This is a genomic window from Pseudarthrobacter sp. W1I19 (genome assembly GCF_030817835.1).
Taxonomy (GTDB): Bacteria; Actinomycetota; Actinomycetes; order Actinomycetales; family Micrococcaceae; genus Arthrobacter.
On sequence record NZ_JAUSZR010000001.1, the window covers coordinates 229749 to 285937 of the forward strand.

At 65.8% G+C, this 56189-nt stretch carries 53 protein-coding genes and 2 pseudogenes (2 of these 55 cut by a window edge); 17 read left to right on the forward strand and 38 right to left on the reverse strand.

Annotation, left to right across the window (positions count from 1 at the left end):
• A protein-coding gene (locus QF038_RS01020; RefSeq protein WP_307607875.1) for a 2-phosphosulfolactate phosphatase crosses the window boundary here: on the reverse strand, positions 1-317 show its 5' end (the start). It extends 493 nt beyond the left edge of the window; only the first 317 of its 810 coding nucleotides appear in the window; its start codon is at positions 315-317; its stop codon lies off the left edge, out of view.
• The gene (locus QF038_RS01025; RefSeq protein WP_307607877.1) at positions 314-1183 is read right to left on the reverse strand and encodes a DUF4031 domain-containing protein; all 870 of its coding nucleotides are present in this window, start codon (positions 1181-1183) and stop codon (positions 314-316) included. Before QF038_RS01025 ends, QF038_RS01020 begins: the two co-directional genes overlap by 4 nt.
• A gap of 110 nt (positions 1184-1293) precedes the next feature.
• Here QF038_RS01025 and QF038_RS01030 point away from each other — a divergent pair, with 110 nt between their 5' ends.
• The 4 genes from QF038_RS01030 to QF038_RS01045 all read left to right on the forward strand — a co-directional run bounded on the left by QF038_RS01030 (position 1294) and on the right by QF038_RS01045 (position 4478).
• Positions 1294-1701, forward strand: coding sequence for a molybdopterin-binding protein (locus QF038_RS01030; RefSeq protein WP_307607880.1), 408 nt, complete (start codon positions 1294-1296; stop codon positions 1699-1701).
• A 74-nt stretch (positions 1702-1775) separates the two neighbouring features.
• Entirely contained in the window at positions 1776-2507 is a 732-nt protein-coding gene (gene modA / locus QF038_RS01035) for a molybdate ABC transporter substrate-binding protein (protein ID WP_307613372.1), read from the forward strand.
• A gap of 10 nt (positions 2508-2517) precedes the next feature.
• Entirely contained in the window at positions 2518-3363 is an 846-nt protein-coding gene (locus tag QF038_RS01040) for an ABC transporter permease (protein ID WP_307607882.1), read from the forward strand.
• A complete protein-coding gene (locus tag QF038_RS01045; RefSeq protein WP_307607884.1) occupies positions 3360-4478 on the forward strand; it encodes a sulfate/molybdate ABC transporter ATP-binding protein in 1119 nt (372 codons plus the stop codon). The genes QF038_RS01040 and QF038_RS01045 overlap by 4 nt, the downstream gene beginning before the upstream one ends.
• 164 nt (positions 4479-4642) lie before the next feature.
• Here QF038_RS01045 and QF038_RS01050 read toward each other — a convergent pair whose 3' ends face one another.
• A complete protein-coding gene (locus QF038_RS01050) occupies positions 4643-5026 on the reverse strand; it encodes a hypothetical protein (RefSeq protein ID WP_307607886.1) in 384 nt (127 codons plus the stop codon).
• Positions 5027-5186: 160 nt separating this feature from the next.
• Here QF038_RS01050 and clpB point away from each other — a divergent pair, with 160 nt between their 5' ends.
• The gene (clpB, locus tag QF038_RS01055) at positions 5187-7844 is read left to right on the forward strand and encodes an ATP-dependent chaperone ClpB (protein WP_307607888.1); all 2658 of its coding nucleotides are present in this window, start codon (positions 5187-5189) and stop codon (positions 7842-7844) included.
• 35 nt (positions 7845-7879) lie between these two features.
• On the opposite strand, the gene QF038_RS01060 is transcribed toward clpB, so the two are convergent.
• The gene (locus QF038_RS01060; protein WP_307607890.1) at positions 7880-8563 is read right to left on the reverse strand and encodes a septum formation family protein; all 684 of its coding nucleotides are present in this window, start codon (positions 8561-8563) and stop codon (positions 7880-7882) included.
• Positions 8564-8836: 273 nt separating this feature from the next.
• On the opposite strand from QF038_RS01060, the gene QF038_RS01065 reads away from it, so the two are divergent.
• On the forward strand, positions 8837-9070 hold the full coding sequence (locus QF038_RS01065) for a DUF3073 domain-containing protein (RefSeq protein WP_050053419.1): 234 nt from the start codon (positions 8837-8839) through the stop codon (positions 9068-9070).
• Positions 9071-9313: 243 nt separating this feature from the next.
• Here QF038_RS01065 and QF038_RS01070 read toward each other — a convergent pair whose 3' ends face one another.
• The 10 genes from QF038_RS01070 to uraD all read right to left on the reverse strand — a co-directional run bounded on the left by QF038_RS01070 (position 9314) and on the right by uraD (position 20095).
• Positions 9314-11125 (reverse strand): ABC transporter permease subunit, encoded by a 1812-nt coding sequence (locus QF038_RS01070; protein ID WP_307607895.1) that lies wholly within the window; start codon positions 11123-11125, stop codon positions 9314-9316.
• Positions 11125-12681: an ABC transporter substrate-binding protein gene (locus QF038_RS01075; RefSeq protein ID WP_307607897.1), complete on the reverse strand. Its 1557-nt coding sequence runs from the start codon at positions 12679-12681 to the stop codon at positions 11125-11127. Before QF038_RS01075 ends, QF038_RS01070 begins: the two co-directional genes overlap by 1 nt.
• 79 nt (positions 12682-12760) lie before the next feature.
• Positions 12761-14032, reverse strand: coding sequence for an MFS transporter (locus QF038_RS01080; protein ID WP_307607899.1), 1272 nt, complete (start codon positions 14030-14032; stop codon positions 12761-12763).
• Positions 14029-14847 (reverse strand): ABC transporter ATP-binding protein, encoded by an 819-nt coding sequence (locus tag QF038_RS01085; protein WP_307607901.1) that lies wholly within the window; start codon positions 14845-14847, stop codon positions 14029-14031. Before QF038_RS01085 ends, QF038_RS01080 begins: the two co-directional genes overlap by 4 nt.
• Positions 14844-15638: an ABC transporter ATP-binding protein gene (locus QF038_RS01090; RefSeq protein ID WP_307607903.1), complete on the reverse strand. Its 795-nt coding sequence runs from the start codon at positions 15636-15638 to the stop codon at positions 14844-14846. Before QF038_RS01090 ends, QF038_RS01085 begins: the two co-directional genes overlap by 4 nt.
• A 344-nt stretch (positions 15639-15982) precedes the next feature.
• Positions 15983-17131 carry a phosphoribosylformylglycinamidine cyclo-ligase gene (purM, locus tag QF038_RS01095; RefSeq protein WP_307607905.1) on the reverse strand — a complete coding sequence of 383 codons (1149 nt, stop codon included), beginning with the start codon at positions 17129-17131 and terminating at the stop codon, positions 15983-15985.
• Positions 17128-18801 (reverse strand): amidophosphoribosyltransferase, encoded by a 1674-nt coding sequence (purF, locus tag QF038_RS01100; RefSeq protein WP_307607907.1) that lies wholly within the window; start codon positions 18799-18801, stop codon positions 17128-17130. Before purF ends, purM begins: the two co-directional genes overlap by 4 nt.
• 58 nt (positions 18802-18859) lie before the next feature.
• Positions 18860-19174: a hypothetical protein gene (locus tag QF038_RS01105; protein ID WP_307607909.1), complete on the reverse strand. Its 315-nt coding sequence runs from the start codon at positions 19172-19174 to the stop codon at positions 18860-18862.
• A gap of 88 nt (positions 19175-19262) precedes the next feature.
• Positions 19263-19601 (reverse strand): hydroxyisourate hydrolase, encoded by a 339-nt coding sequence (gene uraH, locus QF038_RS01110; protein WP_307607911.1) that lies wholly within the window; start codon positions 19599-19601, stop codon positions 19263-19265.
• Positions 19598-20095, reverse strand: a complete 498-nt coding sequence (uraD, locus tag QF038_RS01115; protein WP_307607913.1) for a 2-oxo-4-hydroxy-4-carboxy-5-ureidoimidazoline decarboxylase — start codon at positions 20093-20095, stop codon at positions 19598-19600. The genes uraH and uraD overlap by 4 nt, the downstream gene beginning before the upstream one ends.
• Positions 20096-20353: 258 nt before the next feature.
• Here uraD and QF038_RS01120 point away from each other — a divergent pair, with 258 nt between their 5' ends.
• Positions 20354-21601: a GAF domain-containing sensor histidine kinase gene (locus QF038_RS01120; RefSeq protein ID WP_307607915.1), complete on the forward strand. Its 1248-nt coding sequence runs from the start codon at positions 20354-20356 to the stop codon at positions 21599-21601.
• A 78-nt stretch (positions 21602-21679) separates the two neighbouring features.
• Here QF038_RS01120 and QF038_RS01125 read toward each other — a convergent pair whose 3' ends face one another.
• From QF038_RS01125 to QF038_RS01140, 4 genes and pseudogenes are all read right to left on the reverse strand, one after another.
• Positions 21680-22102, reverse strand: a complete 423-nt coding sequence (locus QF038_RS01125; RefSeq protein WP_307607917.1) for an ATP-binding protein — start codon at positions 22100-22102, stop codon at positions 21680-21682.
• Positions 22095-22427, reverse strand: a complete 333-nt coding sequence (locus QF038_RS01130; protein WP_091424451.1) for an STAS domain-containing protein — start codon at positions 22425-22427, stop codon at positions 22095-22097. The genes QF038_RS01125 and QF038_RS01130 overlap by 8 nt, the downstream gene beginning before the upstream one ends.
• Positions 22417-24388: pseudogene (locus tag QF038_RS01135) on the reverse strand (glycosyltransferase family 2 protein). Before QF038_RS01135 ends, QF038_RS01130 begins: the two are co-directional and overlap by 11 nt.
• The gene (locus QF038_RS01140) at positions 24385-25497 is read right to left on the reverse strand and encodes a PP2C family protein-serine/threonine phosphatase (RefSeq protein ID WP_307607919.1); all 1113 of its coding nucleotides are present in this window, start codon (positions 25495-25497) and stop codon (positions 24385-24387) included. Before QF038_RS01140 ends, QF038_RS01135 begins: the two are co-directional and overlap by 4 nt.
• A gap of 264 nt (positions 25498-25761) precedes the next feature.
• On the opposite strand from QF038_RS01140, the gene QF038_RS01145 reads away from it, so the two are divergent.
• On the forward strand, positions 25762-26079 hold the full coding sequence (locus QF038_RS01145) for a hypothetical protein (RefSeq protein WP_307607921.1): 318 nt from the start codon (positions 25762-25764) through the stop codon (positions 26077-26079).
• A 194-nt stretch (positions 26080-26273) separates the two neighbouring features.
• On the opposite strand, the gene QF038_RS01150 is transcribed toward QF038_RS01145, so the two are convergent.
• Together QF038_RS01150 and QF038_RS01155 are read right to left on the reverse strand one after the other, a co-directional pair.
• Complete coding sequence (locus QF038_RS01150; protein ID WP_307607924.1) at positions 26274-26849, reverse strand: GNAT family N-acetyltransferase; 576 nt, start codon at positions 26847-26849, stop codon at positions 26274-26276.
• Between the two features lie 92 nt (positions 26850-26941).
• Positions 26942-27433: a hypothetical protein gene (locus QF038_RS01155; RefSeq protein WP_307607926.1), complete on the reverse strand. Its 492-nt coding sequence runs from the start codon at positions 27431-27433 to the stop codon at positions 26942-26944.
• Positions 27434-27584: 151 nt separating this feature from the next.
• Here QF038_RS01155 and QF038_RS01160 point away from each other — a divergent pair, with 151 nt between their 5' ends.
• Positions 27585-29072, forward strand: coding sequence for an MFS transporter (locus QF038_RS01160; RefSeq protein WP_307607928.1), 1488 nt, complete (start codon positions 27585-27587; stop codon positions 29070-29072).
• 178 nt (positions 29073-29250) lie between these two features.
• Here QF038_RS01160 and bcp read toward each other — a convergent pair whose 3' ends face one another.
• From bcp to QF038_RS01195, 7 genes are all read right to left on the reverse strand, one after another.
• Positions 29251-29730, reverse strand: a complete 480-nt coding sequence (gene bcp, locus QF038_RS01165) for a thioredoxin-dependent thiol peroxidase (protein ID WP_307607930.1) — start codon at positions 29728-29730, stop codon at positions 29251-29253.
• An 81-nt stretch (positions 29731-29811) separates the two neighbouring features.
• Positions 29812-30468, reverse strand: a complete 657-nt coding sequence (locus QF038_RS01170; protein ID WP_307607932.1) for a winged helix-turn-helix domain-containing protein — start codon at positions 30466-30468, stop codon at positions 29812-29814.
• Between the two features lie 9 nt (positions 30469-30477).
• The gene (allB, locus tag QF038_RS01175) at positions 30478-31821 is read right to left on the reverse strand and encodes an allantoinase AllB (protein ID WP_307607934.1); all 1344 of its coding nucleotides are present in this window, start codon (positions 31819-31821) and stop codon (positions 30478-30480) included.
• Positions 31814-33013: a glycerate kinase gene (locus QF038_RS01180; RefSeq protein WP_307607936.1), complete on the reverse strand. Its 1200-nt coding sequence runs from the start codon at positions 33011-33013 to the stop codon at positions 31814-31816. Before QF038_RS01180 ends, allB begins: the two co-directional genes overlap by 8 nt.
• Positions 33014-33086: 73 nt before the next feature.
• The gene (gene gcl, locus QF038_RS01185) at positions 33087-34865 is read right to left on the reverse strand and encodes a glyoxylate carboligase (RefSeq protein WP_307607938.1); all 1779 of its coding nucleotides are present in this window, start codon (positions 34863-34865) and stop codon (positions 33087-33089) included.
• A 170-nt stretch (positions 34866-35035) separates the two neighbouring features.
• Positions 35036-35914: a 2-hydroxy-3-oxopropionate reductase gene (locus tag QF038_RS01190; protein ID WP_307607940.1), complete on the reverse strand. Its 879-nt coding sequence runs from the start codon at positions 35912-35914 to the stop codon at positions 35036-35038.
• A gap of 100 nt (positions 35915-36014) precedes the next feature.
• Positions 36015-36815, reverse strand: coding sequence for a hydroxypyruvate isomerase family protein (locus tag QF038_RS01195; protein ID WP_307607942.1), 801 nt, complete (start codon positions 36813-36815; stop codon positions 36015-36017).
• A gap of 348 nt (positions 36816-37163) precedes the next feature.
• On the opposite strand from QF038_RS01195, the gene QF038_RS01200 reads away from it, so the two are divergent.
• Complete coding sequence (locus QF038_RS01200) at positions 37164-37562, forward strand: cupin domain-containing protein (RefSeq protein WP_307607944.1); 399 nt, start codon at positions 37164-37166, stop codon at positions 37560-37562.
• Between the two features lie 16 nt (positions 37563-37578).
• Here QF038_RS01200 and glgX read toward each other — a convergent pair whose 3' ends face one another.
• The gene (gene glgX / locus QF038_RS01205; RefSeq protein WP_307607946.1) at positions 37579-39783 is read right to left on the reverse strand and encodes a glycogen debranching protein GlgX; all 2205 of its coding nucleotides are present in this window, start codon (positions 39781-39783) and stop codon (positions 37579-37581) included.
• Between the two features lie 144 nt (positions 39784-39927).
• Positions 39928-40341 (reverse strand): Hsp20/alpha crystallin family protein, encoded by a 414-nt coding sequence (locus tag QF038_RS01210; RefSeq protein WP_307607948.1) that lies wholly within the window; start codon positions 40339-40341, stop codon positions 39928-39930.
• 275 nt (positions 40342-40616) lie between these two features.
• On the opposite strand from QF038_RS01210, the gene QF038_RS01215 reads away from it, so the two are divergent.
• The 3 genes from QF038_RS01215 to QF038_RS01225 all read left to right on the forward strand — a co-directional run bounded on the left by QF038_RS01215 (position 40617) and on the right by QF038_RS01225 (position 43491).
• Positions 40617-42071 (forward strand): cation:dicarboxylate symporter family transporter, encoded by a 1455-nt coding sequence (locus QF038_RS01215; RefSeq protein WP_307607950.1) that lies wholly within the window; start codon positions 40617-40619, stop codon positions 42069-42071.
• A 39-nt stretch (positions 42072-42110) separates the two neighbouring features.
• Complete coding sequence (locus QF038_RS01220) at positions 42111-42410, forward strand: putative quinol monooxygenase (protein ID WP_307607952.1); 300 nt, start codon at positions 42111-42113, stop codon at positions 42408-42410.
• Between the two features lie 178 nt (positions 42411-42588).
• Positions 42589-43491, forward strand: a complete 903-nt coding sequence (locus QF038_RS01225) for a Rieske 2Fe-2S domain-containing protein (RefSeq protein ID WP_307607953.1) — start codon at positions 42589-42591, stop codon at positions 43489-43491.
• Positions 43492-43559: 68 nt separating this feature from the next.
• On the opposite strand, the pseudogene QF038_RS22260 reads toward QF038_RS01225, so the two are convergent.
• From QF038_RS22260 to QF038_RS01260, 7 genes and pseudogenes are all read right to left on the reverse strand, one after another.
• A pseudogene (locus QF038_RS22260) lies at positions 43560-45281 on the reverse strand (DUF222 domain-containing protein); the annotation flags it as partial.
• Between the two features lie 19 nt (positions 45282-45300).
• Positions 45301-46629, reverse strand: a complete 1329-nt coding sequence (locus tag QF038_RS01235) for an IS256 family transposase (RefSeq protein ID WP_307607954.1) — start codon at positions 46627-46629, stop codon at positions 45301-45303.
• Positions 46626-46952 carry a hypothetical protein gene (locus QF038_RS01240; RefSeq protein WP_307607955.1) on the reverse strand — a complete coding sequence of 109 codons (327 nt, stop codon included), beginning with the start codon at positions 46950-46952 and terminating at the stop codon, positions 46626-46628. The genes QF038_RS01235 and QF038_RS01240 overlap by 4 nt, the downstream gene beginning before the upstream one ends.
• A 330-nt stretch (positions 46953-47282) precedes the next feature.
• Positions 47283-48491: an N-acetylglucosamine-6-phosphate deacetylase gene (locus QF038_RS01245; RefSeq protein ID WP_307613373.1), complete on the reverse strand. Its 1209-nt coding sequence runs from the start codon at positions 48489-48491 to the stop codon at positions 47283-47285.
• Positions 48491-49252, reverse strand: a complete 762-nt coding sequence (locus tag QF038_RS01250) for a copper homeostasis protein CutC (protein WP_307607956.1) — start codon at positions 49250-49252, stop codon at positions 48491-48493. The genes QF038_RS01245 and QF038_RS01250 overlap by 1 nt, the downstream gene beginning before the upstream one ends.
• Positions 49237-50016 (reverse strand): glucosamine-6-phosphate deaminase, encoded by a 780-nt coding sequence (nagB, locus tag QF038_RS01255; RefSeq protein ID WP_307607957.1) that lies wholly within the window; start codon positions 50014-50016, stop codon positions 49237-49239. The genes QF038_RS01250 and nagB overlap by 16 nt, the downstream gene beginning before the upstream one ends.
• 45 nt (positions 50017-50061) lie before the next feature.
• Positions 50062-51312 (reverse strand): PTS transporter subunit EIIC, encoded by a 1251-nt coding sequence (locus QF038_RS01260; RefSeq protein WP_307607958.1) that lies wholly within the window; start codon positions 51310-51312, stop codon positions 50062-50064.
• A gap of 231 nt (positions 51313-51543) precedes the next feature.
• Between QF038_RS01260 and QF038_RS01265 the strand changes: the two genes are divergently transcribed.
• Both QF038_RS01265 and QF038_RS01270 read left to right on the forward strand, forming a co-directional pair.
• Positions 51544-51774, forward strand: coding sequence for a glucose PTS transporter subunit EIIB (locus tag QF038_RS01265; protein ID WP_050053469.1), 231 nt, complete (start codon positions 51544-51546; stop codon positions 51772-51774).
• The gene (locus tag QF038_RS01270; RefSeq protein ID WP_307607959.1) at positions 51774-52232 is read left to right on the forward strand and encodes a glucose PTS transporter subunit IIA; all 459 of its coding nucleotides are present in this window, start codon (positions 51774-51776) and stop codon (positions 52230-52232) included. Before QF038_RS01265 ends, QF038_RS01270 begins: the two co-directional genes overlap by 1 nt.
• Positions 52233-52242: 10 nt before the next feature.
• On the opposite strand, the gene QF038_RS01275 is transcribed toward QF038_RS01270, so the two are convergent.
• Both QF038_RS01275 and QF038_RS01280 read right to left on the reverse strand, forming a co-directional pair.
• Complete coding sequence (locus QF038_RS01275) at positions 52243-53001, reverse strand: GntR family transcriptional regulator (protein ID WP_307607961.1); 759 nt, start codon at positions 52999-53001, stop codon at positions 52243-52245.
• Between the two features lie 86 nt (positions 53002-53087).
• Positions 53088-54461, reverse strand: a complete 1374-nt coding sequence (locus QF038_RS01280) for an MFS transporter (protein WP_307607963.1) — start codon at positions 54459-54461, stop codon at positions 53088-53090.
• A 93-nt stretch (positions 54462-54554) separates the two neighbouring features.
• Between QF038_RS01280 and QF038_RS01285 the strand changes: the two genes are divergently transcribed.
• Positions 54555-55388 carry an IclR family transcriptional regulator gene (locus QF038_RS01285; RefSeq protein ID WP_307607965.1) on the forward strand — a complete coding sequence of 278 codons (834 nt, stop codon included), beginning with the start codon at positions 54555-54557 and terminating at the stop codon, positions 55386-55388.
• A 155-nt stretch (positions 55389-55543) separates the two neighbouring features.
• Positions 55544-56189, forward strand: partial view of a hypothetical protein gene (locus tag QF038_RS01290; protein WP_307607967.1) — the 5' portion only. Its footprint extends 179 nt past the window's final position; only the first 646 of its 825 coding nucleotides appear in the window; it begins with the start codon at positions 55544-55546; its stop codon lies off the right edge, out of view.

Sequence of the window (56189 nt, forward strand, 5' to 3'; positions counted from 1 at the left end):
GCGGACCGGATGCTGGCGGGGGAGAGGCTGAGCCCGCCGCCGTTGCGGGGACCTGCCAACTGTGCGTGGTGGTGGGCGGCGAAGTCCTCCGCCCGGGTGTCCTTCCAGGCAAAGGGGAAAATGTCGGCGCCCCGGTCCAGGGCCACGCTGACGCACGTGCTGAAGGACAGGACGTCCACCACCACGGCAAGGTCCGCCCCGGCCGTGACTGTCCTGGCGCCGTCGAGCCCCCATTCCAGCCGGACCGTGTAGGCCAGCTGCCGGTGGGCGGCACTCGCGGTGACCGTGTGGCGGGGGTTGGAGGTGGGCGCGTTCATGCCAGCTCGCCCAACAGGTTCCGGTGCGCGGCGTCCAGCCACAGCTCCTTCGCCCGCAGCGTGTGGAACAGGGGGTCGAGTTCCAGCAGCTGACGGACGACGGCGGCGCGCCCGGCAGCGAAGTCGGCGTCGCCGATGTGCGCATAATCCTGGCGGACATCCGCCACGTAGCGGGCATACTCGCCTGGTTCCCCGCCGAGGACGGAAAGGTCCGCGTCGCAGAGGAGGGCGCCGTCGTGGTCCCCTGGCCCGAGGCGGTGGCCCGACGTCAGCCGCACCAGCCGTGCCACCTCGGCAACCTCAGCCTCCGGCAGGCCCGCAGCGTCCAGCCGCTCCTCCGCGAGGCAGGCCGACTCCTCTTCATCCTGGTCCGCCACACCACGGTAAACGGCATCGTGGAACCAGGCTGCGAGCAGCACGGTGCGCGGCGGGTCTGCGGGATCCGTCAGCAGGTCGAGGGCTTCCAGTACAGAAAGCAGGTGCGTGCAGCCGTGGTACTTGCGGTGGGGTTCGCTCCAGCGGTCCAGGAGGTCCAGGAAGAGCGCGTCGTGGCCCGGCATGATGGCATCCCACCGGTTGAACAGCGGCACTTTGAGCGACTTGTTCCGCTGGCGGGCGGGGATGCGAAGGCCGCTGGCGATCAGCTTGCGGACCAGGACCCGGGCCTCAACGGGAACCGCTCCGGCGGCCACCAGGTCATCGTAGCGGCGCTCCGCCACGTCATAGTGGTCGCCGTCGAAGGCCCGCTCCGGGATACCCGCTGCGGCGGCGAAATCGTGCAGTTCCTCCAGCGACGAGTCCGACACCAAGTGTGAAAAGTGCGTTCCGTGGGCAGGCCAGAGCGGCGGATCGATGTAGACGGCCATGGAGGAAGTCTAGTGCTGTCCCTCCAGCACGCGGTGCCTGGTGGAAGGTCGGTCCGAAAATACGGAGTGGAACTCGAAGAAGCACCGCACATGCGCCCTACACTGGTGAAATGACAATCATCCGCGTTTCTGAGGCGGCCCGGTTCCTTGGCGTCAGTGACGATACTGTGCGCCGCTGGATGGACAATGGGTCGCTCACGCCGGTGAAGGACACCGGCGGCCGGCTTGCCGTGGATGGCCTCGAGCTCGCCCGGCATGCGCAGAAGCTCGCCCAGCTGCCGGACGATCCGCACCGGACCGGAAGCTCTGCACGGAACCGGTTCGTGGGCCTGGTGACCGGCATTACCGCGGACAAGGTCATGGCACAGGTGGAGCTCCAGTGCGGGCCTTTCCGGGTGGTGTCCCTGATGAGCAGTGAGGCTGTCCGGGACCTCGGACTGGAACTCGGCTCGGTGGCTACCGCTGTGGTCAAGGCCACCACCGTGATCATCGAGACGCCGCAGGGGAAGGCGCTGTGAAAAGGGGTGCGCTGACAAAGGTGCCGTCTAAGAATCCCCGGAGGATCACCGCGCTGTTGGCGGCCGTTGCCTTGATGGTGGGGCTGGCGGGATGTTCTGCTGGTTCACCCGCCGGCAGCAGTGGCGGGGAAAACCTTACGGTTTTCGCCGCTGCTTCCCTCAAAGCCAGTTTCACCGAGCTGGCAAAGACCTACGAAGCCGCGCACCCGGGCACCACGGTCACCCTCAGCTTCGCCGGCTCGGCGGACCTGGCCACCCAGATCAGCCAGGGTGCCCCGGTGGACGTCTTCGTCTCGGCGGACACCAGGAACATGGACAAGCTGCAGCAGGCCGGGTTGGTGGACGGGGAACCCCGCATTTTCGCCACGAACACCCTGGCCATTGCGGTCCCGCATGGCAACCCGGCAGCCATCCGTTTCTTCGCCGACCTGGCGAAACCGGGAATAAGGCTGGTCCAGTGTGCCCCGCAGGTCCCCTGCGGAGCAGCCTCCAGCGCCGTCGAACAGCAGACAGGAACGCAGCTTAGCCCGGTCAGCGAGGAAAATTCCGTGACGGATGTGCTCGGCAAGGTGGTCTCCGGGGAGGCGGACGCCGGGCTGGTCTACGTCACCGACGTCAAGTCGGCAGCAGGAAAAGTGGAAGGCGTTGCCTTTCCTGAAGCGGCTGCTGCCGTTAACAGCTACCCGATTGCCGCGCTGGTTGGCAGCCGGAACGGTACGGCCGCGCAGGCCTTCCTGGACCTTGTGACCGGCGCGGAGGGCCAGCAGGTGCTGGCCGAAGCCGGTTTCGGCAGCGGCCGGCAGTGAGCGGCGCACCGTGAGCCACCCATACCGCGGCGTTCCCCGTTGGACCTACTTTGTTGCGGTGCTGGCCGCAACGGTGGTGGTCCTGCCGCTGTTCGCCATGGTGGCCCGGGTGAATTGGGCAAACTTCCTTCCCCTGGTCACCTCCGAATCGGCAGTCTCCGCGCTGGGCCTGAGCCTGCGGACATCCGCGGCAAGCACGTTCCTGTGCATCGTCCTGGGGGTGCCGCTGGCCCTGGTCCTGGCCCGCGGCAGGTTCCGGCTGCAGGGGCTCCTGCGTTCGCTGGTGCTGCTCCCGCTGGTGCTGCCTCCGGTGGTGGGCGGCATCGCGCTCCTCTACACGTTCGGCCGTCAAGGCCTCCTGGGCCGGACACTGGAAGTCCTGGGCCTGCAGATCGCCTTCTCCACCACCGCCGTGGTCCTTGCCCAGACGTTTGTTGCCTTGCCGTTCCTCGTGGTCAGCCTGGAAGGTGCGCTGCGGACCGGCGGTGAACGGTATGAGGCCGTTGCGGCAACCCTGGGTGCCTCACCCGGACGGGTTTTCCGCCGCGTCACGCTGCCGCTGGTGCTGCCCGGGCTGGCGTCCGGCGCGGTACTGTCCTTCGCCCGCAGCCTTGGCGAGTTCGGTGCCACACTGACGTTCGCGGGCAGCCTCCAGGGGGTCACCCGCACCCTGCCGCTGGAAATATACCTGCAGCGCGAAACGGATCCGGACGCCGCCGTCGCCCTTTCCTTGGTGTTGGTTGCCGTGGCAGTCGCCGTGGTGGCACTCGCCTACCGGCGGCCTGCCGGCGGAGGAATGGCCTTCTGGAAGCAACGGACGACGACGGCTGCCGCAGCGGGCAGGGACGTCCCGTGACGTTCACACTTGAGGCAGCCGTGCCCGGGCGGGGGTTCGACGTGGCCCTCAGCCTCGGACCCACGGAAACGGTCGCCGTGATGGGCCCGAACGGGGCTGGCAAATCCACGCTGCTGTCCGTCATAGCAGGCCTGCTGAAGCCGGACAGCGGCAGGGGCGAGCTCAACGGCCGCGCGCTGTTCGAGCTCTCGGGCGGCCGGGGTACGTGGACACCGCCGCATCACCGGGGCACCGCGCTGCTCGCCCAGGAACCGCTGCTGTTCCCGCACCTGAGCGCACTGGAGAACGTGGCTTTCGGGCCGCGCAGCGCCGGTGTATCCAGGAAACAGGCCAAGGCGGAGGCGCTGCACTGGCTCGCCGAGGTGGAAGCGCTGGATCTCCAGGCCAGGCACCCTGCCGAGCTGTCCGGCGGGCAGGCGCAACGTGTTGCCGTTGCCCGGGCGCTCGCCGCGGACCCCGGGCTCCTTCTCCTGGACGAGCCCATGGCGGCGCTGGACATCCACTCGGCGCCGCTTCTTCGCCGCCTGCTCAAACGGGTCCTGGCCGGACGGCAGGCCATCATCATTACCCACGACGTCCTGGACGCACTGATGCTGGCGGACCGGGTTGTCATCCTCGAGAACGGCGGGATCTCAGAAGAAGGCCCTACGCGTGAAATCCTCCAGCGGCCGCGCAGCCCGTTCGCGGCCGGGCTGGCAGGCCTGAACCTGCTGGCCGGAACCTTGGCCGGAGACGGGATCAGGACCGCCGAGGGCTGGACAGTTGCCGGCCACGTGGAGGACGGGTACGCCGAGGACGGGTACGCCGATGACCGGCGCCCGGAAGGCCGGGGCCGGGACGGGTACCCTGCCGCGGCGGAAGGCGACACGGCGGCGGTGGCTGTATTCCCGCCGTCGGCCGTTTCCGTATTCCTCAATGACGCGCACGGCAGCCCGCGCAATTCGTTTGAGGTTGCCATTACCGACCTCGAACCGCACGGCGACTTCATCCGGGTCAGGGCCGGAAGCCTCGCGGCGGACATCACTCCCGCTGCTTCCGCGGACTTGGGCCTGATTCCCGGCCTGAAGGTGCACTTCGTGGTGAAAGCAACATCGGTGGTGGTGTACCCGGCCTAAGCCCTTCGCTGCGGGCAGCATTACAAACTTAGTCACATCAGTGACAGGCATCACAAGGACCGGTAAAATCGGCAAAGGGCGGGTAAAGCAACCGGCGGGCGGCTTCTGGGGGGAATCACCCGCCGGTTGCTTTGTGGTCCTGGCAAGTGATGCCTTCCGCCGGCCTACATCCCGGGCAGGTCGAGCATTTCGTACAGCTGGATACTCGCGTCCGGCATCATCAGGTGCGGGTGCCCGTCCAGCAGTGCCTCGGCCCCGGCGAGGTCATCCGCCTGGAGGATGGTGTAGCCGCCCACTCCGGTATGGGCCTCTGACGAGCCGGTTGCGTTGATCTCCTTGCCGGTCCCAAGCGGAGTCCCCAAGTCCACGATGCCGTCGCCGGCGCGCTCGGCCCAGCTCATCCAGGCTTTCATCCCCTCCTGGGCCGCTTCCGGCGTACTTTCGGCCATCTGCGCCTGGGCTGATTGGGGTGCGGTGTAGAGAACAACAAACTTTTTCATTGCTTGTCCCGTCTGCAGTGCGCCGGCGGCACCATCCGCCCCGGTCACAAGCCGATCCTAGGAGGAATCGGCAGCGATGGAAACGGAATTTTCCACACCTCGATGGCCTTGGTTCGCTGTGGGCAAACAGGAAATAAAAAACACCCCAACCAAAGTTGAGCGTAGTAGACTCAACCCTAAGATCGGATTTCCCTGAAAGGAGCTCTCTTTGGACGTCAAATTCACTACCAAGAGCCAGGAGGCTCTTTCGGCTGCCGCCATGAACGCCTCCACTATCGGCAACCCGCAGGTGGAGCCCGCCCACCTCCTTAAGGCGCTTATGGACCAGCGCGAAGGCGTGGCGGTGGCGCTTCTGCGTGCAACCGGTGCAGACCCGGACGCCGTCAGCGTGCAGGCGAGCAGCGCCATCAAGGCCCTGCCTGCCACGTCCGGCGGTTCCAGCCAGCAGGCACAGCTGTCCCGGCCGGCCCTGCAGGCCATCCAGAATGCCAAGGAGGAAGCGGACCGGCTGGGCGATACCTTCGTCTCCACCGAGGTCCTCCTCCTGGGCCTCTCGGCCGGAAATGATGCGGCGGGGCGTTTGCTGCGCGACGCCGGTGCCTCCCATGAGGCTCTGCTCGCCGCCCTGCCGGGTGTCCGCGGGGACCGGAAGGTCACGAGCCAGGACCCGGAGAACACCTTCCAGTCGCTTGAGAAGTTCGGCACGGACCTCACCGCCATGGCCCGTGCCGGAAAGCTGGACCCCGTCATCGGCCGGGACACGGAAATCCGCCGGATCGTCCAGGTGCTGAGCCGCCGCACCAAGAACAACCCGGTGATCATCGGTGAGCCTGGCGTGGGCAAAACCGCTGTTGTTGAGGGCCTCGCCCAGCGCATTGTGGCCGGAGACGTTCCCGAAAGCCTGCGCGGCAAAACCCTGGTCGCCCTGGACCTGGCGTCCATGGTGGCCGGCGCCAAGTACCGCGGGGAGTTCGAGGAGCGCCTCAAGGCCGTCCTTGAGGAGATCAAGAACTCCGAGGGCCAGATCGTCACCTTCATCGACGAGATCCACACGGTGGTGGGTGCCGGGGCAACCGGGGATTCCTCCATGGATGCCGGCAACATGCTCAAGCCCATGCTGGCCCGCGGCGAGCTGCGGCTCATCGGCGCCACCACCCTGGACGAGTACCGCGAGAATATCGAAAAGGACCCGGCCCTGGAGCGCCGCTTCCAGCAGGTGTACGTAGGGGAGCCCAGCGTCGAGGACACCATTGGCATCCTGCGCGGCCTGAAGGAGCGCTACGAGGCACACCACAAGGTGGCCATCGCCGACTCTGCCCTGGTTGCTGCCGCAACCCTGTCCAACCGCTACATTTCCGGTCGCCAGCTTCCGGACAAGGCCATCGACCTGGTGGATGAGGCCGCGTCCCGGCTGCGGATGGAGATCGACTCGGCCCCCGAGGAGATCGACCAGCTCCGCCGCGCCGTCGACCGGCTAACCATGGAGGAGCTGGCCCTGGAAGGCGAGACGGACGCCGCCTCCGTGGAACGCCTCGCGGCGCTCCGTGCGGACAAGGCGGATAAGGAAGAGGAGCTCGCAGCCCTGAATGCCCGCTGGGAGGCCGAAAAGGCCGGCCTCAACCGGGTGGGTGACCTGAAGGCAAAGCTGGACGAACTCCGCAGCGCTGCCGACAAGGCCTACCGCGAAGGTGACCTGGAGACGACGTCGCGCATCCAGTACGGCGAGATTCCTGCCCTGGAGCGTGAACTGAACGCAGCCGCTGAGGCTGAGGCCGCCGTCGCGGATAAATCCTCACAGATGGTGGCCGAACAGGTGACCGCGGACGATATCGCCGAGGTGATCTCCGCATGGACCGGCATCCCGGCCGGCCGGATGCTGCAGGGTGAAAGCCAGAAGCTGCTGCACATGGAGGAGGAGCTCGGGAAACGGCTGATCGGCCAGAAGAAGGCCGTCACCTCCGTGTCGGACGCCGTCCGGCGCGCCCGGGCCGGCATCAGCGACCCCAACCGGCCCACCGGTTCGTTCCTGTTCCTGGGCCCCACCGGCGTCGGTAAGACCGAGCTGGCGAAGGCCCTGGCGGACTTCCTGTTCGACGACGAACGCGCCATGGTGCGGATCGACATGTCCGAGTACGGCGAGAAGCACTCGGTGGCCCGGCTGGTCGGTGCGCCTCCGGGATATGTGGGCTACGAGGAGGGCGGCCAGCTCACCGAGGCCGTCCGCCGGCGCCCCTACTCGGTCATCCTGCTGGACGAGGTGGAGAAAGCCCACCCCGAGGTCTTCGACATCCTCCTGCAGGTGCTCGACGACGGCCGCCTCACCGACGGCCAGGGCCGCACCGTGGATTTCCGCAACGCCATCCTGGTGCTGACCTCCAACCTGGGCAGCCAGTTCCTGGTGGACCCTTCGCTGGATGCAGAGGCCAAGCGGAATGCCGTGATGGCCACCGTCAACGCCTCCTTCAAGCCGGAGTTCCTGAACCGGCTGGACGAAGTGGTGCTGTTCGATCCCCTGTCCGTGGAAGAACTGGCCCGGATCGTCGAACTGCAGGTGGCCGAGCTCGGCCGCAGGCTGCACGAGCGCCGGCTCACCCTGGAAGTCACCGAGAGTGCCCGCGCCTGGCTCGCAATGTCCGGCTTCGACTCCGCCTACGGCGCCCGCCCGCTCCGCCGGCTGGTCCAGCGGGAGATCGGCGACCGGCTCGCCAAGGCCATCCTGTCCGGCGACATCGCTGACGGGGACACCGTCCTGGTGGACACGGCAACGGACGTGGACGAGCTCACCCTTGAGGGGCTTGAGAAGCTGTCCGTCCCCGGCGGCGGTCCCGTCCCGGGAACCGGACTGGTGGTCCGCCGGAAGGACTAGGTCCTGCGGCGAGGCGTGCTGCCCTGGTCCTTGCGCTAGGGCAGCACGCTTGCGTTCACGTTGTTTCCGCCCGGGGACGTCACGTAGCAGTCCACCCTGCGGTCCCCTGAGTCCCAGCTGGTGGAGCTGGGGAAGCTCCGCTCGTAGTTCAGTGTGAACTGGTCTGCGGCCGGCCCCAGTTTTGCCGCCTGGCAGGCTTCTAGGGCTTTGGCCTTGAGCGCCTCCGCGCCGGGGTAATCGCCGTCTTCGGGGTAGCGGAACACCGCCACCAGCTGCGCGGAATGGTTGGTGTCGCACGGCACCACCGTGGATTTCAGCGCCTCCGGCTGGAAATCCGTAAAGCAGTCGCCCAGCGCATAGGCGGCCGGCTCCACTTCGCGCGGCAGGGGAAGCGGGGTTGCCGGGGGAGTGGCCGTGGTTTCCAGCACTCCGCGGACAGCGCCGCCTGACTCGTCAGGATCCCCGTTGGAGTTCAGCCACAGGGCGAGCCAAACCAGCGATCCAATTACCGCGAGCAGGACGACGGCGAAGAAAACCTTCCAGAGCGTCCGCTTGTGTCCCTGCCTCCTGGCTTCGTCCGGCCCCTGGGGGTGGCTAGCCTGGCTCTGTCCCTTGACGGGCGGTTCTGCCGCCGGTACGCCGTACTCAGCGGCGGGGACCTTGGGGAGGCCCGCGGTAGGCGGCGAGCTGGGCTTGGGCGGGACGTCCTGGTGGTTCACGGGGTGGATCCTCCTGCGATTTCTCCGCGCGGGCAGCCGGGTTTGCCGGTCGGCACCAGCAGTTACTTAATCGACTCTACCGAAGAAAAAAGCTGAATTCCGGCCGTGTTTGGGCCGGAATGGTACTGCATGTGACCGGCGTGGCCCGCAAGTGGCAAGCAGGGCCAGCCGAAAGCATGTAATCTAGGTGTACGACAAATTGACCAAACATTCCGGGGCCTCACCTACGCCAAGGTGACCACCTCCGGTCCAAGTACAAAAGGGGGTCACGCCATGGGGCGCGGCCGTCAAAAGGCAAAAGCTACCAAGCAGGCTCGGGATATCAAGTACTACTCCCCGAACACGGACTATTCGGCACTTCAGCGTGAGCTGACGGGTCCAGGCAGTCGTGCCACGAGCCATTATGCGAATGAGCCGGTTGAGCCGGATTATTCGGCTTATGTGGATAAGTACGCGGATGATTTGGAAGAAGACGACGACGAGGTAGACACCCGTCGGATCGGCTAGTTGCCGCAAGGTGCTGTTGCCGTACTTGGCAGCCCTGTGACGCCGTCGCACTGACGGATCCCAGTCGCGGATCCGGGTCTGTTGATGAGATCAGTGCAGCGCTTCTTTTTTGGTACCCGGATCCAGGCGGATCCAAGGTGCCGACCTCAGTTACAAAGCCCGCTGTCCGCGCCGTCACATCGGTGCAGGCAGCGGGCTTTTGCTTTTCCTGGGCGAAGTTGCCGGGGCCACGGGAACGCCCGATCACCTCCCGCACCAAATTGGCAAACGCCCGCGCACACTCTCCCGTGCCGTCCCGGTGCATGCGGCACAGCCGTCTCTACCTTGATCTGCCCCCACCGCTCCGCTCCCGATACCGGCCAGCCCGACCGCCAGTACGGAGGCCAGCACAAGCGCGAACGCCGGCGCAAGGACAGCCCACGGTGCCCGTTCTACGTAGCCGATGCCCTCCGCCAGGATGAGCCCCCATTCCGGCGAAGGCTGCTGCGGACCTAGGCCAAGGAAACCCAGCGCGGCGAGCGCCAGGGCGATACCCGGCAGCCGCAGCATCGCATGCCGGATGAGCGGCCGGGCCACGGCCGGCAGGATGTAGCGCAGCATTACACGCGCCGGGCCCACCCCCAGCACCGGAAGGATTTGGACGTACGGCTGGGCGCGGGCTTCCTGGGCCAACGCAGCTGTGTGGGCTGCCAGGGGTGCCCAGCTCACCGCCGCCACGGCCAGTGCGGCACCCTGCGCCGACGGGCCCGTGATGGCGGCGGCCACCAATCCGGCGAGAATAGGCGGCGCCGCGTTGGTCACCTCCAGGGGGCCAGCGGCCGCACGCGGGAATAGGCCGACGGCGATCCCCAGGGCCAGGCACACCAGGACCACCGCCAGGGCGGTTCCGAGGGTCCCGAGCGCGCCGTGCCCCACCCGGGCCAGGAGGTCACGGCCGCTAGCGTCGGCGCCAAAAGGGAGCACCCAGGTGGGCCCAGCCAACCTGGGATGGGAGGAGGTGTAGGGATCACGCAGGAGGCCCGCCCCGACCATCAACAGCAGGGCGGCGGCAGCAACAATCGGCACTGCCAACTGGCGGCGGTTAGTTGCCCGCGTGAGTGCAGGAAGCGGAAGTGTGCCTAAACGGACCGCAGGCCCGATCAACAGGTACCGCGCCGCCGTCGTCAGCGTTCCCACCAGCAGAGCGAGGCCCATCAGCACGAGCATGCCGGCCTGCAGCGTGGGAATGTCCTGGGCGGTGGCGGCGCCGAGGAGCGTGCGCCCGATACCCGGGATGGCGTACACCTTTTCCACGGCGACCGCCCCGCCGGTCAGTCCGATGAGGACCAGCCCGATCTGCGGCAGTACAGCCGGCAGCGCGCGCCGGAGGACGGCCAGCGTCAGTTGCGCGGGTCCCGCACCGGCGAGGCGCCACGTGGCCACCCATTTTTCGGCGAAGCCTATGCGGAGTGCGTCGGCCAGGAGCAGGCCGATCAGGCCGCCGGCCGGAATTCCCAGCGAGAGCGCGGGCAGGACGGCGTACGCCGGGCCCTTCCAGCCATACGGCGGGAACCACCGGAGCCAGACGGCGCCCACTACCAGCAGCATGGCGGCGAGGAGGAACTCCGGCAGTGAAGTGAGGGCCGCGGACAGCGTTCCGGACGCCAGCCTGCGCCGCCGCCGGACACCATCAACCACGGCGGGTATGCACATCAGCAAAGCGATGAGCATCGCGGCCGCGACGGCGAACCCCATGAGTGTCACCGAGACACCCAACGCAGCGGCAACGCCGGGACCTACCGGCCTGTTGCTGATCCAGGACGTGCCGAGGTCCCCGGTCATGACCCCTTGGACCCAAGAGAGCAGCATAACGATAGGGCCCTGGTCGAGGCCAAGCTCGTTGCGGATGGCCGCCAGTGCCTCGGGGGTGGGTTCCCGGTCCGCGTACCTGGCACGGAGGATGGTGTATTCGGCGCCGCGGCCGGACAGCCACGGCAACATTCCGATCAGGGCCACCAGCCCCAGCAGGGCGGCGGTCCGTGAGGCGGTGGTTTTCAGGGAGTCGGAAGCGCCCATTAGTCCCGAACGTCCGTGGTGATCTGCGTCTTGCCGCTGACCCCTGTGCCGTTGGTGACAAGGGCACGCTCCCGGGGGTCGCGTTCTACTCCCTGTACCCGGGTGGATTCACCCTGGATGACGCGTTCATGCAGCAGCGGGATGGCCGCGTCCCGGGCCAGGATGAGGCTTTCGGCGGCGGCGATGGCGGTGCGGCGCTCCGGTCCAGCGGGAATACCGGCGGCTCTGGCTAGGGCGGCGTCCACCGCGGGATCGCAGAACTGGGAGATGTTGAAGGAACCGGCGCAGGAGAAGTCACTGTAGAGGTAGGCAACGGGGTCCCCGGAATCCAGCACCGTGGCGCGGGAGAGGATGAACGCATCGAAGTTGCCGGCCAACGCATCTGCCTCGATGTGCTGGTACTCGCGGACTTCCTGCTCCACGGTAAAGCCTGCGGCTTCCAGCTGTTGTTCAAGTTGGACTGCCACCTCGGGCAGTTCGGTACGGTCCGTGAAGGTGCCGAGCCGGATGCTGGTTCCCTTAACGGCGGCGGCTGCCACCCGACTGGCCATGGTTGCCGTGTAGCTGTCGCTGCTCCGTTCCTGCGCAGCCCGCGGCAGCGCCGGCCCCAGCAGGCCGGCGGCTTTGTCTGCCCGGCCTTCGTAAACCCGGTCCACGATGGTGCCCGCGTCGATTGCCTCCCGGGCTGCGGCACGGACGGCCGGATCAGCGAAAGGACCCTTCGCCGTGTTGAGGTACAGGGTGTTGGTCCGCGGCATGGGGACCTCATGCACCAGGGCCTGGTCGACCCGGGCCACTTGACCCACCGGGATGGCTTCGACGATGTCCGCGTCACCGGTCCGCAAAGCGGCCGCCCGCGCGGTGCCGTCCGGGACGAACTGGACGTCGATGCCCTCGGCCTGCGCCCGCTCACCCCAGTAGCCGTCGAAGCGGTCCAGCCTGGCCGAGGACGTGCCGTCCACGGATACCAACCGGAAGGGCCCGGTACCGGCACCGACGGGGTCAACCACGCCGCCCTGCTTGTAGGCAGGGCCCGCCAGGATGGCCAGCTGTGGGCTGGACAGGCGCTGGGGCAGCAGGGGATCGGGCGCCGCCGTCGTAATGGTCACGGCTCCGGGACCGTCTTCCCGCGCCGTGAGCTCCACACCGTCCAGGATCCTCGGCTTGGGACTCGCATGTGCGGCGGCCGTCAGCGAGGTAACAACTTCCGCCGACGTCATGGGCGATCCATCGTGGAAGTGCACGCCGTCCCTCAGGGTGAAGCGCCATGAAGTCTGGTCCACCTGCTGCCATCCGATTGCCAGCGAAGGTTCGGCTTCACCCAGATTGTCCAGCACCACCAGGGTTTCGGCTGTCTGCCAGCGGGACAGCTTGAAGGCGTCGTCGCTCAGGGGTGACAACCCGGAACGTGGCGGCTGGAGCATGGCCAGCTTGATACGGCCGGTTCCGTCGCCGGTGTCCGCCGCGTCTGTTCCGGCGAAACATCCGGTCAGGCTGCTGGCAAGCAGGAGTGTTGAGAGTGTGGCCACGCACGTTTTGAATCGTATTTTGGGCATGTTGATGACCTGTTCCGCAGATTGAAGGTGCAATTAAGGGAGGCAGGTGCTGGGCGCACTTGGCCTGTTGTTTGAGGGTTTAGCGTTGTGGAGGCAGGAGCCTGGAAAGTCCGACGGCGGGAATCGCCGTGAGTGCCGCCATCACCGCCCAGGGCCATACGGCGTCGGGCCCGGGTTGCGTGGCGCCTGAGTAGAGCGGTCCAAGGACAAAGTTGCCCAGCAGCACCGCGCAGCCGCCCAGGCTGGCGAGGAGGCCGTAGTAGATACCGGAACTGCGGCCACGGGCAAAGTCCAGGACCAACGGCATGGCCACCGGTCCGATGCACATGTGCCCCAGACAAAGTCCCACCACAAGCAGCAATGGTGGCAGCAGCTGCAACGCTCCCGTGGCCGGGAACTGGGCGAGCACTGCCATCGTGGCGAAGGCCAGGCCCTTGAGGGTGAAGCCCATGGCGAGGGCCCACCCCGGCCCAATCCGGTGCGTCAGCCGGGAGATGGGCCACTGCAGGGCAACTGTCAGGAGGGATGCGACTGCGAACAGGCCGGCCAGCGACTCCGGTCCTGCGCCGCTCCGGGTCAGCTCGATGGGAAGGCCGAAGTAGAGCTGGTTGTAGGCCAGCAGGTTCACGCTGTAGAGGGCCCCGAAGGCCACGAAGCGTCTGTCCCGCAGCATTGCCCGAACCCCTTCACCGTGCACGACTGTATGATGCACGTCATCAGTGGCGGGGACGGTGACCAGAGCCGGTTTTGTTGGTCCCGCGGGTATGCCGTGCCACAGCACGCCGGTCATGACGGCAAAGACGCCTGCCCCGGCCAGTGCTGCCCAGCCGAAGGACATGCCCAGCAGCAGTGCGCCCACCAAGGGTCCTGCTACTGCTCCGATTTCCCCGCAGATGGCGAGGAGCGCAAAAAGTCCTGGCGCCTTCCCGCTGGTGTTCCGCCGTCGTTCTTCTGCCCGCCCCACCAGGGACTCCAGGGCAGGCGAGAACAATGCACCACCCATCCCGGTGAGCACCGCACCCAGGAGGAACAGTGGAAAGCTGCCGGCCATTGCAAGGGTCAGGTATCCGGAGATACGCACCAGGCAGCCCACCAGCATGGCGCGCCGCGGGCCCCACCGGTCCGTGATCATCCCGCCCACCAGGAAAAGCCCCTGCTGGCTGAAGACCCTGGCACCCAGCACCACACCTACGGCCGTTGCGGTCATGCCGAAGTCACGGGTCATCACCAGTGCGAGGAACGGCACTACTGCGTAGAAGCCGATGTTGAAGACCAGCTGGCTGGCGAGGAGCAGGCCGGGGGCCGGGCGCGGTTTTATTGCTGTCCGTGTTGCCGTGCTGAGGGCGGTCACAGGGCAACCGACCCGGCAGTTGACGGGAGCTGCATGGCAGCGGCTGCGTGAACCAGTGCGTGCGCGGCAGGACTCGAGGGATGTGCCAGCACCTGGTCCGTTGGTCCTTGTTCAGCGATGCTGCCTCCGGACAGGACGGCGGTGGTGCCGCACATCCTGGCGGCAGTGCCGAGGTCATGGGTAACCAGGAGCAGGCCCAAGCCTTCATGAACCAGGCGGTCCAGGAGCGTGAGGATGGCATCGCGCAGGGGCAGGTCCAGGCCGCTGACGGGTTCATCAGCCAGCAGGTACGCGGGCTTCACTGCAAGGGCACGGGCGATCGTCACCCGCTGGTTCTGGCCTCCGGACAGCTCGCCCGGCCGGTGGGTCATCATCCGGGCCGGTAACTCCACGCGGTCCAGCGCCTGGCCCGCCAGGTCCCGGTGGTTGCCCTCAACCCGCAGCTGCCGCAGCGGTTCTTGCAGCAGTTGTGAAACGGTCATACGCGGATCCAGGCTGCCGGCCGGATTCTGCGGGATGTACTGCACTGAGCGGCGGTACCAGCGAAGGCTCCGTGCCGGTCCGGGCCTTACTGCACACCCATCCAGGGTTACGGTGCCCCTGCATGGCTTAGCCAGGCCGAGCATGATCCGGACCAAGGTGGATTTTCCAGAGCCGGAGCTTCCCACCAGTGCAGTGCCGGCTCCAGGCTTGAGAGTCAAGGAGACGTTGCTGAGGGTTTCCGCCGGTTGGCGGCTGCGGAAGCTGCGGCTGGGGTATCTGAAGGACCTGGCGTACCTAAAGGAGATGCCATGGGCGCTGAGGGCCCCGGTCATGCTGCCACAGCCATTCCTGCGCTCGCTGGTAAGAGTGAAGTAGTCGTGGCCGCCAGCGCCAGGCTCTTTGTGTAAGGATGCTGCGGGCTCTGCAGCAGCTCTGCCATCGGGGCGTTTTCGACAATCCGGCCGTTCTCCATCACCAGTGCCCGGCTGCACAGGTTTGCTGCAGCTGCCAGATCGTGGGTGATGAAGAGCAAAGTGCGGCCCTCGGACACCCAGGCACGGAGGCTCGCAAGGACAGTCTGCTGGGTGGCCGCGTCCAGGGCTGTGGTGGGTTCATCTGCCACCAGGAACTCCGTGCGGCAGGCCAGCGCGAAGGCTACGCACACTCTCTGCAGCTGTCCACCGGAAAGCTCGCCGGTGTAGCGCCGCAGGATCTCCGCCGGGTCCTCCAGCCCTACGCGTGCCAACAGGCGCGCCGCTTCGGCCATCGCGTCGGTCCGGCTGAACCCCCGGCGCAGCGGGATCGTCAGCTGGTTGCCTACTGGCACCAGCGGATTCAGGGAGGTCTGCGGGTCCTGGCTGATCAGGGCCGCACCGGCCTTGCCAGCCGTGCTTCCGCCATCGCTTGGCCGGGAAGCAGTACCAAAGGAAATTTCCCCGCTCGCCGTGATTCCCTCCGGAATAGTTCCGGTGAGGGCGGAGGCTGTCAGTGACTTCCCGGATCCCGAGGCTCCCAGCAGCGCAACGGTCTCACCCTGCTGGACGGCGAACGTCAGGGGGTGCACCAACTGGCGCCCGGCATGCGAGAGCACGAGGTTCTTCACGGACAGGGCGGGTGCAGGCATCGGAACGTCGTTTCATGGCAGGGCTTCGGGAACGAGTTCACTCTAACAAGAATGGTTCTCAATTACGCAATTGTGCACCGGGCCCCCGGTGCCTTTGGCAGATCCAAGGTGATGGAGGGTTGGCCGGTGGGCTGCGGGAGGTGATGGAGGGTTGGCCGGTGGGCTGCGGGAGGTGATGGAGGGTTGGCCGGTGGGCTGCGGGAGGTGATGGAGGGTTGGCCGGTGGGCTGCGGGAGGTGATGGAGGGTTGGCCGGTGGGCTGCGGGAGGTGAAGGAGGGTTTCGGGCCCGGGCACAAAAAATGCCGGCGGCTGCTTCGAGCAACCGCCGGCATCCGTGAAATGTCTAAGCGTAGGCGTTGACCAGTCGGACGGCGCCGCCGTCCACGCCCTTGGCGCCCTGGACGTAGTCCGGGCCGGACTTGAGGATGTCGTCCGAGTCTTCGGTAACGGTGCCCATGATCCAGGACGGCAGGCCGCGGTCGTTGAGGCGGGAAACCGCGGCGTCGGCGGCGTCGGCGGAGACGATGGCCACCATGCCCACGCCCAGGTTCAGCGTGCGCTCGAGGTCTGCCAGCGGGACATTGCCCAGCTCGGACACCAGTTTGAAGATGGCCGGCAGTTCCCAGGTGGCGCGGTCCACGGTGGCCACCAGGCCCTGGGGGAGGACTCGGGCCAGGTTGGCGGCCAGACCGCCGCCGGTGACGTGGCTGAAGCCATGCACAGCGGAGGTTCCGGCGACGGGGAACGCGCGGGCAAGGTCAAGGCAGTCCGCAGCGTAGACGCGGGTGGGCTCAAGGAGCTCCTCGCCCAGGGTGCGGCCAAGTTCGGATACCTGGCGGTCCAGCGCCCAGCCGGCGTGGTTGATCACGCGGCGGACCAGGGAGTAGCCGTTGGAGTGCAGGCCGGAGGAGGCCATGCCGATCACGACATCCCCGGCGCGGACGCGGTCCGGGCCGAGGAGCTGGTCGGCCTCCACCACGCCCGTGGCTGCGCCGGCGACGTCGTACTCGTGCTCGCCCAGCAGGCCGGGGTGCTCGGCAGTTTCGCCGCCCACCAGTGCCGTACCGGCAACCGAGCAGGCGGCGGCGATGCCACGGACAATATCAGCGATGCGCTCGGGCACCACCTTGCCGCAGGCAATGTAGTCAGTCATGTACAGCGGCTCTGCGCCCACCACCACGATGTCGTCCACCACCATGCCCACCAGGTCGAACCCGATGGTGTCGTGGATGTCCATGGCCTGGGCGATGGCAACCTTGGTGCCCACGCCGTCGGTGGAGGTGGCCAGCAGCGGCTTCTTGTAGGTCAGGAGCCGGGAGACGTCGTAGAGGCCTGCGAAACCGCCCACCCCGCCGATCACCGAGGAGTTGTGGGTTGCCTTGACGGCATCCTTCATCAGCTCGACGGCGCGGTCGCCGGCTTCAACGTCAACGCCTGCGGAGGCGTAGGTGATGCCGGAAGTGTTGCCGGGGGCGGGGGCAGCGGAAGTCATACGGACTCTTTCTTGTCAGCGCCGGTGGTGGCGGCGTGCACGTCTGGCACAAGGTCGGCTTCGGTCAGCAAATTCTCGAATTCGGAGTCGGGTCCCGGATCGCATCCGGTGGCGCCGGACTTCTCGGCCGGATCCTCTTCAGAGTCCACGGCCAGGGCGGCGGTCTGGCCCGGGAGGGCTGACGGTGAGGGCTTCAGTCCGCCGAGGTCCGTGCGCTCCAGGAGGTTCTTGCCCAGCTTGTCCGAGCCCGGGAGCTCGATGGGGTACTTGCCGGTGAAGCACGCGGTGCAGAGGCGCTCCCGCGGCTGCCGGGTGGCGCCGATCATGCCGTCCTCAGAAATGTAGGCCAGCGAATCGGCGCCGATGGCCTGGGAGATCTCTTCGATGGTGGCGCCGTTCGCGATCAGCTCTGCCCGGGAGGCGAAGTCAATGCCGTAGAAGCAGGGCCACTGCACGGGCGGGGAGGAAATCTTGACGTGCACTGCGGCGGCCCCGGCTTCGCGGAGCATCCGGACGATGGCGCGCTGGGTGTTGCCGCGGACGATCGAGTCATCCACCACCACCACGCGCTTGCCGCGGATTACGGATTCCAGGGCGTTGAGCTTGAGCCGGATGCCCAGCTGGCGGAGCGTCTGCGAGGGCTGGATGAAGGTGCGGCCCACGTAGGAGTTCTTGACGAAGCCGTGGGCAAACGGGATGCCGGATTCTTCGGCGTAGCCCACCGCGGCGGGTGTACCGGACTCCGGAACGGGGATCACGATGTCCGCTACCTGGGTGTTTTCGCGGGCCAGCTGGCGGCCCATCTCCACGCGGGATTCGTACACGGAGCGGCCGGCGATGGCGGCGTCGGGGCGGGCAAGGTAGACGTACTCGAAAACGCAACCGGCCGGCGTCGGCTCCGCAAAACGCTGGGACCGCACGCCCTGCTCGTCAATGGCGATGAACTCACCGGGCTCGATCTCGCGGATAAAGCTGGCGCCCACGGTGGCGAGTGCGGACTGCTCGGAGGCCACTACCCAGCCGCGTTCCAGGCGGCCCAGGACCAGCGGGCGGATGCCGAAGGTGTCGCGGGCGGCGTACAGAGTGCCTTCGTCCATAAAAACGAAGCAGAAGCCGCCCTTGATCTTGGGCAGGAGCTCGATGGCCGTCTCTTCGAGCGTTTTGCCCTCTTCGCCCTCAAGCAGGGCCGTGACCAGGGCGGTATCCGAGGTGTTGCCCTGCTTCATCTCGCCGGTGAGCTGGCCGCCGTTGCGTTCCCGGATCATGGCATTGAGCTCGGCGGTGTTGGTGAGGTTGCCGTTGTGCGCCAGGGCCACGGTGCCGGTGCTGGTGGCGCCGAGGGTGGGCTGGGCGTTGGCCCAGTGGCTGGCTCCGGTGGTGGAGTAGCGGCAGTGCCCCACGGCGAGATGCCCGGTGAGGGTGTTCAGGGTGGTCTCGTCGAAGACCTGGGAGACGAGTCCCATGTCCTTGTAGACGTTGATCCGCTTGCCGTCGCTGGTGGCTATACCAGCCGACTCCTGACCGCGGTGCTGCAGTGCATACAGCCCGTAATAGGTAAGTTTTGCTACTTCTTCGCCTGGTGCCCAGACCCCGAAAACGCCACAGGCGTCCTGAGGGCCTTTTTCGCCAGGGAGAAGATCATGAGAAAGTTTTCCATCGCCGCGTGCCACTGGTCGATTATCTCACGATATGCGGTAGGACTTTTCCGGCCGTCCGTTTGTGACCGGGCTACTGCCGGTGGTCCGTATCCGGTTCGGAGTCGGGAACCGCTTCCACCACTGCCCGCTGCTGCCGTTTGACGCTGCGCCGGTCCAGGATGAGGGCCAGTGCGGCACCCAGGATTGCGCCTGCGCCGGCGAACAGCACCAGGAAGAATCCGAACACCGAGGCGGGGTCGAAGTCCGGGGTGGCGGGGAGGCCGTAAGCCACCGCCGCCGCTACCGCCGCGCCCACCAGTGCGCCCAGGATCAGGAACGGCACATATTTGGGTGCGCGGCGGACGGTGACCTCGCGGCGCTCGGCGGCGGGTTGTTCAGAAGGCATGCATCAAGCCTACATTTCCGTGTTGCCCTATCACTTACGGTTGCCAAAACCCCGGAATGGGGACCATAAGTGATAGGGCAACGGGAGGTCAGCTGCCGCGGTACGTGGAGTATGCGAACGGGCTGAGCAAGAGCGGAACGTGATAGTGCTCGGGGCCGGTGACTTCGAACACCAGGTCAACCTCAGGGAAAAAGGTTGCAGTCTGCAGTCCGGCGTAGTAGTTGCCGGTGGCGAAGTTGAGCTTGTAATGCCCCGCCTCCAGCTGCTCCGGACCCAGGTCCTTCGCCCGGCCGTCCGCGTCCGTGGTGGAGCCGGCAAGCTTCTGCCAGGTGCCGGCGTCGTTTTTGTAGAGCACGACGGCGACCCCCGCCGCCGGACGTCCGGCGCCTGTGTCGAGGATGTGGGTGGTGACGTGGGAGACGCTCATTCGGTAATCAGTCCTTCGAGCCGCAGAACGGCAATCTCACGCAGCTGCTGTGCCACGATGGTGTCTTCTTCGCCCGGGGAGTTGGCAAGCCGTTCATTCAGGGCCTGCAGGATTTCGGGGGCAGTCCGTCCGGCGGCGCGGATCAGGAAGACACGGCCGAACTTTTCCTCGTAGTCCTTGTTGCCCTGTGCTAAAGCCTGCGCAACGCCTGCGTCCGCGGGGTCTACGCCTGCCTGCTCGGAACGGGACATGGACGCTTCGGCTGTGGCCGCCGTCGGACGTTCCCCGATCCGGGGGTGGTGTGCCATGGCGGACTCAACTTCGGCGGAAGTGAACGGGTTGGCTGCTTCGGCGGCAAATGCCAGGAGCGCATCCTTGCTGGAGTAAGGCCGGGCGGCGGCCACGGTGTCCACCCAGCGCTGGACGTCGATGCAGGGCCTGAGGGTTTCCGCGGCCCGCGCAGGGTCCGCAGTGTTGAATTCGGCAAGCTTCATGCTGGCTGCTTCCTAGGTAACAAATGCTGGCATCCATGGTGACGGCTATGCGGAGGCCGGACGTCCGGCACCTGATCCTTGGTACGCCACGGGACGCACCAAGCAGGCTTCCGCATCATGGAACTGTTATTTCAGCATACGTAATATTGAAGTGGAGCGTGGCGATGGTGTCAAGAGACTACAACAGCCGTCAGGCCAGGCCGGTATTATCGCGGGAGAGCCGCAGGCTCGACCAGTTTTTTACTGGGGGAACACTAAATGAATACGGACGGGACGGCTATGCAAACGCTGACCGATCAGGATTCCGCACGCGAGCTTGGCCTGCGGGAGTATGGGCTGATACCTGCCTATGGTGGTGAGAGGCCGGTACTGAAAGACGCCAAGGCGAGGGGTGCACTGGACAACCTCGTGAGGCTGGCCGCATCGTTGTGCGGCGTTCCCTTCGGCGTGGTCAACATCATCACCTCAGGGCAGCAGGTGCAGGTAGCGGCATCCGGAATGGATCCCGGCATCTGCTCCCGCGAGGACTCGATGTGCGCCGCGGTCTTCTTGACCGGGGGGACAACTGTGGTGCGGGACGCTTCGCAGGACCCAAGGTTCGCCGCCAACCCGTTTGTGACCGGCGAGATAGCCGACGTCCGCTTCTACGCCTCCATCCCGCTGGAGACCTCCTCCGGACTGGTCCTTGGTTCCCTGTGCGTCTTCTCCAATGAGCCGGAACTGCCCACGCTGGAGCAGATCAGCCTGATGGAAGTGCTCGCGCAGCAGGTGGTGGAGCTTCTTGAACTCCAGCACCGCACGCTGCAGCTCAACGAAGCCTTGGCCGAACTGCAGCGCAGCAACGCCATGCTGGCGGAGTTCGCGGGACGGGTGAGCCACGATCTCCGTTCGCCGCTCACCACCATCCTTGGTTACGTGGAGCTGGCAGAGGACGATCCGGACATCCAGCCGGACCACCCGTTCGCGGAGTACCTGGGCCATATCGGCAGCGGCGGGCGGCGCATGCTGGACACGCTGGATGACGTCCTGGACTACGCGCGGGCTGACGGCACCATCAACCGGGAGCGGCTGTCCTTACTCGCGGTGTCGTCGGAGGCCGCCCGGGATCTGGGTGTCGACCTGGGCCTGGCAAGCGGCATCCTGTGCGAGGACGCCGAGCTCTTCGCAGACCGGTCCCAGCTGCGGACCCTGCTGCAGAACCTGCTGGCAAACTCGTTGAATTACCAGAGTCCCGCCAGGGCGTTGCGGGTCACTGTCAGGGCGGAGCCGGGCGTGCACGGCACCATCATCCACGTGGCCGATAACGGCAAGGGCATCCTGGCGTCCGAGCGGAGTAAAGCCGTGGAGCCCCTGGTGCGGCTGAACCGGCCCGGCGACGGGCCCGGGACAGGGCTGGGCCTGGCTACCTGCCGCCGGATTGCCCAGGCACACGGCGGCGAGCTCTCCATCAGCGATACTCCGGGCGGCGGGGCCACCGTGTCGGTGACCTTCCCCGACGAACCCTGATCTTCTGGATTCTTCGGACAGATACCGCGGCGTAACCGGCCTGTAAGTCCCCGTATCTGTCCGAAAACGCAGACGGCTCTAGCCCTGGGACGTCCTGGACAGGACCCAGGTGTTGGTGCCGTCCTGCCGCTCAAACGTGACGGTGGTGACCAGCGCCTGGATCAGCGCCAAGCCCCTGCCGGACTCGGCGTCCTCGCCCGGTGTTGCCGGCTCCATGGAACCGAACGGGGGCTTGGCGTGGTAGGCACTGACCCTGGCCTGCAGCAGCGTGGGCTTGACGGTGATGTCCACTCCGAGCTCCACTGGTTCCTGGCCCGCGGGCTCCGCGTGCTGGACAATGTTCGACGCCGACTCGATGACCGCCGTCGTGAACGTCATCTGGTCCATGTCCTGCACAAAGGGGACGTCGAGCCAGAGGCTGTCCAGGTCATTGTGGACGGATTCGATGGCGTCTTCTGCCGCGAGCCCGCGGAAGCTGCGGGACGCCAGGACCTCAGTCATTGCTGAACGCCTCTTCGGCAGAGGTGTAGGAGGTGAGAACCTTGTCCATGCTGGTGAGCTGCAGGACCATCTTGACCTGCGGCTGGACAGCGGCAATTCGGAGGTCGCCGCCCGCCTGCCGGGCAGCCTTGAGGCAGCCGATCAGCGCGCCAAGGCCCGAGGAGTCCATAAACGCCGTGTTCTCCAAATTCACCACGATCCGGTTGGACCCGCCCGCGATCACATCCGTGACGAACTCGCGCAGCTTCGGCGCGGACACCATGTTCAGCCGTCCGTCCGCCTTGACCTCCGCATACGAGTCCTTGACCTCATAGCTAAACTCCATCTGGATCCCTCTCTGTAACTGCCGGATCACCGGCCGGTTCATAACCCTTGTAAAGCACTGCGCGCACCAAAATGCTCATCACCACCAGGTCGAAGATGACCCAGGCGACATTGACCAGGGTGCCGAGCGGTTCGGCCAGGCCGGCGGCAAGGCGGATAATTCCGACGACGGCCGCCACCGCCAGCAGCACCGACACCACAATCTGTGGCCGGATCAGGCTCCAGCTGGGTCCGCCGCTCTGGCGGGCCTTGGGGGTGACGGCAAAGCCCAGGGGACGGCCGAACCAGACGTTCCGGGCCGCCGTCGAGCACGCCTTGATCCAGGTGGGGAACAGGGCCAGGCTGTACTGCTGGCCGCGCCAGGTGGGGATGCCCCGGCCGGCAACCGCGAACAGCAGCTGGTTGGCCACCATGAACGGGATGAACCGGATGAAGAAGTCCCAGCTCAGGCTCGTCACCGGCAGGATGCCCAGGAGCAGGTAGATGATGGGCGCGGCGAAGTAGATCACTGCCGCGTAGCCGCTCAGGTAAGTCCACATGGTGGCGAAGTACATCAACCGCTGGCCGATCTTGAGGCCCTTCTGGACCAGCGGGTTCTCGCGGAGCAGCACTTGGATGGTGCCCTGTGCCCAGCGCAGGCGCTGGGTGAGCATGGTTTTGAGGTCCTCCGGGGCCAGCCCGTAGGCCAGGATTTCGTGGTGGTAGACGCTCTCCCAGCCCATGGCGTGCATCCGCATGGCGGTGGCCATGTCCTCGGTGACGGAGATGGTGGCCAGCGGCATCACCGGCTGCGCTTCGTCGTTGCGCTCCACGGACAGCGCGTCCAGGACGGCCTGCACGGATTCCAGGGCACCCAGCGGCGACCAGTCGCGGGCGGACATGCGCTGCACGGCGTCGTCCGCCACGACGGGAACGCCGGACTCGCCCACGTGCGCCAGTTCCATCGCCGCGATTTCTTCGAGGTCGGCCTGGAGGGCTTCGACGTCGGCCATCACCAGGGTCTGCACGGCGGCGTCCACGCGGCGGCGCACGCGGTAGGTGATCTCGCTCAGGGCCCCGCCGGCTTCGAGCTCCTGCTGGGCTTCGCGGGTGGCTGCCTCCACCTCGTCCAGCACCTGGGCCACCAGGGGAGCCTCCACGTCCGCGGACTTCCGGGCCTGCTTGATGGCGGAACGGGAGGCGGCCAGCGCCCGGCGGATGCTCTTCTCGGTTTCCTTCACGTAGCCCACGAGGCCCAGCTGCATCAGGGCCTCCCGGCGCAGGATGGCGTTGGAGCCGCAGAAGAAGGCGGCATTCCAGCCGTCCTTGCCACTGCTGGATGGGGCCGTAGAAGAGGGGCGCCTGGCTGCCCAGGGGATCGCTGGCCGGGACGTTGCTGAAGTACTGGGGCGTCTGCACCAGTGCCACCCGGCGGTTGTTGAAGTAGCCGAGGGTCTTTTCGAGGATGTCGGGCTCGGGGATCTGGTCAGCGTCCAGGATCAGGAGGAATTCGCCGTGAGTCTGCATCAGGGCGTTGTTCAGGTTTCCGGCTTTTGCGTGCCGGGGCAGGCTGGAGGTCCAGTCCTCACTGCGGGTGACATAGCCCAGGCCGTGCTGTTCTGCGAGTGCCTTGAGTTCGGGCCGGGCGCCGTCGTCCAGGATCCAGGTGCTGTGCGGGTGCCGGATCCTCTGGGCGGCCAGCGCGGTGGTCATCACCATGTCCAGGTCTTCGTTGTAGGTGGTGATGAAGACGTCCACTGTGGCGTCATGCGGTGGCGGCGGGGCGCCCTTGCGGATCTTCAGTTTCCACACCGTCATTCCGAACAGCATCACGTCGATCAGGCTGTAGGTTTCGGCGATCACCAGGGGCAGGGCGATCCACCAGGCTTCCCAGTTCAGCGATGCCGCCCAGCGCCAGGCGATGTAGTTGACGCCGGTGAAAACGGTCAGTACCACTACCAGCCGGGTCCAGAAGCGGGTCATGCCGCAGCCTGCTCCGGCAGCCGGCGGACCACAACCACAGTAACGTCGTCCTCGGCCGTTTCAGCCGGAGCGAGGGCCATAATGGCGCTGCTGGCGGCGTGTGCCGAATCCTGGCTTTGGGCGGCGCTGCGGACGGCTTCGGTGAAGTCCTCCACGGTGTCGAAGACGTCCAGCACGCCGTCACTGACCACCACCAGGGAATCTCCCGGGGCGAGTTCCAGGGTGGACTGCGGCCATTGCGATCCTGCCCACGCGCCCACCGGGGGACCGGCGGAGGGGAGCCGTTCAGCAGTGCCGCCGGAGCGGACGTGCAGCGCAAGCCCATGCCCGGCGTCGACATAGCTGACGGTTCCGGACGCGGCGTCAAGGCGGGCGTGGAACAACGTGACGAAGGAGTTGGAGGAGTCCAGGTCCGTGGCGATCGCCTTGCTGGCGGAGGCGAAGGCGCCGTCCAGGTCCTGCCGGCGCCCCGTGGAGCGCATTACCGCGCGGACCGTTGCCGCGATGAGCGCGGCGCCCATGCCCTTTCCCATGGCATCGGCGAAGGTGAGGTGGAGCCCCTCCGGCGTCTGGTACCAGTCGTAGAAGTCCCCGCCCACGCTGCGGGAGGGACGGAAGACGCCGGCGACGTCGTAGCCGTCCACGCGGATGTCCTCCTTGGGCAGGAGGCTTTGCTGGACTTCCGTGGCGCGTTCCAGTTCGCTCCGGTTGGCCGAATCCGCGGCTGGGGAGGGCCGGCGGCGGAACAGGGCGTTGATGCGGGACTGCAGCTCGCGCGGGCTGAACGGCTTGCTGATGTACTCGTCCGCGCCGTTGTCCAGGCCGGTCAGCTTGTCCAGTTCATCGGCCCGGGCCGTGAGCATCACAATGAAGGCGTCCGAGAATTCCCGGAGCAGCTTGCAGACTTCGAGGCCGTCAATGTCCGGAAGGTTCAGGTCCAGCGTGACCAGATCAGGCTGGACGCGCCGGACTTCCTCCACTCCGGATAGGCCGGCGGCGGCCTCCGTCACGTCGAAGCCCTGCTTGGCCAGGACGCGGACCAGCAGGCCGCGGATGTCCGGGTCATCTTCGATGACAACGGCACGACGGATTTCGGGGGGAGAGACCATAGGTCTACTTCTACCGTATTAACGGCTACCAAACATGTCGCAGGGCAACAGGTGCTGTGAAGTCACCCCGCGTTTTCGTCCGACGGCGGGATGCCGCTGGTTGCCCCGGCCCGTCCTGGCCGATCTTGCGCAAATCTTGGGACCCGCTTGCCCGGACGTTGAGGAACGCCCGGGACACTCGAAGTCAGGGATCAGCTTTATGAGGACAAGCGTCAACGACGACCACGTCCGGGGCTGGCCGGCTTGGCAGGAAGGTGGAGCCAAATGGGACATGCCAACACAACCAACCAGACAGCGGCAGCACGCGACCTGCCACGGGCGGCACTGGACAAGGGCAGGGCATTGCTGCGCGTCTACTTCCACTCCCGGAAGGTGCGCGCCGCAGCCAATGCGCTGGCTCAAGCACTCGCCGAATCACGGGAGGCCTCCAGTTGGCCCGGTGACCGGCTGCCGGTGGGGGAGGAGCTGTCCGCGCAGGTGGAGAAGCTGACGCGCCGCCTGAAGCTGGAGACCGAGGCCCACAACAGGCTGGAGGCGCTTTTCAGGAGTGTGGATTTGGGGCGTTCCGCCGCGGCGGTTTAGGTGCCACACTTAGGAGCAATCGAGTGGCTGGGGGATACAGTCAGGAGATTGCAGTGGCTTGGTATACAGGATGGGCCTACCTCATCGCGGGCCTTATGACAGTGGATTCCCTGCTCCTGGCCTTGTGGGCCATTGACGAGGGCTGGCCGGGCAGCTGGTGGAAAAAGCCCTGACTCCTGAGTCTTGAAGGCCGGCTAAGGTTGCAGCTCCAGCCGCATCAATATTCGTGGGAAGCCATTCAGTACTGACTCCGTATCCGCCGCTTTCGTGAAGCCGGCGTCCTCGAAGAGTTTCCGGGTGCCCACGTAGGCCATGGTGAGATCCACCTTTTGCCCATTGTTGTCCACGGGGTAACCCTCGATGGCAGGTGCACAATAGCTCCGCGCCATCTCCACGGCGCCCCTCAACAGCTGGTGCGAGATGCCTTTGCCCCGATGCCCGGGCCGCACCCGGATGCACCACACTGACCAGACGTCCAGATCGTCCACATGCGGGATCTTCCGGTTGCCGGCAAAACTGGTGTCCGCACGGGGGTGGACCCCTGCCCACCCCACTGGCTCCCCGCCGTCGTACGCTAAAACCCCCGGCGGCGGGTCCTGTGCCACCAACTTCTTCACCAGGTCTTCACGGTCCGTGCCGCGAAGCGCCTGGTTCTGCTTGGACGGGATGCGGTAGCTCAGGCACCAGCACACGTTGGCATCCGGCCGTTTCGGCCCCACCAACGCCCGGACGTCCTCAAAATCAGTTGCCGGACGGACCTCGATTGTCATGCCGCCATCCTGTCATCTGCGGTATAGCCGGGACATTGTCCTTCCCGGGCATTGTTCTCCCTGACCCCTTGTTCTCCCTGAGCACTGTTCCTTCAGTCGAGGCTGATCCGCCCGATGCTCCAGGCCGCCACTTTTCGGAGGTCAACCCTGGTAGCCGGCATGCGCACATGGACTCCGCCGGACAGCAGCACCGGGGCAAGGAAATGTATGTACCGGTCCTGACGCTGGAGGCGGGCTGCCCCGGTTTCTTCCGGTGTCTCCAGGGCTTCTTCCCCGCGCTTCGATTCCACAGCGGCGAGGGCGTCGGCCACTGCCGGACTTCCTGCGCGGATCTGGTCGTTCTGCCGCTGCATCCAGGCGTGCTCAGAGACTACCGAGCCGGAGATGACAGTGCCGTCAACCACCACCGTGAGCTCAATGGTTGCGTCTGCACCCGTCCTGAAAAGAGGGGTCAACAGCAGTGCCAGGCGGTGGTCAATCTCGTACCAGGATTGGGCTTCGAAGTGCTGCCGGTTCGCGCTGTACCTGGCGTCCTGCTCAGCGCCCATCCGGGACACTGCTTCTTCTGCGGAGTCCTGCGCCACGGCCTGTCCTTTCGCGGTTCCATCCAGCTGAATGCCCTCCCTTACGAGCTTAGTTTCCGTTAGCGCGGCCGCGCTGGCCGGAATCCAAAATGCCCGGGCTCTATTTTTTCCACCCTGTCGGCTTCTGCCGGCCGTCACTACACTGGGACGCATGACCGAGCAGGAGCCGGCCCAGGGAAGGGCCGCTGCGGTTCCCGACGGCGGGGAAAGCCTCCGCGGGGACGCCCTCACATCGACAACGGACGGTGAACCAACGCGCCTGGCTGATCCAGACGCCGTCGACACATCCTTGCGCACCCCGGCGGAACGTTCCCGGACCTTCACCGGGATCCTGGTGAACACTGCCCTGGCCAACATCACCACCAGCTACCTGTGGTTCGCCCTGACGTTCTGGGTGTACCTGGAGACGCGCAACGTGATAGCCACCGGCGTGGTGGGCGGTGCGTACATGCTGCTGATCGCGCTGTCCAGCATCAGCTTCGGCACGTTCGTGGACCGCTACCGCAAGCTGGCCGTGATGCGCTTCGCAGCCGGTTTCACCCTGGTGATGTTTGTGCTGTCCGGAGTGATGTTCCTCCTGACAGCCGAAAGCTCGCTGCTGGACCTGAGGCAGCCCTGGTTCTGGATCTTCACCGTGGTCATCCTGATCGGCGCGGTGGTGGAGAACCTGCGCAATATCGCCCTGTCCACTACCGTCACCATCCTGATCGAGCCGGAGCGGCGGGCCAACGCCAACGGTTTGGTGGGGATGGTGCAGGGGCTGATGTTCCTCATCACTTCCGTGCTCTCCGGGCTGTCGGTGGGGCTGCTGGGCATGGGCTGGACCATTGCGGTCGCAATCGTGCTCACGGCGCTCGCCTTCGCGCACCTGCTCACCCTTCGCATGCCTGAAGAAACGAGCGTGGCGGCCACCGATGCGCACGGCGGATTCGACCTTCGCGGCTCCTACGCCGCGGTGCTGGCCATTTCAGGGCTCTTCGCCCTGATCCTGTTCTCCACGTTCAACAACTTCATTGGCGGCGTCTACATGGCGCTGATGGACCCCTACGGCCTGGAGATGTTCCCCGTGGAATTGTGGGGCATCTTCCTGGCTGTCGGCTCCAGCGGATTCCTGATCGGCGGGGCGCTGATCAGCAAGTTCGGCCTCGGAGCCAACCCGCTGCGCACCCTGCTTATTGCCGTGGTGGCCATGGGGGTCCTCGGTGCGGTGTTCACCCTGCGGGAGTGGGCATGGCTGTACGTCGTCGGGATCTGGCTGTACCTGACGCTGGTGCCCATTGTGGAGGCCGCCGAGCAGACGGTCATCCAGCAGGTGGTGCCGCTGCCACGGCAGGGCCGGGTGTTCGGCTTCGCCATGGCGTTCGAGTCTGCGGCGGCGCCCGTCACGTCCTTCCTGATTGCGCCGATCGCCCAGTTCTGGATCATTCCCTACGCACGGTCGGCCGACGGCGCGGCCCGGCTGGCCCCGCTGCTGGGCGAGGGCACCTCCCGTGGCATTGCCCTGGTCTTCCTGATCGCCGGGCTCATCATGGTGGCCGCCGCGCTGCTTGCTTTCCTGACCCCGGTGTACCGCCGGGTGTCGGCCGAATATGTGCAGGCGGCTGCAGAGGCGAAAGCGACGACGGGCAGCGACACGTAGGTGCCTGAACAGCAGGATGACTTGCCGGGGGGGAAGCGGCCGTTAAACACCTGGCCCTCCCGCAGGATGTGCGGGAGGGTCAGGTGAAAACGCGCAGGACGTGATGTGGCGTCCGGGGGAAACGCGTGTTAGGTGATGGGGCGTCCGGAAACACAGGCGTCCGGGGAACCAAGGAGGGCTAGATTCCCAGGGCTTCCTTCAGCGCTGCCACGTGGCCCTGGGCCTGCACCTGGTACTGGGCGAGCGTGACCTTGCCTTCGGGGTCCACCACCACGGTGGAGCGGACGATGCCTTCAACGATCTCGCCGTCCACCAGCTTCTCGCCCCAGGCGCCGTAGGCCAGGGCGACGCCGTGGTCCTCGTCGGAGAGCAGCGGGAAGGTCAGGGAGAAGTCGCCGGTGAAGCCGGCCAGAGCCTCCGGGGCGTCGGGGGAGATGCCGATGACCTCGTAGCCCTTGCCCTGCAGGGAGGCCAGGCTGTCGCGGAAATCGCAGGCCTCGGTGGTGCAGCCGGGGGTGGCGGCCTTGGGGTAGAAGTACACGATGACGTTCTTGCCACGGTAGTCGGCCAAGGCAGTCTGCCGGCCCTGGGCATCCTGAAGGGTGAAATCAGGGGCCTGGGTTCCGGGCTGAAGCTTGGTGGTCAGGGTCTGGCTCATGGCATTCCTTTGGAAGTCTTTGTCAGGTACTGGCAAAACATCAAGTGAAGCGGGTTCCCGCCTACTCATACAACTCCGGCGTCATATGCAGTATTCCGCCGGACCCCGCACGGTTGCGCAGGCGCCCGGCATAAACCGGTAGCCGCCGCCCCGGACGGTGGCCACAGCGTGCCGCGCATTGCCGAGTTTCCGGCGGATCCGGCCCACGTAAACATCGATGGACCGGGCCGAGGCGCCTGGGGTCTCGAACGAGTCGAGGAACTCCTGGAGTTCCTCCCTGCCCACTGTTCGGGACAGGTGCGTCACCAGGTACCGGAGCACCTTGAACTCGACGCCGGTAAGCGCCACGGGCGTGCCGTCCAGCAGGACCTGGTCGGCTGCAAGGTCCACGGCGACGCGGCTCACAGGGCCAGCCGACGGCGGCAGGTACGTGCCGCCGTCGGCCTCTGTATCGCCGGGGTTCTCCGCCGCGGAAGGAGTGCGAGAGGAGTGGTCTGCGGCTCCTTCCGCCGCGGCGGAAGCCCCGGACGTGGGGGCTCCGGCGGCAGGCCAATGGACTTCCGCCTCCGGAGCAGTTTGAAGGGCCCGGGCAAGGACCAGTTCAGCGGCGCGGGCCAGCAGTTCGGGGCTGGTGCCTTCCGCGGGAACCACCCACACGGCGAGGCCGCGGGCAGCCGCCTTCTGTGCACCGAACCCTGGGCGTGCCCCTGTCCTCGGATAGTGGGCTTCCACTGCCATGGCGCGTCCCTAGACTCCGCCGCGGCGGATCAGCTTGCCCGTGGGGGTCTGGCCTTCCACCACGGCGCCGCGCAGGAAGGTCTTGCGGACCACGCCCGAGAGTGCCTTGCCGTCGTAGGGGGTGATGGGGTTCTTGTGCTTGAGCTTGGACACGTCCACCACGAAGGCCTCGTCGGGGGCGAAGACGGCAAAGTCGGCGTCGTAGCCCAGCGCCAGCTGGCCCTTGTTGGAGAGCCGGGCGAGGGCTGCCGGCTTCTCGCCCATCCAGGAGACCACCTGCTCCAGCGGGATGCCGCGGTGCCGGGCCTCGGTCCAGATCAGGGACAGGCCCAGCTGCAGCGACGAGACGCCGCCCCACGCCACGGCGAAGTCGCCGTTTTCCAGGTCCTTCAGGTCCAGTGTGGAGGGGGAGTGGTCCGAGACGATGCAGTCGATGGTGCCGTCCAGCAGGCCCTGCCACAGCAGCTCCCGGTTGGAGGCCTCGCGGATGGGCGGGCAGCACTTGTAGGCGGTGGCGCCGTCCGGGATTTCCTCCGCCATCAGCGTGAGGTAGTGCGGGCACGTTTCCACGGTGAGCTTGACGCCGTCGCGCTTAGCAGAGGCGATCATGGGCAGCGCGTCCGACGACGAGAGGTGCAGGATGTGCGCGCGCGCACCTGTCCAGCGGGCCCGTTCGATCACCTCGGCGATGGCCTTGTTCTCGGCGCCGCGGGGGCGGGAGGCCAGGAAGGTGGAGTAGTGGTCGCCGCCGGGGTGGGGCGCACGGTCGATGGCGTGCGAGTCCTCGGCATGGACGATCATGAGGGAGTCGAAGGACTTCAGCTCGGCCATGTCCTCCTCCATCTCGTCCGCATCCAGGTGCGGGAACTCGTCCACGCCGGAGTGCAGGAGGAAGCACTTGAAACCGAACACGCCCTCGTCGTGCAGAGCGCGCAGGTCGGCCTTGTTGCCGGGAATCGCGCCGCCCCAGAACCCGACGTCGATGAACGCCTGGTCCTCGGCAACCTCGCGCTTGAGCTTCAGGTTTTCCACGGTGGTGGTGGGCGGGACGGAGTTCAGCGGCATGTCGATGATGGTGGTGACGCCGCCCGCGGCTGCTGCCCGGGTGGCCGAGGCGAAGCCCTCCCACTCGGTGCGGCCGGGCTCGTTGACATGGACGTGGGTGTCCACCAGGCCTGGAATCAGTGTCTCATCGTCCGCGAGTTCAATGACTTCGGCGCCGGCCAGGCCGTTGCCGAGCGGCTCGAGGGCCACAATCTTGCCATTGCGGACACCCACCTCGCGAGGTGCCAGGCCGGCAGTGGTGAGAATGCGCTGGCCCCGGATGACCAGGTCAAATCGTTCTTCAGACATGGAGGTCCTCCTTGGTATTCGCGGTCCGCGGCAGTTCGTTGGCTGCCAAACGCCCGCTGATCTGTGTACCCAGCTGCTCCAGAAGCTGCGCTGCCTCTGCTATGCACCTGTCTACATTGCTTTCCAGTTCGGTCAAAGCATAAATATCCTCGAACCCTGCGGCAGTGGCCTGGCCAGCCCCAAGGGTGGTCCGGCCGCACACCGCGATCACCGGAATACCCTGGGCGGCGGCTGCGCGGGCCACGCCCATGGGCGTCTTGCCCAGCAGGCTCTGCTCGTCCAGGCTGCCTTCGCCGGTGATCACCAGGTCCGCGCCGGTCAGCCTCTGATCCAGTTCCGTGAATTCGAGGACGACGTCGATGCCCGGGCGCCGGGTCGCGGCCAGCACGGCGATGGCGGCATAGCCGACGCCGCCGGCTGCTCCGGCGCCGGGAGCCTCGGCAGCCTTGACGGCGCGGAATCCGATTTCCCTGGCCAGGACTTCGACAAACCTGGCCAGGGCGGCGTCGAGCAGGCCGACGTCCTGTTGTGTGGCGCCCTTTTGCGGGCCGAAAATCGCCGCGGCGCCCTGGGCGCCCAGCAGGGGATTGTCGACGTCGGACGCCAGCACAAAGCGTGTGTCCTTCAGCCGGGGTTCAAACCCGCTGAAGTCGATCCGGTCCAATTGGGCCAAAGCGGCCCCACCGGACGGAAGTTCGTGGCCCTCATTGTCGAGGAACCGGGCGCCGAGTCCCTGCAGGAGCCCCGCGCCGCCGTCGGTGTTGGCGCTGCCGCCCACACCCAGGATGATGCGGTTGCAGCCGGCATCCAGGGCGGCGCGGATGAGCTGGCCGGTGCCCAGGCTGGTGGCGGTGCATGCCGCCGTTGGGCGCGGCCGTCCCCCAACCAATGCTCCGGCGGGGAGCAGGGCCAGGCCCGAGGCAGCCGCCATTTCGATGACTGCCTCGTTGCCCCGGACGGCGAAGTCGGCGGTGACCGGTTCGCCTGTTGGCCCGGCCACTACCGCGCTGCGGCGGGTGAAGCCGGAGCCAACGGCGGCATCCAAGGTGCCCTCGCCGCCGTCGGCTACCGGGATGCGGAGGACTTCAAGGTTCCCGCCCGCCCCGCGCTGCAGGCCCTTTTCCAGGTGGCTGCACACGTCCGGGGCGGACAGGGAGCCCTTGAATTTGTCCGGGGCAATGACGATCCGCATGGCTGTCTCTCTTGTTTAGGCGTGCAGGTTCTGGGCGTTCAGGTTCTCGCCGTGCAGGTCTGGAAGTGCAGGTTTAGGCCTGCAGGGCCAGGATGGCGGTGGGGGCGTCGGCGGCGGTCTCGGCCAGCTCCTCGAACTCGTTAACGGCGTTGATTTCCACACCCATGGAGATGTTGGTGATCTTCTCCAGGATCACTTCCACCACCACGGGAACCTGGAATTCGCCCATCAGTGCCTTGGCCTTGTCGAAGGCTGCGGCGAGGTCGTTGGGGTCCTCCACGCGGACAGCCTTGCAGCCCAGGCCCTCGGCCACCTTCAGGTGGTCCACACCATAGCCATTGGTTTCGGGGGAGTTGATGTTGTCGAACGCCAGGGACACGTTCTGCTCCATGTTGAAGCCGCGCTGGGACTGGCGGATCAGGCCCAGGTAGGAGTTGTTCACCACCACATGGATGTACGGGAGGTTGAACTGCGCACCCACGGCCAGTTCCTCAATCATGAACTGGAAATCGTAGTCACCGGAGAGGGCCACCACGGTTTCGTCCGGCTTGCCGCGGACCACGCCGAGGGCTGCCGGGGCGGTCCAGCCCAGGGGGCCGGCCTGGCCGGCGTTGATCCACTTGCGCGGGCCGAACACGTGCAGCATCTGCGCGCCGGCGATCTGGGACAGGCCGATGGTGGACACGTAGATGGTGTCGCGGCCGAAGGACTTGTTCATCTCCTCGTACACGCGCTGCGGCTTGATGGGGATGTTCTCGAAGTGCGTCTTGCGGTGCAGGGACGCCTTGCGCTCCTGGCACTCAGCAACCCAGGAGCTGTAGTCCGGCAGGGACCCGGCCGCCTTGCGCTCCTTGGCGAGCTCAACCAGCCCGGCCAGCGCCGCACCGGCGTCGGACGCGATGCCCAGGTCCGGCGAGAACACGCGGCCGATCTGCGTGGGCTCGATGTCGATGTGCACGAACTTGCGGCCGGCCGTGTAGGTCTCCAGGCCGCCGGTGTGGCGGTTGGCCCAGCGGTTGCCGATGCCGATCACGAAGTCGCTCTGCAGGTAGTTCTCGTTGCCGTAGCGGTGCGAGGTCTGCAGGCCCACCATGCCGGCCATCAGCCGGTGGTCGTCCGGAATGGTCCCCCAGCCCATCAGGGTGGGGATGACCGGGATGTTCAGGGTCTCGGCCAGCTCAACGAGCTGCGCGGAGGCGCCGGCGTTGATGATGCCGCCGCCTGCAACGATCAGCGGGTGCTTGGCCGCCGTCAGCATGTCCAGGGCCTTTTCCAGCTGCTTGCGGGAGGCCTTGGGCTTCTCCACGGGCAGGGGCTCGTATGTATCGATGTCGAATTCGATCTCGGCCAGCTGCACGTCGATGGGCAGGTCCAGGAGCACCGGGCCCGGGCGGCCGGAGCGCATCAGCTGGAAGGCCTTCTGGAAGGCGCCGGGAACCTGGCCCGGCTCCAGGATGGTCATGGCCATCTTGGTGACGGGCTTGGCGATGGACTCGATGTCCACGGCCTGGAAGTCTTCCTTGTGCAGCTTGGCCACCGGGGCCTGGCCGGTGATGCAGAGCATGGGGATGGAGTCCGCCCAGGCGGCGTAGAGGCCGGTGATCATGTCCGTGCCGGCGGGACCGGACGTGCCGATGCAGATGCCGATGTTGCCGTCCTTGGCGCGGCTGAAGCCGTCGGCCATGTGGCTGGCGCCTTCAACGTGGCGGGCCAGGGTGTGGCGGATGCCGCCGTGGGCGCGCATTGCGGAATAGAAGGGGTTGATTGCGGCGCCTGGCAGGCCGAACGCCTCGATGGCGCCTTCCTTTTCCAGGATGGCAACCGCTGCATCAACGGTACGCATCTTGCTCATGGTGTGCTCCTTGAAAGCTTGTGGTTGGGCCCGGCGGTTGAGCCCGTCGAAACCTGTTTTTGGGTGTGCTGAAGGGAGGCCCGCTGGTGAGGGCCTCAAAAGTTCGCTGGTTAGATCGCTTCGGTGGTTGAGCCTGTCGAAACCTGGATTTCGACAGGCTCAATCACCGGTTACTTGCGGCCGCTGAGCTGGAGGACCTGCTTGAAGAGTCCGGAGTGGTCCAGTGCGCCGTCGCCCTGGTTGACGGTGGCGGCGACGAGCTGTGCGACGACGGCGCCGAGGGGGACGGCGACGTTGGCTTCGCGGGCGGCGGAGGTGACGATGCCCAGGTCCTTGTGGTGCAGGGCGAGGCGGAAGCCGGGGTCGAAGTTGCGGTCCAGCATTTTCTGGCCCTTCTGGTCCAGGACCTTGGAGCCGGCCAGGCCGCCGCCGAGGACCTTGAGGGCGGCGTCGGTGTCCACGCCGTAGGCCTCGAGGAAGGCGATGGCTTCGCCGAGGACTTCGATGTTGACTGCGACGATGAGCTGGTTGGCTGCCTTGACGGTCTGGCCGGAGCCGGAGGGGCCCACGTGGACGATGGTTTTGCCGACGGCGTTCAGGACGTCCGATGCTGCGTCGAAGTCTTCCTTGTCGCCGCCGACCATGATGGAGAGGGCGGCGTCGATGGCGCCCTGTTCGCCGCCGGAGACGGGGGCGTCGAGCGGGCGGATGCCGGCTTCGCGGGCGTCGTCGGAGAGTCCCTTGGCGACGTCGGGGCGGATGCTGGATGCGTCGATCCACAGGGTGCCCTGCTTGGCGTTGGCGAAGACGCCGTCCTTGCCGCTGACAACGCCCTCGACGTCCGGGGAGTCCGGCACCATGGTGATGACGACGTCGGCGTCCTTGACGGCGTCAGCGATGCTGGTGGCGCCCTTGCCGCCTTCGGAGACAAGCTTGTCGATCTTGTCCTGGCTGCGGTTGAAGCCGGTGACGGTGTGGCCGGCCTTGACCAGGTTGATGGCCATGGGCAGGCCCATGATTCCGAGTCCGATAACTGCAACGTTGCTCATTGTGTTTCCTTTACTGAAAGTCTGTGGAGTGGGGAGCGAAACCTTGAAACCTGGATTTCGACAGGCTCAATCACCGGTGGTTGAGCTTGTCGAAACCGGGCTACTGGGCGACCCGCTGGCGGATGGCCCAGCTGAATGCCGTTTCCTGCGGTTCCTTGTACTCGAGTCCGATGTAGCCCTCGTAGCCGAGTTCGCGGCTGCGGGCGATCCATTCGCCGAGCGGGAGGGTGCCGGTTCCGGGTGCTCCGCGGCCGGGGTTGTCGGCAATCTGGATGTGGCCGAAGTCCTTGGCGTGGTTTTCGATGACGGATTCGACGTCGTCACCGTTCACGGACAGGTGGTAGAAGTCCGCGAGGAGCTTGACGTTCCCGACGCCGGCCTCCGCCTTCACACGGGCGATGACCTTGAGTGCGTCGTCAGCGGTGAGGAGCGGGTACTTAGGTGCGCCGCTGACAGGTTCGAGGAGGACAATGCCGCCGATCCGGGCGACGCCTTCTGCCGCCGCTGCGAGGTTCTTGACCGCGACTTCGTCCTGCTCTTCGGGCGTGGAGCCGTCCTGGCGGTTGCCGTAGAGAGCGTTGAAGGCCTTACAGCCGAGGCGCTCGCCGATGCCGGCGACTACATCGATGTTGTCCTTGAATTCGGACTCGCGCCCCTTCCAGGACACCAGGCCCCGGTCGCCTCCGGGCATGTTGCCGGCGTTGAAGTTCAGGCCCGTGAGCTGCACGCCCGCGTCCTTGATGGCGTTCTCAAATTCGGTCACCTGAGCGTCAGTAGGAACGGAGCTTTCGAAGGGCCACCAGAATTCGACAGCGTCAAAGCCGGCTGCCTTGGCTGCGGCGGGGCGCTCGAGCAGGGGCAGCTCCGTGAGGAGGATGGAGCAGTTCACTGTGTACGTCATCGTAGGTCCTTCCAAGGAGGGCTTTGATCTATCTTCCCCTGCGTCCCCGGTTCAGTACCGTTTCCGCTTTGTGGAATTTAGATTCTGCTTTATGAAAAGTGTAGGGAAGGAGGGGTGGGGTAGTCAAGGGGGCGTATGCCAGCGGGTCCGGGCTGGGTTCTCCCATTGACTTCAGGGGCGGTAGGGCTACGGTTAGAGATACGCTCCACGTTCGGCAAACGCGTGTGCGCCGGGGGACAAGGCGTGCACTGCAACAGGTCTCGCTTACACTTCACCGCTCGTCGGTATCCGAACCCGCCGCCTGGTTCGCTGCCAGGCATCCTCACCACGATCAACAGGTGTGTCCACATGACCGCAAATTTCATCCGAGCATTGGCCGTCAAGTCATTCAATGATCCAGACAGGAAGCGTTGCCCGGACAAGGCGGAATTCGACCTGGTCACTGTTGACGACTACTCAATGGCGCGGCTGATCCTCGCGCCCGGCTGGCGGTGGTCGGTGTCCGCCAAGCCTGCTGAGCTGACCGACTTCTGCGAGCACCATCACTTGGGCTACTGCCTCTCCGGGCAGCTTGAGGTTGAAACGCACGACGGCGGGAGGTCAACCATCCACGCCAACGACACCTATGCGCTTCCTCCCGGCCATGACGAGTGGGTAGTGGGGGAAGAGCCGTTCGTCGCTGTCGAGTTCCTCGGTGCCGCGTCCCTCGGCAGGCCCCGCAGCTTTGGGATGCACGCGCTGATCTGAGTCAGGCGGGCAGCGGTTAGTCTTGGGCCGAGGTGCGTGCGCCCGGCAACTGGGGGGCTTCCGGTGCTCTCAGCAGCGCCAGCGACGCCGATACCGAGTGGTCCGGCTTCTCTGGCGGCCGGGTGTAGGCCCGAAGCACCAGGAGCGATTTCGCTGCCAGTTCCACGGTTCCGCCGGCATGCAGGAGGCCGGTGTCCGCGTGCTCCCCGGCAGTATCAATGAGCTGTTCCCAGCTGGCAGAGTATTCGACGGTGGGCAGGGTGAACACCGCGGGTTCGTCCCCGGAATTGCAGTACAGCAGGAAGTTGTGGTCGTTGATGACCCGGCCCCGGTGGTCCTTCCCGATGGCCTCACCGTTGTAGAAAACACCCAGCGCCCGGGCCAGGGGATTGTCCCAGTCCTCCGGCACCATGGCCGAGGCGTCCTTGTCCAGCCACACAATGTCTGGCAGTGGCTGGCCGATGCCGCGCCGGACGGGCCTGCCTTCGAAAAACCTGTTGCGGCGGAAGGTGGGGTGCTCGCGGCGCAACCCGCTGACGGCCGCGAGGAACTCGGCGAGGGGCTGGTCCGCTGCCTCCCAGTTGATCCATGAGAGCGGGGAGTCCTGGCAGTAGGCGTTGTTGTTTCCCTGCTGGGTGCGCCCCATTTCGTCGCCGTGCAGGACCATGGGGACGCCCTGCGAAAGGAGGAGCGTGGCGAGCAGGTTGCGTTGCTGGCGTGCCCGCAGCGCAAGGACACCGCGATCAGTGGTGGGACCCTCCACTCCGCAGTTCCACGAGCGGTTGTGGGATTCGCCGTCGTTGTTGTTTTCGCCGTTCGCCTCGTTGTGCTTGGCGTTGTAGGAAACCAGGTCCCGCAGCGTGAAGCCGTCGTGGGCGGTGACGAAATTGATGGATGCAACAGGCCGGCGCCCGGAACTCTCGTAAAGGTCCGCCGAGCCAGCCAGCCGGGACGCAAACTCGCCCAGCGTGGCCGGCGCGCCGCGCCAGAAGTCGCGGACGGCGTCGCGGTATTTCCCGTTCCATTCCGTCCAGAGCGGCGGAAAGTTCCCTACCTGGTAGCCGCCCGGGCCGACGTCCCAGGGTTCAGCAATAAGCTTCACCTGGGACACCACGGGATCCTGCTGGACGAGGTCGAAGAAGCTGGACAGCCGGTCCACCTCGTAGAACTCCCGGGCCAGGGCGGATGCGAGGTCGAACCGGAACCCGTCCACGTGCATCTCCAGCACCCAGTACCGGAGTGAGTCCATCATCAACTGCAGGGCATGCGGGTGGCGGACGTTGATGGTGTTGCCGGTGCCCGTGTAGTCCAGGTAGTGCTGCCTGTCCTGGTCCACCAGCCGGTAGTACGCCTGGTTGTCGATGCCCTTGAAGGACAACGTGGGCCCCAGATGGTTCCCCTCGGCCGTGTGGTTATAGACGACGTCGAGGATCACCTCGATTCCCGCCGCGTGCAGCGAGCGGACCATCGCCTTGAATTCCTGCACCTGCTGCCCCGGCTTGGTGCTGGAACTGTAGGCCTCGTGCGGGGCGAAAAAGCCGATAGTGTTGTAACCCCAGTAGTTGCTCAGCCCCTTGTCCTGCAAAGTGCTGTCCTGGACAAACTGGTGCACCGGCATCAGCTCAATCGCCGTTACGCCAAGTTTCTGCAGGTGTTCGATGACTGCGGGGTGGGCGATGCCCGCGTACGTTCCCTGTTCCCGCGCAGGCACCTCCGGGTGGGTCATGGTCAGGCCCTTCACGTGCGCCTCGTAAATCAGGCTGTCGCTGTAGGGGATCCGCGGCGGCCGGTCGTGCTGCCAGTCAAAGAACGGGCTGATCACCACGGACCTCATGGTGTTCGGAGCCGAATCTTCGGTGTTGAAGGACGCGGGATCGCCGAAGGTGTAGGAGAACATCGGCTGGCCCCAGGTGATGTCCCCGCTGGTTGCCTTTGCATACGGATCCAGCAGCAGCTTGTTTGGATTGAAGCGGAGGCCGCGGGCGGGTTCGTAGGCGCCCTCCATCCTGTATCCGTACAGTTGGCCGGGCAAGACGTGCGGCAAATAACAGTGCCACACGAAAGCGTCAACGGCTTCGAGGCGGATCCGCTGCTCGCAGCCGTCCTCGTCGAACAAGCACAGGTACACCGCGCTCGCCGCTTCGCTGAACACGGCAAAGTTCGTGCCGCTGCCGTCGTACGTGGCACCCAGCGGATAGGGGCTCCCCGCCCAGACTTCCATGTCCGCCTCCATCCCGAAGAAAACACCATCGAACCACACTGGTGCCCATTCTTACTGGAGGGTATGACACGAGGGGATGAGAGAGGCGGGACGGCGGCGCAAGGCCGCCGTCGGCGTCGTACGTCACCTTTATGGGTCGCCTTTTCAGCCCCTGGTGATGGGGATCCTGCGGCGTTCTGAGGTGTCCTGGTCCGGCAGCGGTACGCGGACCTCGAGGACACCGTCCCGGTAGGTGGCCTTCACGTCGTTTTGGTCGCTGGGCCCGGGGAGGGTGATGGAGCGGGAGAAGGTGCCATAGCGGAATTCGGAACGGTACCCGTCTTTGCCCTTGTGCTCCGACTTCTCTTCGTGCCGGACCGTGATCCGCAGCTGGTCGCCAGTCAGCGTGATGTCAACGTCCTTCTCGGGATCGATGCCGGGGACTTCGGCCTTGACCACCAGCGTTCCCTCATCCCGGTACTCCTCGGTCCGGAGCCAGGTGTCCAGGTCACCCTCGAAGAAGCGCCGGAGGGGTTCGGTGATGTCTGAGCCAGTCCGCCGAAGAATGTTGTTGTTCATCCCAAGTACTCCTTTCGATGAATTGATTGCGCTTGGGTTTGGGTGGTCTTGCATGCCTGGACTTCGCTTTATTAAGTACCCAAACGGCGGGTTTGGATCACATGCTTAAGGACTATTTTCTGCCGGATCCGGTGTCCTTGCTACGCCCTCAAGCCCCCGTTCGCGGACTTAATACTTCCGCATTACGGATTTATCTTTCCGGAAACATCTTCTTCCTAGCGTTGCCCATGACCCTGCGGCATCACCTTGCCGTCCCTCAACGAACAGGCACTGGCATGAACCTCACCGCCCCCGCAGCATCTTCCCCGCAACCGGACATTGGGCCGGGCAGGAAACCGCTCTACAAATCCCTCTTTTTCCAGATCCTGGTGGCGGTACTCGCAGGCATCCTGATCGGCCAATTCTGGCCCAACATCGGCGCTGCGCTCCGGCCGCTCGGGGACGGGTTCATCCAGCTCATCAAGATGATCATCGCGCCCCTGATCTTCCTGGTGATCGTCACCGGCATCGCGGCGGTCAGTGACGTCAAGGCCGTGGGCAGAGTAGGGGTCAAAGCGCTCGCATATTTCACAGCCGCCACGCTCTTCGCCCTGGTGTTCGGGCTGGTAGTGGGGAACCTGGTCCAACCGGGTGCGGGGCTGGACATCGATCCGGCGTCCCTCTCCCAGGATGCGCTCAACGCCAAAACGGCCACCGCGCCGCCGAAGGATGCGGGCGCTTTCCTCCTGGGGATCATTCCCACCAGTGTGGTGGGCGCCTTTGCCAACAACAGCCTCCTGCAGGTGCTGTGCTTTGCGGTGTTCTTCGGCGCGGCGATCGTGGTGGTGGGGCACGACCGCTGCCTCCCGGTGATCACGCTGATGGAAACGGTGCTGGAGCTGTTCTTCAAGATCATGTCCTGGGTGATGCGGGTGGCGCCGGTGGGTGCTTTCGGGGCCATGGCCTTCATCATCGGCCAGTACGGCCTGGAATCGCTGGGCACCTATGCCCTGCTGATCGCTGCCTGCTACGGTGCCGCCCTGGTGTTCATAGCACTGCTGTTTGTGGTGGCGTGGGTGTATCCCCGAGTGCCGCTCTGGCAGTTCATGAAGTACACCCGCGAGGAATTCCTCCTGGCACTCGGCACTGCCTCCACGGAGTCCGTGCTCCCGCGCATTATGACCAAGCTGACCAATGCGGGCTGTTCCCGCGCCACGACCGGCCTGGTGGTTCCCACCGGATATTCCTTCAACTTGGACGGCGCCGCCCTGTACCTTTCCATTTCGCTGCTGTTCCTGGCGCAGGCTTTTGGCTATAACCTGGACCTGGGCCAGCAGCTCGCGGCCCTGGGTGTCCTGATGCTGACGTCCAAGGGCATGGCCGGCGTGCCGGGTTCGGCGTTCCTGGCGCTCTCGGCCACCGCGGGTGCCCTGGGGATCTTCCCGGTGGCCGGCGTCGCACTCCTCCTGGGTGCGGACCGGCTGATGGACTCCATGCGTGTGGTGGTGAACCTGCTGGGCAACTGCGTGGCCACGTTCGTGGTGGCCAAGTGGGAGGGCCAGTTCGACCGCGCCGCCATGGTCCGTGCCTTTGCGGGTGAGGGCGCGCCTGAGGGTGACAGCACGACGGCGGACGCGGCCGGCGAGGGGACCGGCACCCAAGTGCCGACCGGCATTGCCTCGGGGCCCGTCGTCGAACCTTCAGCAGCGGTTGGTCAAATGAGTGCAGCGCCCACGAGGGTGGTGCGGTAGATTCCGCGTTTTGTCCTTCCCGTGCCGGACACTGTCCCCATGACCTTTGCGAATGTGGGAACCGTCGGAACCAAGCCCGGTCATCGGGACGCCGTGGTGTCCATCCTCCTACGGCCCATGCGGGGGCTGAAAGAGGCCGGATGCCTGCTGTACGAAGTGGGCGTGAATGACGAAGTGCCCGACACGGTGTTTGTGTGCGAACTGTGGGAATCGCCGGAGGCGCACCGCACGTCATTGCAGCTGGACAGTGCCCGGGCAGCCATTGCCGAGGCGATGCCACTGCTGTCGGGCAACATGGGTGGCAGCCGGTTTACTGTGGTGGGGTCCCCGCTCCGCTGACCTGCGCTTCTGCCACCCCGATCGGCTTTGCCTACCCCTGTGCCTGCTGCCTTCCAACGGCTAGGCTGACCGGCATCGGCTGGACCTATCGGCTGGATTTATCGGCTGGACGATATCGACTGCACACCATCGACTGCATGCACCGAATGCAGACCGACGAACGGGGTAAGGGAGACACATGAAACCGCTGCCTGCACTTGAGCTTGTTGCCCGCCTGGAAGATGCCGACTGGCTGGATCCCCTGGCCAAGAAGGTCCGGAAGTTCGTCAAACGAACGATCCGGCCGCAGTGGGCCCGGGACATCCTGCACGGAGTGCCTATCGGGCATCCGGTTCATCCGCTGGCAGTCCAGGTTCCGCTGGGGGCATGGATTTCTGCTGCGGTGCTTGATGCGCTCCCGGGGAACGACAAGGCTGCAACGCTACTGATCGGTGTGGGCAGTGCCTCTGCCGTGCCCTCCGCGGTGGCGGGTTTCATGGATTGGTCGCAGCTGCACAGCCAGCAGCAGCGGGTGGGGCTGGTTCACGCAACAGCCAACATCACAGCCGTCAGCCTGTACACCGCCTCACTGGTTGCGCGTGCCCAGGGGCGGAACGGCGCCGGCAAAGCGCTCGCCTATCTGGGCCTGGGGGCAGTCAGCTTCGGCGGTTTCCTGGGTGGCCACCTCAGCTACCGGCAGGCCGCCGGCGTGAACCACACCGAGGACGTTCCCCACCGCTTCCCGAGCGGATGGCAACCACTGGCACCACTGGAGGACCTGCCGGAGGGCAAGCTTCACCAGCGCGTAGTGGCCGGACTTCCGCTGTTGGTGTTCCGGGAGGGAGAAACAGTCAACGTGTTGTCCGACGTCTGCAGCCACCTCTCCGGACCGCTGCACGAGGGCAAGCTCAAGGGCGGCAACGTGACAGGTGGATCAGTTGGCGGTGGCGGCGAACCCTGTGTTGTTTGTCCCTGGCATGGCAGCACGTTCTCGCTTCGGTCCGGCGAAGTGCAGGCCGGCCCGGCCACGTCCAGGCAGCCGCGGTTCGAAACCCGCGTCACGGGTGGGCTCGTGGAAGTGAACCTTCCCGGCGCTGACTGACCGTTTCTGCGGGGCTGAGGTTTCAGAAGCGGCTCCGGACTTCGAACGACTTTAGATTGCCGACAGCTTCAGGACTTCACCATGTCCCACTCCCGCTCCCACGCTTTGAGTGGGTCTTGGGGCAGTTTCGGAGGGTGGGCGTAGAAGTCATCCCAGATGGGATCGTCGGGCGAAAAGTCATGGGGATCCTCAAGGTTGTCGTCGACTGGCTCTTCAAAGGGTGGGTCAACGTCCAGGAATCCGGGTGTTTCCGTTGCATGGGACAGGAGTCCGGGCGTATCGCTTGCCCGGGTTAAAGGCCTGGGTGTTTCCGGAGCATCCACTGGGAGTCCAGTCGTTTCCGCTGCGAGGGTCAGGAGGCCGGGTGGCCATTGTGGTGGTTCCCAGTCGGGTTGTTCGGCTTTGTAGTGGCGGCCGGTGGGTGAGGTCCAGCCGGGTGATTCGGTTTTGGTAGCTGGCGTGGGTTCCCAGGGGGTGGCGTGTTTAAGGCGGTGGTGCTTTGGGCAGAGTTGGGCAAGGTTGCTGAGCGCGGTGGCGCCGCCGTGTTGCCACGCTGTGAGGTGGTCGGTGTCGTTGTCCAAAGTTCGGTTGTTGCAGCCGGGGAAGGTGCATTTTCCGTCCCTGAGCTGCAGGGCTTTTTTCATGGCTTTGGTGAGCCGGTAGCTGGTCCGGCCGATTTCCAGGGGTGCGCCGTTCCGGGGATCCACGAGCACCCGGTAGAAGGAGCTGGCACCGTCGGCGACGAGTTTGCGGGCCATGGAGGCGGGGATTGGACCGTGGCCGTCGAGCATGGCGGGTTCGTCGGTGACGCCCAGAAGGGAGACCACCGGGACGGTGACGAGGACGTCCGCCTTGGGTACCGGGACGTTGCCGAGATCCGCGTACCCGTTGCCGCCGGTAGCCTCGTGGTCGGCGGTGCCGGGAGCCTCATGACCGGCGGCGCCGGTGGTCGCGGTGGTGGCGGCGGCGGTAATCGAGTCATTGACGTCAGCCGGCGCGAGCGAGGCCAGCCCGATGGTGTCCTGGTCGCCACCTTCGATGGTTACCGCATTGCCTTCACCCGTGATGCCCTGGCCTGTGTTGCTTTGACTCGTGTTGCCTTTACCCAGGTTTCCTTCGCTTGTGGTGTTTTGTCCTGTGCTGGGTCCGTTGGTGCGGGTGAGGGCTGGTCCGGCGCGGAGGAGGAGGCTGGCGGCGATGTCGGGGCGGAGTTGGGTGATGGTCCGGGGTTCGTCGGGGCTTTGGAGGCCGCGGGCGAGGGCGGTGGTGCGGTTCCAGATGGCTGAGGCCTGGTGTGCGGGGAGGTAGAGGGAGAGCCAGGCCATGCCGTCGCGGTCCGGGGTGCATTCCATCCGCCGGTCGGCGGCGCTTTTGGTGTGGCGTTTTTCGAGGGATTCGGGGTGGTGGCGTTCGCGCCAGTTACAGACCCGGGTGCGGAAGCGTGAGGGTACGAGTTCGCCGGCGGCGGCTTCCCGGGCCGGGTTGGGGTTCAGGACGTGTTCTACGAGGGCGGCGGCGCCGGTGGGGCTGAGGCTGTCGGTTTCGTCGGCGATGATTTTGGCGTGCTGCCAGGAGATGGTTCCAGCTGCGAGGGCGTCCATGGCTGGTGGCAGGGCGGTGAGTTGGCGGGATTGGGTGATGAGTGCTCCGGCGGCGGGGGAGCTGATGGTTAGGACCCCGGCGATTTCCTCGACCGCGGACATCTCGGCGTAGGTTCGTTCGTGAACGGGTGCTTCCGGCCGGGTCATCGCGTGCTGGATGTCGATGGCCTCGAGCCTGTCAAGTTGTTTGTGTAAGAGGGCTGTTGCTTTATCGGTTGAGGTAGGGACCGATTCGGTCTGGGTAGTTGAGGACGAGGACCCCGAGTGCTTCGCTCCAGCCTTGGGTGAAGGTTCCCTCGATGAGTTTTTCGACCGTCTTGGCGCGGTTCTCGCGGGTCTTGCGGTCAACTCTGGCCCGTTCCCTGGCGCGTTTGTCTTCGATGTTGCAGATAGCGAGCCAGAGCAGTTTCACGGCGGCTTGGTCATTGGGGAAGTGGCCGCGGTTCTTGATGATCTTCCGGAGTTGGTAGTTGAGTGATTCGATGGCGTTGGTCGTGTAAATGATCCGTCTGACCGGCGGCGGGAATGCCAGGAACGGGATGAATTTCTCCCAGCCATTGCGCCAGGTCCGGACCGTGGCAGGGTATTTCTTTCCGAGCTCGGAGGCCTCGAAAGCGTCAAGTTCGTCCTCGGCCGCCTCGGCCGTTGGAGCGGTATAGATCGGCCTGAGGGCAGCTGCGACCTTCTTGCGGTCCTGGTAGCCGATAAAACGCATCGAGGCGCGGATCAGATGGACCACGCAGGTCTGCACCATCGCCCCTGGCCATGTCGCCGCGATCGCTTCGGGAAAGCCGGTGAGCCCGTCGCAGCAGACGATCAGCACATCCTTAACGCCGCGGTTGGCCAGCTCAGCGCAGACCCCTGCCCAGAATTTCGCGCCTTCGCTGGCCTCAACCCAAATGCCCAGGACGTGTTTGATGCCTTCCATGTCCACGCCCACGGCAATGTGCGCGGCACGGTTCTGGACCTGGTGCCCATCGCGGACTTTGATGACGATGGCATCCAGGTAGAGGATCGGGTAGATCGGATCCAGCGGGCGTTTCTGCCATTCCAGCACTTCATCGAGGACTTCGTCGGTGATCTTCGAGATGGTCTCTTGAGACAGCTCAGTTCCAAGGGTGGACTCCAGATGATGGGCGATGTCCCGCACTGTCATTCCGCCGGCGTAAAGGCTGACGATCATGTCATCGAGCCCTGTCGTCCGCCGTGCCCCTTTTGGGACCAACTGCGGACTGAATGAGCCCTCACGGTCCCGGGGAACTGCCAATTCCACGTCTCCGGCCGAGGTCCCCAAGGTCTTGGCATAAGAGCCGTTTCGTGAATTTGGCAGGAACCGTCCGATGGGATCACCCTTGTCATATCCCAGATGCCCAGTCAGCTCGGCCTGCAGCCCGCGTTCGAGCGAGGCCTTGATCAGTTGCTGGATGAAGCCGTCCTTGCCATCAAGTTCAAGCTTGCCGGCATCTATTTGCTCCATCAGCTCATCAAAGGCTCTGCGTGCCAGCTCATCCGGAAGCACTTCACGGCGCTCAGTCATAGCCACAATGATTCTCCAATCACCCCGCTGGCTACATCCCTCCTACACAAACAATCTGACACCCCCATGGCCTCGGCCGCGTCCCGGGCTTTGACGCCGGAGATCTGGGCCTCCAGTTGCTTCTCTACCGCCAAGCGCTCCAACCGGATCTCATAACGGCGTTGCAACACATCCACATCAGCCTTCGGACTGGACCCGTTAGCAGTGTCAGTTTCGAGCCGGTCATCTTCGAGGAACAGTGCATCAAGCCGGGGGATGGACGCGTGAATGCCCTCCATCGCTGCTGCCGTGCCCGCGCCGTTTCCCATACCAACATCATCCATCGAAGCACCGACAATTCTGGCGCGCCCAGCTCCAGATACGGCTGGCGGGGGTACAGGAGCAGGGGGCGAGGCAGGAAGCAGCGGAGCCGGATGTACCGCCCCGCCTGCCGTACCCGCACCGTTTTCCCATATAAGAATCATCTAATGGGGGTCTGACAATGCGGGCGGGCTTGGGTCCAGGTGCTGCCGGCGGGCGGACAGGATCAGCCGGAGCGACAGGAGACAGCGCAGCCGCACTTACCACCGTGTCGCCACTTCCCTCGTCCGGCCCCATATCCACATCATCTAGGGAGCCACTGACATTCCCAACGGATACAGGATGGCCGCACGTTAAAGCGGATTCACCCACTCGCCTCGGCGCAGCACACCTGCGAGATTCAGTTCAGTATCAACAACCACAACGTCGCCCGGCATCCCCGCGCGCAGGTCGCCCGCCTGCCGGGACAGTCCCAGGATCGCCGCCGGGACTGCAGTCGCTGACTTGACGGCGTCCTGCAGCGGAACTCCAGCAGCCACCGCAGACCGGACAACGTCCAGCAGCGTCGCCGTTCCTCCAGCAATCACACCAGTGCTGTCCACGCGCGCCACACCCCCTTCAACCGTCACGGCGAGCGTGCCCAGCTTGTACTGGCCATCCGCCAGTCCCGTCGCAGCCATGGAATCCGTGACCAGTGCAATGTTCTCCGCGCCCACCAGCTCGAAAACTGTCTTGACAGTCTCAGGGGCGAGGTGGACGCCGTCGGCGATCAGTTCCACCACCGCCTTCCCGGCGCGCGCTGCGCTGAGGCAGGCCGAGACGGGGCCCGGGCCCCGGTGGTGCATGCTGGGCATGGCATTAAAGAGGTGCGTGACAGTGGGGCGCCGTCGGCCGGGATCGAATCCGCGACCCGAAGGATCTGACACAAGGCCGGCCCCCGCCCGCTCCAGGAACAAAGCCGCGCTGGCATGGTCCGCTGCGGTGTGCCCCAAGGAAGGGATTGCCCCGCGCGCGGTGAGCAGATCCGCCAGTCCGGATGCCCCTGGCAATTCGGCGGCGAGGGTCATCGAAGCCAAAGTGGGTCCTGCCGCTTCGAAGAGTTCGCCTACGAGATCGAGGTCCGGTTCCAACAGCAGGCCGGGATCGTGTGCACCGCACTGGTCACCGGAGAGGAAGGGGCCCTCCAGGTGCGATCCGGCAATCAGGCCCTCCTCAGCGAGTGACCGCAGCACCTTCAGGTTCCGGACCAGGTCCGCCGGCGCTCCCGTCACCAGGCTGGCCAGCAGCGTGGTGGTGCCGCGGCTGTGGAGGTATGTGGCAGCAGCCCGGGCGCCCTCCTCCGAGCCCCCCGCAAAGTCCGAGCCGTGGGCGCCGTGGCAGTGGAGGTCCACCAGGCCCGGCAACAAAACGCGGCCCGGAACCGCGGCAGCAGCGGGATCGCCAGGAAATTCCGACGCCGGCCCGGCATAGGTAATCAGGCCTTCCGCCACGGCGATCAGACCGTCGTCGATGTCCACGCCAGCCGCCACGATACGGCCCCGAAGTATCAATTCCTTGCCCATCATGCTGCCTTTCGCAGAGCCGCCGCCATGCCGGCAGCGAGCAGGGGGTCCGCCACACGGGCCCGGAACCCGGTGGAAGGGTCCAGGCCGCGCGCGGACGTGTGGACCGCATGGACACCGCTGTGAACCAGTTGGGGCATCAGTTCCAGCCGCACCCCGCCACCGGCCATGATCTGTACGGACGGCGCATGGTTCCGTCCCAGCTCCACCAACCGCTCCAGCATGGGCAGCCCGGCGGCACAGTCGGGGGTTCCACCGCTGGTCAGCACGCGATTGACGCCGGCGCGTTCCAGCCTGGCCAATGCCTCAGCAGGATCCATGCCCTTGGCGAGGGCGGCGTCGAACGCCCGGTGGAAGGTCACCTCGGCAGCAGGATGACGACGGCGGGCCACCCCAGAAAGGTGCCGAAGCGCCGGAACGTCCGGGCCGCCGTCGGCCGCCAAGACTCCGACGACGACGCCCGCGGCGCCGGCGTTCAATGCCGCCTCGACGTCACGCTCCAGCACCCCATGCTCCTCAGCCGTGTAGGTGAAGTTGCCGGGGCGCGGGCGGACCAGGACGTGGACAGGCAGTCCAACTCGGCACGCCTGCTCTATGGTGCCGATGCTCGGCGTGATGCCGTCTGTCTCGGCGAGGGCCGCGCACAGCTCCACCCTTGCAGCCCCTACCGAGGCCGCGAGGCGGACCCCCTCGGCATCCTCCACGGCCAGTTCAAGCTGGGGTGCCCCTATGAGCGTCGACACCCTCAGAGTCCCTGCCATGCAGGCTTCCGCCCGAACGTGTCCTGGTAGTACTCGCGGTGCGCCAGTTTTGATGCCGCAGCCTCGTCCACCAGGACTGTGACGTGCGGATGGAGCTGCAGCGCAGAGGCGGGGCAGACCGCCGCCACCGGACCTTCGACGGCTGCTGCAATAGCTTCCGCCTTGGCCTCGCCCATTGCCAGCAGCAGAAGGTGCCGCGCTTCCCGGATGGTGCCCAGGCCCTGGGTCAGCACGTGGTCCGGAACGTCGGCGGGGTCTGCGAAGAAGCGCGCGTTGTCCTGCCGGGTCTGCTGGGTGAGGGTCTTGATCCGGGTCCTGGAGGCCAGTGACGACATCGGTTCGTTGAAACCGACATGGCCGTCCGTGCCGATCCCCAGGATCTGGATGTCCACTCCGCCCGCGGCCGCAATGGCGGCCTCGTACCGGACAACCTCAGCCTCGAGGTCAACCGCCACCCCGTCCAGCCCGTGGACTGCCCCTTCGACGAAGTCCACGCTGTCCACGAATTCCTCCCGGATCACCGAGTGGTAGGACTGCGGGTGCGTGCTGGGCAGGCCCACATACTCATCGAGGAGGAAGGCCTGAGCGCTGGCGAAGCTCAAACCACCATTCCGATGCCGCCCAATGAGTTCCTGGTACGTGCCGAGGGGCGTTGACCCGGTGGCCAGGCCAAGGACTGACGGGCCGCTGCGGACCTGCTGCTCGATGGCGTCCGCGGCTGTGCGGGCCACGTCTGCAGGGGTGGAGAGGATGACGATTTCCATAGGGGTGCTTTCGGTTGCGGGTCGCTAAAGGGCAGTGCTCGGTTCTTACTTCGCGGCGTCGGTCTCCACGGTGACCTCGTCGTCCTCGCGGCCCGGGGTGCGCAGGTTCCAGCGCTTGATCACGAAGGAGAAGAGGAAGTAGTAGATCACCGCGTAGCCCAAGCCAATGGGGATCAGCAGCCAGCCGTTCTGCGATTTGCCGAAGTTGAGGACAAAGTCGATCAGGCCTGCAGAGAACGTGAATCCGTGATGGATGCCCAGCGCGTTGACCAGGGCCATGGACGTTCCGGTCAGGGCGGCGTGGACGATGTAGAGCGGGAAAGCCACGAACATAAAGGCGTACTCAAGCGGTTCGGTGATGCCGGTGAAGAATGCGGTCAGCGCGGTGGAGAGCATAATGCCGCCAACGATCTTCTTCTGCGAGGGCTTGGCGTGGCGCCAGATGGCAAGTGCTGCTGCCGGCAGGCCGAACATCATGATGGGGAAGAAGCCGGTCATAAAGATGCCCGCACTGGGGTCGCCGGCGAAGAAGCGGTTGAGGTCACCGCGGACCAGGTGGCCGGAGGCGTCCGTGTAGTCGCCGATAAGGAACCAGACGCCGGAGTTCAGGATGTGGTGCAGTCCGGCGGGGATCAGCATGCGGTTGGCGAAGCCGTAAATGCCGCCGCCGACAACCGCGTTGCTGGCCACGGCCTGGCCCACTGCGGAAAGGCCTGCGTTGAAGAGCGGGTAGGCCAGGGCAAGGGCGACGCCGGCTACCAGGCTGGAGACGGAGGTCAGGATGGGCACCAGGCGGCGCCCGCTGAAGAACCCGAGGAAGTCGGGCAGTTTGGTGCGGTAGAACCGTTGCCACAGCGATGCGGAGAGCAGGCCCACCACAATGCCGGCGAGGACGCCGTAGTTGATCATCGCGGGCTTGCCGGCCGGGTCGACCTGTCCGGCCAGGACCAGCGGCGACATGGCCTTGAAGACGCCGTCGATCACCATGTAGCCGACTACGGCGGCCAAAGCAGTGGAACCATCGGCCTTCTTGGCCCAGCCGATGGCAATGCCCACGGCAAAGATCAGCGGCAGCCAGGTGAAGACGGCGCTGCCGGCTGCGGAGATGACGGCCGCACCGCCCTCGAATCCAGGGATAGCGCCGAGCAGGTCGGCCTGGCCGATGCGCAGGAGGATGCCTGCGGCGGGAAGAACAGCGATGGGCAGCATCAGGGTGCGGCCCAGGCGCTGCAGGGTGGCAAACGCCTTGTTTGGCTTCTTCTCGGGAGCCAAGGCGGCGGTCTCGGATGTTGACATGGTTGCACCTCTGCGGGTTCGGGTGGGGCTTGTAAAGGAGGGGTTCCAGCCGGTACTGTCTGGTTATGACCAGTTCAGTGTGATCCATCCCACGAGTGCCTGTCAAGGCACTTCGAAACCTGCCGGGCTATTCAAATGGCCGGCAGCGAAAGCCATAATTGGTCGCACTTGGGCCGCCGGCCCCGGTGAGGAAGGAGTGCCCGCCAGCGGGCACCGTCAGAAAGGGCAGCCATGTCCAAAGCAGAAAAGATCATTGAAGGCCTGGGCGGAGCCGGCAACATCGTGGAGATTGAAGCCTGCATCACGCGGCTGCGCACCGAGGTTAAAGATGGTTCCCTCGTGAATGAGGCCTCCCTGAAAGCCGCCGGAGCCCATGGCGTGCTGGCCTCCGGCACGGCCGTCCAGGTCATCGTTGGACCCGAGGCCGACACCCTCGCCGAAGACATCGAGGACCTGCTCTAGTGGCGCAGTCGCTCGTGGTCCTCGCGCCCATCGCCGGTAACGTGGTTCCCCTTGCCGAGGTCCCGGACCCTGTGTTCGCGGGCCAGATGGTGGGCTCCGGTGCGGCCGTCGAGCCGCCGGCAGGAGAGATGTTCGACGTCGTGTCCCCGGTTGCGGGGAAGGTCATCAAGCTGCTGCCGCACGCCTTTGTTGTGGTGGAGTCGTCGGGGCGAGGCGTCCTCACCCATGTGGGGATCGACACGGTCAAGCTCAAGGGTGAAGGCTTCAAGCTGCTCATCGCCCAGGGCGACACTGTCGACGCCGGCGCACCCATCATGCGCGTCGATCCCGCCGCCGCGCTCGCGGCGGGCTACTCGATGGTGAGTCCCGTCGTCGTCCTCGATTCCAAGCCGGACACGGCAACCCTGGCTGCAGCCGGCACTGTGGCCGCCGGCGAGGAGCTGTTCTCGCTGGATTAGGAGCTGGCTCCTAGAGCCGGACTTCCATGTTCAGGGAGTAACGGTCCGAGCGGTACCAGGAACGCGAATGCTCAATGGCCAGGTGCCCTGAATAGGAAACCCGGTCAAACGCCAGCACCGGTGCTCCCGTACCAGTCCCGAGGAGCGCCCCGACGTCTGCCGGGGCGCCCTCGGACTTAACGCTCTGCCGTGCCCTGTCGATCTGGTGCCCGAACTGCGCCGCCAGGGCCTTGTACACGGATCCGGTCAGGTCGATGTCCAGCAGTCCCGGTGCGTGCTCGGGGTTGTACCAGGCATCGTCCACACTGACAGGGCGGCCGTCCGCCAGCCGTAGGCGCTTGAGGTGGATAGCCTCCGAGCCCGGGGCAAGGCTAAGTGCCTCGGCCGTATCATCCGGGGCCGCGGCGGCCTCCGCCACCAGCACCACCGTGCTGGGAACGTGTCCCATGGACTCCATCTCTTGCGTGAAGGAGGCCAGGTGCAGGGTGGACTGCACCGGGGAGTCCGCCACAAATGTGCCCTTGGCCGGAACCCGGACCAGGTGCCCCTCGTTGACCAGGCGGCCGATCGCGGCACGCACCGTGATGCGGCTGACGCCGTAGGAGTCCATGAGAGTTCGCTCGCTGGGGAGCCGGGCGCCGGGCTCCAGTTCCTCCTTGGCCAGCTTGAGGATGATCAGCCGCAGCTGCTCATGCTTGGGGACCTGGGTGTTGCTAATGGTCGCGCTCGCCGTTGGAGCGCTGCTCCTTGATGGTGCTGTGGCTGGCACGAAAGGCCCCTTCGATCCGTGGAGCGGTCCGGTGAGGACCACTCCTTCGGATTATTCCACACGGGGACCTTCGGGAAGAGGGCTGGTCAGGCCACCAGCTCTGCTTCCTGGGGTGCGGAACGCTTGGCCGTCCGGATGCGCAAGGCAAGCATCAGGGCAGCTCCCATCACGGCGGGTGCGGCAAATGCCGTTGCAGCTACCGGGACCCCGCCGCCGAAGCTAACGAGCAAGGCGCCGTATGTGGGACCGGCAATCGCTCCGATGCGTCCCACTGCCAGTGCCCAGCCGAGGCCAGTCGCGCGGGAGGCCGCTGGGTAGAACTGCGCGATGTAGTCGTTGATCATGTTCTGTGTGCCCAGGCCACCGAAGCCGGCGACAGCGGCGAGTACCGTCATCAGTGCGGCTGGCGGATTGGCGGACATCAGCAGCAGGGCGGCCGCGGCACTGATGAAGCCAACAATCACCAGGGGCCGGGGCCCGAACTTCTGGCTGGCAACCGAGGCCAGGACCGTGCCCACCACGGCGCCCACCGAGTAGGCCAGCAGGAATGATACGGATGATCCAACGCCGAACCCCGCCGTCCGCATGATCTGGGGGAGCCAGGTGCTGACGCCGAAGATGGTGAGCAGGCTCAGCACCGTGATGGCCCACAGCAGCACGGTGGTGCGGCCGGTGCCGTTGACGAACAGGGCGCGGGTGGGCGATACGCGGGCGGCGGAGGCGGGTGCTTCTGTTGTTCGGGGGAGTCCATAGGCGGCCTCAATACTGTCTGCTTCAGCATTGCGGAGTTGGGTCCGCAGGAACTGCGGCGACTCCGGCATCAGGAACCAGGCGAACGGCACCAGCAGAAGGCCGCCAGCCCCGATCGCATAGACCGGCCGGAACCCGCTCGATTCCAACAGGGCCAGAGAAGTCAATGACGCAACCACCGTGCCCGTGGCCGGTCCGGTCAGGACTGCTCCTAGGACCAGCGACTTCCTGCCCGGCGGGGCGAACTCGTTGGTGAGTGCCACCGCCGTCGGAAGCAGGCCTCCCACGCCAAAGCAGGCAATGAAGCGGAATGCCGCAAACAATTCCCAGGTGGGAGCCATCGAGCAGGCCAGCATGGCCAGCGAAAACAGGGCCAGGGCGCTGACAAAGATCCGGCGCCGGCCCAGCCTGTCGGTCAGGGTGCCCACGATCAGGGAGCCGAGCAGCATTCCCACCAGTGCCAGGGAGCCCACGGCGCCGGCGCCCGCGGGAGTGACGCTAAAGGGCGGCTGGCCGATCAGGCCGGGCAGGGTGGCGCCGTAGACATAAAGGTCATAACCGTCGGCAAGCAGGCCAAGCCAGCACAGCACAAAAATTCCGGCAAGGGATTTTCGAGGGGCATTGGAGTTCATCGTTGATTCCAATCGGGTCAGGGAGACGGCAGGCAAAGTCGCCGGCAGGACGTCCATCAGCTTGGCCCCCGATCCCACTTGAGTGACTGTACTTTTCACTGAGTGAAAATGCACTTTGTGGCACGGGCCACACCCCGCACGCTTGAATGACACGAGAACCTCGGAGGAAAAGTGGCTGGAAGAGGCGGGGCGCGGGGGCTCCAGGGAGGCCCCGGCCAGCCCGTGGTGGTGCGGGCGCTGAGCCTGCTGGAGCAGTTCACCGAACGACGCCGGGCACTGAGCCTGTCCGAGCTGGCCAGGTCCGCGAACCTCGCCCCGGCCACCGCACTCCGGCTGGTGCGGCACCTGACCGAATGGGGTGCGTTGGAACGGCTGGAGGACGGCCGGTACGTGGTGGGGGTGCGCTTGTGGGAAATAGCCTCTCTTTCGCCGCGGGGCCACGGCGTCCGGCAGATTGCGCTTCCCTACCTTGAAGACCTGTATGAGGTGACGCGCCACCATGTGCTGCTCTCCGTCCGTGACGGCAGTGAAGCGGTCCTCATTGACCGGCTCTCGTCACGGCATGCCACCGAAGTGGCCTACCGGGTGGGAGGCCGGATGCCCTTGCGGACCACCGCCGTCGGGCAGGTCCTGCTGGCCTGCTCCGCTCCGGATGTGCTGGAGGAGCTGCTGGCGCAGACTGCCGGGGCCGAAGCAGGGCCAGGGGAGCCGTTGGCAGGTGACCTTCGCGCAGTGCTTGCCGGGGTCAAACAGTCCGGCGCCGCGGTGGTCCGCCGGACGCACCCCTCCCGAACCGTCTCGGTTGCAGCACCGATTTACGCCGCCGATGGCGCGGTGCTGGCCGCTCTGTCCATCGTGGTTCCGGATACGACGGCGCCCGCCCTTGAGCTGGTTCCCCTGGTGCGGGCCGCTGCCCGCGCCATCTCCCGCAGCCTCGGCCATCAGGCGACAGTGAGCGGGGCGTGGCGGCATCCGGCCCGGGAACCTGGAGCCAAGCCGGCCTGACGCCGCCCCTTGTGGGCAAAAATAAAAAGCCAGGCTTAGTTATTACCCCTGGGTCGGCTGTACCCTTAGGCTAGAAACGCTAAGCATGCTTTCTATTTTCTAAGGGGTTGAACCAGATGCGAAAAGTTCCGGCACTTGGAGTGATGGCGGCGGCAATGATTGCCCTTGCAGGCTGCACAGGCGGCGGCGGGGGCGCGGCAAGCCCTTCGGCCCAGACCACCAGTGCTTCTGCCAGCCCGACGGCGGAAGCCAAGGCCTACACCGAGGATGAGCTGCGCGACCTGATCTCAGGCATGAAGGACGAGGACGGCAACGAGCTGAAGCTCTACTCCAAGGAGCAGGTGGACCAGGGCGGCAATATCGCCAATCTGCTCCTGAGCACGGCAACCGTTGACCCCTCGGACTGCAAGGACATCGCCACCGCCGGGCTTCTGGACAAGGTGGAAAACGGGGACGTGGCCGTTGCGCTTTCCGAGGGCGACCAGCCGCGCACCCTGTCTGCCCAGTCGGGCAGCGAGGGGCCGGACGCCGTCGAGGTCCTCGATAAGGTCAGCGGCAAGATGGACCAATGCGCCAAGTTCTCAGTGTCCGCACTGGGCCAGAAGTACGAGGTGACCAGCGAAGAACTCCAGGCGGACACGGATGCCGAAAAGACCTTCGCCACCCTCAGTGCCCGCAGCGGCGAGAACCAGCAGAAGCTGATGCAGGTGTCCGCTGCCGAAGGCAAGCTCCTGGTGGTGGCCACCAAGAGCGGCGCCAACCTCGGGGATCCGGACCAGAAGGAGCTCGAGGACCTGATCA

Coding starts and splice junctions, on each gene's coding strand:
- QF038_RS01025 (WP_307607877.1), bottom strand. CDS start 1,183: ATGGCCGTCTACATCGATCCGCCGCTCTGGCCTGCCCACGGAACGCAC.
- QF038_RS01030 (WP_307607880.1), top strand. CDS start 1,294: ATGACAATCATCCGCGTTTCTGAGGCGGCCCGGTTCCTTGGCGTCAGT.
- modA (WP_307613372.1), top strand. CDS start 1,776: ATGGTGGGGCTGGCGGGATGTTCTGCTGGTTCACCCGCCGGCAGCAGT.
- QF038_RS01065 (WP_050053419.1), top strand. CDS start 8,837: ATGGGGCGCGGCCGTCAAAAGGCAAAAGCTACCAAGCAGGCTCGGGAT.
- QF038_RS01070 (WP_307607895.1), bottom strand. CDS start 11,125: ATGGGCGCTTCCGACTCCCTGAAAACCACCGCCTCACGGACCGCCGCC.
- QF038_RS01075 (WP_307607897.1), bottom strand. CDS start 12,681: ATGCCCAAAATACGATTCAAAACGTGCGTGGCCACACTCTCAACACTC.
- QF038_RS01085 (WP_307607901.1), bottom strand. CDS start 14,847: ATGACCGGGGCCCTCAGCGCCCATGGCATCTCCTTTAGGTACGCCAGG.
- QF038_RS01090 (WP_307607903.1), bottom strand. CDS start 15,638: ATGCCTGCACCCGCCCTGTCCGTGAAGAACCTCGTGCTCTCGCATGCC.
- purM (WP_307607905.1), bottom strand. CDS start 17,131: ATGACTTCCGCTGCCCCCGCCCCCGGCAACACTTCCGGCATCACCTAC.
- QF038_RS01105 (WP_307607909.1), bottom strand. CDS start 19,174: ATGCCTTCTGAACAACCCGCCGCCGAGCGCCGCGAGGTCACCGTCCGC.
- uraH (WP_307607911.1), bottom strand. CDS start 19,601: ATGAGCGTCTCCCACGTCACCACCCACATCCTCGACACAGGCGCCGGA.
- uraD (WP_307607913.1), bottom strand. CDS start 20,095: ATGAAGCTTGCCGAATTCAACACTGCGGACCCTGCGCGGGCCGCGGAA.
- QF038_RS01120 (WP_307607915.1), top strand. CDS start 20,354: ATGAATACGGACGGGACGGCTATGCAAACGCTGACCGATCAGGATTCC.
- QF038_RS01125 (WP_307607917.1), bottom strand. CDS start 22,102: ATGACTGAGGTCCTGGCGTCCCGCAGCTTCCGCGGGCTCGCGGCAGAA.
- QF038_RS01130 (WP_091424451.1), bottom strand. CDS start 22,427: ATGGAGTTTAGCTATGAGGTCAAGGACTCGTATGCGGAGGTCAAGGCG.
- QF038_RS01140 (WP_307607919.1), bottom strand. CDS start 25,497: ATGGTCTCTCCCCCCGAAATCCGTCGTGCCGTTGTCATCGAAGATGAC.
- QF038_RS01145 (WP_307607921.1), top strand. CDS start 25,762: ATGGGACATGCCAACACAACCAACCAGACAGCGGCAGCACGCGACCTG.
- QF038_RS01150 (WP_307607924.1), bottom strand. CDS start 26,849: ATGACAATCGAGGTCCGTCCGGCAACTGATTTTGAGGACGTCCGGGCG.
- QF038_RS01160 (WP_307607928.1), top strand. CDS start 27,585: ATGACCGAGCAGGAGCCGGCCCAGGGAAGGGCCGCTGCGGTTCCCGAC.
- bcp (WP_307607930.1), bottom strand. CDS start 29,730: ATGAGCCAGACCCTGACCACCAAGCTTCAGCCCGGAACCCAGGCCCCT.
- QF038_RS01170 (WP_307607932.1), bottom strand. CDS start 30,468: ATGGCAGTGGAAGCCCACTATCCGAGGACAGGGGCACGCCCAGGGTTC.
- allB (WP_307607934.1), bottom strand. CDS start 31,821: ATGTCTGAAGAACGATTTGACCTGGTCATCCGGGGCCAGCGCATTCTC.
- QF038_RS01180 (WP_307607936.1), bottom strand. CDS start 33,013: ATGCGGATCGTCATTGCCCCGGACAAATTCAAGGGCTCCCTGTCCGCC.
- gcl (WP_307607938.1), bottom strand. CDS start 34,865: ATGAGCAAGATGCGTACCGTTGATGCAGCGGTTGCCATCCTGGAAAAG.
- QF038_RS01190 (WP_307607940.1), bottom strand. CDS start 35,914: ATGAGCAACGTTGCAGTTATCGGACTCGGAATCATGGGCCTGCCCATG.
- QF038_RS01195 (WP_307607942.1), bottom strand. CDS start 36,815: ATGACGTACACAGTGAACTGCTCCATCCTCCTCACGGAGCTGCCCCTG.
- QF038_RS01200 (WP_307607944.1), top strand. CDS start 37,164: ATGACCGCAAATTTCATCCGAGCATTGGCCGTCAAGTCATTCAATGAT.
- glgX (WP_307607946.1), bottom strand. CDS start 39,783: ATGGAAGTCTGGGCGGGGAGCCCCTATCCGCTGGGTGCCACGTACGAC.
- QF038_RS01210 (WP_307607948.1), bottom strand. CDS start 40,341: ATGAACAACAACATTCTTCGGCGGACTGGCTCAGACATCACCGAACCC.
- QF038_RS01215 (WP_307607950.1), top strand. CDS start 40,617: ATGAACCTCACCGCCCCCGCAGCATCTTCCCCGCAACCGGACATTGGG.
- QF038_RS01220 (WP_307607952.1), top strand. CDS start 42,111: ATGACCTTTGCGAATGTGGGAACCGTCGGAACCAAGCCCGGTCATCGG.
- QF038_RS01225 (WP_307607953.1), top strand. CDS start 42,589: ATGAAACCGCTGCCTGCACTTGAGCTTGTTGCCCGCCTGGAAGATGCC.
- QF038_RS01235 (WP_307607954.1), bottom strand. CDS start 46,629: ATGACTGAGCGCCGTGAAGTGCTTCCGGATGAGCTGGCACGCAGAGCC.
- QF038_RS01240 (WP_307607955.1), bottom strand. CDS start 46,952: ATGGATGATGTTGGTATGGGAAACGGCGCGGGCACGGCAGCAGCGATG.
- QF038_RS01245 (WP_307613373.1), bottom strand. CDS start 48,491: ATGGGCAAGGAATTGATACTTCGGGGCCGTATCGTGGCGGCTGGCGTG.
- QF038_RS01250 (WP_307607956.1), bottom strand. CDS start 49,252: ATGGCAGGGACTCTGAGGGTGTCGACGCTCATAGGGGCACCCCAGCTT.
- nagB (WP_307607957.1), bottom strand. CDS start 50,016: ATGGAAATCGTCATCCTCTCCACCCCTGCAGACGTGGCCCGCACAGCC.
- QF038_RS01260 (WP_307607958.1), bottom strand. CDS start 51,312: ATGTCAACATCCGAGACCGCCGCCTTGGCTCCCGAGAAGAAGCCAAAC.
- QF038_RS01265 (WP_050053469.1), top strand. CDS start 51,544: ATGTCCAAAGCAGAAAAGATCATTGAAGGCCTGGGCGGAGCCGGCAAC.